The organism is Micromonospora sp. NPDC001898 (genome assembly GCF_042891255.1).
Lineage (GTDB): Bacteria > Actinomycetota > Actinomycetes > Mycobacteriales > Micromonosporaceae > Micromonospora.
Window position 1 is genome coordinate 445,286 of sequence record NZ_JBIATC010000003.1, and the last position, 57,671, is coordinate 502,956.

The 57,671-nt window shown below is 74.6% G+C and carries 42 protein-coding genes (1 of these 42 cut by a window edge); 19 read left to right on the plus strand and 23 right to left on the minus strand.

Going from position 1 to position 57,671, the window contains the following annotated elements:
* Window positions 1-127 precede the first annotated feature (127 nt).
* The 5 genes from ACFYZF_RS09860 to ACFYZF_RS09880 form a co-directional block, all read right to left on the minus strand.
* Window positions 128-1,402, minus strand: a complete 1,275-nt coding sequence (locus ACFYZF_RS09860) for a YeiH family protein (RefSeq protein ID WP_387017732.1) — start codon at window positions 1,400-1,402, stop codon at window positions 128-130.
* Window positions 1,402-1,542 carry a hypothetical protein gene (locus ACFYZF_RS09865; RefSeq protein WP_387017733.1) on the minus strand — a complete coding sequence of 47 codons (141 nt, stop codon included), beginning with the start codon at window positions 1,540-1,542 and terminating at the stop codon, window positions 1,402-1,404. The genes ACFYZF_RS09860 and ACFYZF_RS09865 overlap by 1 nt, the downstream gene beginning before the upstream one ends.
* A 341-nt stretch (window positions 1,543-1,883) precedes the next feature.
* Window positions 1,884-3,902 (minus strand): ABC transporter ATP-binding protein, encoded by a 2,019-nt coding sequence (locus tag ACFYZF_RS09870; RefSeq protein ID WP_387017736.1) that lies wholly within the window; start codon window positions 3,900-3,902, stop codon window positions 1,884-1,886.
* A gap of 294 nt (window positions 3,903-4,196) precedes the next feature.
* Window positions 4,197-5,927 carry a M28 family peptidase gene (locus ACFYZF_RS09875; RefSeq protein ID WP_387017739.1) on the minus strand — a complete coding sequence of 577 codons (1,731 nt, stop codon included), beginning with the start codon at window positions 5,925-5,927 and terminating at the stop codon, window positions 4,197-4,199.
* A 296-nt stretch (window positions 5,928-6,223) separates the two neighbouring features.
* Window positions 6,224-7,882 (minus strand): FAD-binding dehydrogenase, encoded by a 1,659-nt coding sequence (locus ACFYZF_RS09880; protein ID WP_387017742.1) that lies wholly within the window; start codon window positions 7,880-7,882, stop codon window positions 6,224-6,226.
* A gap of 137 nt (window positions 7,883-8,019) precedes the next feature.
* Between ACFYZF_RS09880 and ACFYZF_RS09885 the strand changes: the two genes are divergently transcribed.
* On the plus strand, window positions 8,020-9,213 hold the full coding sequence (locus ACFYZF_RS09885) for a helix-turn-helix domain-containing protein (protein WP_387017743.1): 1,194 nt from the start codon (window positions 8,020-8,022) through the stop codon (window positions 9,211-9,213).
* 182 nt (window positions 9,214-9,395) lie between these two features.
* Here the strand turns inward: ACFYZF_RS09885 and ACFYZF_RS09890 are convergent, their stop codons facing one another.
* The 5 genes from ACFYZF_RS09890 to ACFYZF_RS09910 form a co-directional block, all read right to left on the minus strand.
* Entirely contained in the window at window positions 9,396-12,224 is a 2,829-nt protein-coding gene (locus ACFYZF_RS09890) for a hypothetical protein (RefSeq protein ID WP_387018405.1), read from the minus strand.
* A 107-nt stretch (window positions 12,225-12,331) separates the two neighbouring features.
* Window positions 12,332-13,444, minus strand: a complete 1,113-nt coding sequence (locus ACFYZF_RS09895) for an AAA family ATPase (protein ID WP_387017746.1) — start codon at window positions 13,442-13,444, stop codon at window positions 12,332-12,334.
* Window positions 13,445-13,456: 12 nt separating this feature from the next.
* Complete coding sequence (locus ACFYZF_RS09900; RefSeq protein ID WP_387017749.1) at window positions 13,457-14,818, minus strand: VWA domain-containing protein; 1,362 nt, start codon at window positions 14,816-14,818, stop codon at window positions 13,457-13,459.
* The gene (locus ACFYZF_RS09905; RefSeq protein ID WP_387017752.1) at window positions 14,815-16,230 is read right to left on the minus strand and encodes a hypothetical protein; all 1,416 of its coding nucleotides are present in this window, start codon (window positions 16,228-16,230) and stop codon (window positions 14,815-14,817) included. The genes ACFYZF_RS09900 and ACFYZF_RS09905 overlap by 4 nt, the downstream gene beginning before the upstream one ends.
* The gene (locus ACFYZF_RS09910; protein WP_387017755.1) at window positions 16,230-16,736 is read right to left on the minus strand and encodes a hypothetical protein; all 507 of its coding nucleotides are present in this window, start codon (window positions 16,734-16,736) and stop codon (window positions 16,230-16,232) included. Before ACFYZF_RS09910 ends, ACFYZF_RS09905 begins: the two co-directional genes overlap by 1 nt.
* Window positions 16,737-17,119: 383 nt before the next feature.
* Between ACFYZF_RS09910 and pgi the strand changes: the two genes are divergently transcribed.
* From pgi to ACFYZF_RS09940, 6 genes are all read left to right on the plus strand, one after another.
* Entirely contained in the window at window positions 17,120-18,754 is a 1,635-nt protein-coding gene (pgi, locus tag ACFYZF_RS09915) for a glucose-6-phosphate isomerase (protein ID WP_387017758.1), read from the plus strand.
* A 261-nt stretch (window positions 18,755-19,015) separates the two neighbouring features.
* On the plus strand, window positions 19,016-21,658 hold the full coding sequence (gene lanKC / locus ACFYZF_RS09920) for a class III lanthionine synthetase LanKC (protein ID WP_387017761.1): 2,643 nt from the start codon (window positions 19,016-19,018) through the stop codon (window positions 21,656-21,658).
* A gap of 6 nt (window positions 21,659-21,664) precedes the next feature.
* Window positions 21,665-21,790, plus strand: coding sequence for a SapB/AmfS family lanthipeptide (locus ACFYZF_RS09925; protein ID WP_387017764.1), 126 nt, complete (start codon window positions 21,665-21,667; stop codon window positions 21,788-21,790).
* 43 nt (window positions 21,791-21,833) lie between these two features.
* A complete protein-coding gene (locus tag ACFYZF_RS09930) occupies window positions 21,834-21,953 on the plus strand; it encodes a SapB/AmfS family lanthipeptide (RefSeq protein WP_117669281.1) in 120 nt (39 codons plus the stop codon).
* 74 nt (window positions 21,954-22,027) lie between these two features.
* Window positions 22,028-23,749: an ABC transporter ATP-binding protein gene (locus ACFYZF_RS09935; RefSeq protein ID WP_387017767.1), complete on the plus strand. Its 1,722-nt coding sequence runs from the start codon at window positions 22,028-22,030 to the stop codon at window positions 23,747-23,749.
* Complete coding sequence (locus ACFYZF_RS09940) at window positions 23,746-25,620, plus strand: ATP-binding cassette domain-containing protein (protein ID WP_387017769.1); 1,875 nt, start codon at window positions 23,746-23,748, stop codon at window positions 25,618-25,620. Before ACFYZF_RS09935 ends, ACFYZF_RS09940 begins: the two co-directional genes overlap by 4 nt.
* Before the next feature lie 125 nt (window positions 25,621-25,745).
* Here ACFYZF_RS09940 and ACFYZF_RS09945 read toward each other — a convergent pair whose 3' ends face one another.
* From ACFYZF_RS09945 to ACFYZF_RS09975, 7 genes are all read right to left on the minus strand, one after another.
* Complete coding sequence (locus tag ACFYZF_RS09945) at window positions 25,746-26,324, minus strand: response regulator transcription factor (protein ID WP_387017771.1); 579 nt, start codon at window positions 26,322-26,324, stop codon at window positions 25,746-25,748.
* A 122-nt stretch (window positions 26,325-26,446) separates the two neighbouring features.
* The gene (locus tag ACFYZF_RS09950) at window positions 26,447-27,052 is read right to left on the minus strand and encodes a LuxR C-terminal-related transcriptional regulator (protein ID WP_387017772.1); all 606 of its coding nucleotides are present in this window, start codon (window positions 27,050-27,052) and stop codon (window positions 26,447-26,449) included.
* A gap of 200 nt (window positions 27,053-27,252) precedes the next feature.
* Window positions 27,253-27,945, minus strand: coding sequence for a hypothetical protein (locus tag ACFYZF_RS09955; protein WP_387017774.1), 693 nt, complete (start codon window positions 27,943-27,945; stop codon window positions 27,253-27,255).
* A gap of 1,050 nt (window positions 27,946-28,995) precedes the next feature.
* Window positions 28,996-33,558, minus strand: a complete 4,563-nt coding sequence (locus tag ACFYZF_RS09960; RefSeq protein ID WP_387017777.1) for a HAMP domain-containing protein — start codon at window positions 33,556-33,558, stop codon at window positions 28,996-28,998.
* A 144-nt stretch (window positions 33,559-33,702) separates the two neighbouring features.
* Entirely contained in the window at window positions 33,703-34,161 is a 459-nt protein-coding gene (locus ACFYZF_RS09965; RefSeq protein ID WP_387017780.1) for an ATP-binding protein, read from the minus strand.
* A gap of 72 nt (window positions 34,162-34,233) precedes the next feature.
* The gene (locus ACFYZF_RS09970; protein WP_387017783.1) at window positions 34,234-34,848 is read right to left on the minus strand and encodes a DUF305 domain-containing protein; all 615 of its coding nucleotides are present in this window, start codon (window positions 34,846-34,848) and stop codon (window positions 34,234-34,236) included.
* Between the two features lie 202 nt (window positions 34,849-35,050).
* A complete protein-coding gene (locus ACFYZF_RS09975) occupies window positions 35,051-35,794 on the minus strand; it encodes a lytic polysaccharide monooxygenase (protein WP_387017784.1) in 744 nt (247 codons plus the stop codon).
* A 776-nt stretch (window positions 35,795-36,570) separates the two neighbouring features.
* Between ACFYZF_RS09975 and ACFYZF_RS09980 the strand changes: the two genes are divergently transcribed.
* The 8 genes from ACFYZF_RS09980 (at window position 36,571) to ACFYZF_RS10015 (ending at window position 44,871) form a co-directional block, all read left to right on the plus strand.
* Window positions 36,571-38,007: an aminotransferase class I/II-fold pyridoxal phosphate-dependent enzyme gene (locus ACFYZF_RS09980; RefSeq protein WP_387017786.1), complete on the plus strand. Its 1,437-nt coding sequence runs from the start codon at window positions 36,571-36,573 to the stop codon at window positions 38,005-38,007.
* On the plus strand, window positions 38,004-39,209 hold the full coding sequence (locus tag ACFYZF_RS09985; protein ID WP_387017789.1) for an MFS transporter: 1,206 nt from the start codon (window positions 38,004-38,006) through the stop codon (window positions 39,207-39,209). The genes ACFYZF_RS09980 and ACFYZF_RS09985 overlap by 4 nt, the downstream gene beginning before the upstream one ends.
* Complete coding sequence (locus ACFYZF_RS09990; protein ID WP_387017791.1) at window positions 39,206-40,159, plus strand: sulfotransferase; 954 nt, start codon at window positions 39,206-39,208, stop codon at window positions 40,157-40,159. Before ACFYZF_RS09985 ends, ACFYZF_RS09990 begins: the two co-directional genes overlap by 4 nt.
* A 5-nt stretch (window positions 40,160-40,164) precedes the next feature.
* On the plus strand, window positions 40,165-40,992 hold the full coding sequence (locus tag ACFYZF_RS09995; RefSeq protein ID WP_387017793.1) for an SDR family NAD(P)-dependent oxidoreductase: 828 nt from the start codon (window positions 40,165-40,167) through the stop codon (window positions 40,990-40,992).
* A 60-nt stretch (window positions 40,993-41,052) separates the two neighbouring features.
* Window positions 41,053-41,898, plus strand: coding sequence for a class I SAM-dependent methyltransferase (locus ACFYZF_RS10000; RefSeq protein WP_387017796.1), 846 nt, complete (start codon window positions 41,053-41,055; stop codon window positions 41,896-41,898).
* A gap of 63 nt (window positions 41,899-41,961) precedes the next feature.
* A complete protein-coding gene (locus tag ACFYZF_RS10005; RefSeq protein WP_387017799.1) occupies window positions 41,962-42,837 on the plus strand; it encodes a family 3 encapsulin nanocompartment shell protein in 876 nt (291 codons plus the stop codon).
* A gap of 10 nt (window positions 42,838-42,847) precedes the next feature.
* A complete protein-coding gene (locus ACFYZF_RS10010) occupies window positions 42,848-44,173 on the plus strand; it encodes an NAD(P)/FAD-dependent oxidoreductase (protein ID WP_387017801.1) in 1,326 nt (441 codons plus the stop codon).
* Window positions 44,170-44,871 (plus strand): aspartate/glutamate racemase family protein, encoded by a 702-nt coding sequence (locus tag ACFYZF_RS10015; protein ID WP_387017804.1) that lies wholly within the window; start codon window positions 44,170-44,172, stop codon window positions 44,869-44,871. Before ACFYZF_RS10010 ends, ACFYZF_RS10015 begins: the two co-directional genes overlap by 4 nt.
* A gap of 170 nt (window positions 44,872-45,041) precedes the next feature.
* Here the strand turns inward: ACFYZF_RS10015 and ACFYZF_RS10020 are convergent, their stop codons facing one another.
* The 5 genes from ACFYZF_RS10020 to ACFYZF_RS10040 form a co-directional block, all read right to left on the minus strand.
* A complete protein-coding gene (locus ACFYZF_RS10020) occupies window positions 45,042-47,438 on the minus strand; it encodes a GNAT family N-acetyltransferase (protein ID WP_387017807.1) in 2,397 nt (798 codons plus the stop codon).
* Entirely contained in the window at window positions 47,435-48,730 is a 1,296-nt protein-coding gene (locus ACFYZF_RS10025; RefSeq protein ID WP_387017808.1) for a lysine N(6)-hydroxylase/L-ornithine N(5)-oxygenase family protein, read from the minus strand. Before ACFYZF_RS10025 ends, ACFYZF_RS10020 begins: the two co-directional genes overlap by 4 nt.
* Window positions 48,731-48,774: 44 nt before the next feature.
* Window positions 48,775-50,313, minus strand: coding sequence for a pyridoxal phosphate-dependent decarboxylase family protein (locus ACFYZF_RS10030; RefSeq protein WP_387017810.1), 1,539 nt, complete (start codon window positions 50,311-50,313; stop codon window positions 48,775-48,777).
* A 134-nt stretch (window positions 50,314-50,447) separates the two neighbouring features.
* Window positions 50,448-51,305 (minus strand): siderophore-interacting protein, encoded by an 858-nt coding sequence (locus ACFYZF_RS10035; protein ID WP_387017812.1) that lies wholly within the window; start codon window positions 51,303-51,305, stop codon window positions 50,448-50,450.
* 1 nt (window position 51,306) lies between these two features.
* On the minus strand, window positions 51,307-52,338 hold the full coding sequence (locus tag ACFYZF_RS10040) for an ABC transporter substrate-binding protein (protein ID WP_387017815.1): 1,032 nt from the start codon (window positions 52,336-52,338) through the stop codon (window positions 51,307-51,309).
* A 116-nt stretch (window positions 52,339-52,454) separates the two neighbouring features.
* Here ACFYZF_RS10040 and ACFYZF_RS10045 point away from each other — a divergent pair, with 116 nt between their 5' ends.
* Genes ACFYZF_RS10045 through ACFYZF_RS10060 form a run of 4 tightly spaced genes read left to right on the plus strand, consistent with a single transcriptional unit; the run spans window position 52,455 to window position 56,311 of the window.
* Window positions 52,455-53,516 carry a FecCD family ABC transporter permease gene (locus ACFYZF_RS10045; RefSeq protein WP_387018408.1) on the plus strand — a complete coding sequence of 354 codons (1,062 nt, stop codon included), beginning with the start codon at window positions 52,455-52,457 and terminating at the stop codon, window positions 53,514-53,516.
* Window positions 53,513-54,538: a FecCD family ABC transporter permease gene (locus tag ACFYZF_RS10050; RefSeq protein ID WP_387017818.1), complete on the plus strand. Its 1,026-nt coding sequence runs from the start codon at window positions 53,513-53,515 to the stop codon at window positions 54,536-54,538. The genes ACFYZF_RS10045 and ACFYZF_RS10050 overlap by 4 nt, the downstream gene beginning before the upstream one ends.
* Window positions 54,539-54,567: 29 nt before the next feature.
* Window positions 54,568-55,380, plus strand: coding sequence for an ABC transporter ATP-binding protein (locus ACFYZF_RS10055; RefSeq protein ID WP_387017821.1), 813 nt, complete (start codon window positions 54,568-54,570; stop codon window positions 55,378-55,380).
* A gap of 58 nt (window positions 55,381-55,438) precedes the next feature.
* On the plus strand, window positions 55,439-56,311 hold the full coding sequence (locus ACFYZF_RS10060; protein ID WP_387017822.1) for a DUF6892 domain-containing protein: 873 nt from the start codon (window positions 55,439-55,441) through the stop codon (window positions 56,309-56,311).
* A 31-nt stretch (window positions 56,312-56,342) separates the two neighbouring features.
* Here the strand turns inward: ACFYZF_RS10060 and ACFYZF_RS10065 are convergent, their stop codons facing one another.
* A protein-coding gene (locus ACFYZF_RS10065) for a PLP-dependent aminotransferase family protein (RefSeq protein ID WP_387017824.1) crosses the window boundary here: on the minus strand, window positions 56,343-57,671 show its 3' portion. Its footprint extends 84 nt past the window's final position; 1,329 of the gene's 1,413 nt are visible here — the last part of the coding sequence; the start codon falls outside the window, past its right edge — the gene reads right to left on this strand; it ends in the stop codon at window positions 56,343-56,345.

The window sequence follows — 57,671 nt, forward strand, 5'->3', positions numbered from 1 at the left end:
CCCGCTCCCCCCCCCCCCCCCCCCCCCCCGCGCCCCCCCCGCCGCCGCCCCCCCCCCCCCGGGGGGGGGGGCGGCGGCGCGGGGGGGCGGGGGGCCCCCCCCCCCCCCCCCCCCCCCCCCCGGCACGTCACGCCGACACGCCCCGGAACAGCAAGACGGCGAGCCCGAGCGCGAGCAGGAGATTGAACACGGTCGCACTGGCGAAGACCGCGACGGGGCGCCAGCCGGCCTCGCGCAACGCCGTCACCCGGACCTCCAGGCCGATGCTGACGAACGCCAGGATCAGGAACCACACCCGCAGGTCGTTGACGATCGCGATGGTCGCCTTCCCGTCAGCACCCGCCGTGTCGAGGTACCACGTGGCGATCACCGACGCGGCGACGAAACCGAGGACGAACTTGGGGAAGCGCCGCCACAGCTCGCCCACCCCCGGTCGGGCCGCGTCGGGCCGCCGCTCCACCCGCAGGGCGAAGTACGCGGTGAGGGCGACCGCCACGACGCCCATCAGGGCGTTCTGGGTGACCTTGACGATGCTGGCGATCTGGAGCGCCTCCTCGCCGGCGAGCGCCCCGGCGGCGGTGACTGCGGCGGTGGTGTCGATGTTGCCGCCGATCCACGCGCCGGCCACCTCGTCGGAGAGGCCGAGCACACCGGCCAGCCAGGGCAGCAGGAAGATCGACGGCAGGGCGAAGATGATGACCAGGCTGGCCGTGTAGGCCAGTTGCTCCCGACGGGCCCGGACGGCGCCGGCGGCGGCGATCGCGGCGCTGACCCCGCAGATCGACACGGCCGACGCGAGCAGGGCGCGCAGCTTGTCGTCCAGGCCGAACCGGCCGGCCAGCCACCAGGTGAACAGGAATACGCCGCTGATCAGCAGGATCGACTGGGCGATCGCCGGGCCGGCGGCGCTGGCGATGACCGCCAGGTTGATCGAGGCGCCCAGCAGGACGAGCCCGGTCTTGATGAAGAACTCCGTGCGGAACGCGGCGGAGACCCGGTCCCGCCAGCCGAGCAGGGTCACCGCGACGTTGCCGAGCAGACCGAGCAGGATGGCGTAGACCGGGTACTCGACGGCCTTCGCGACGCCCTCGAGCGCGGTGTCCTCGGCGAGGATCGGCACCTGCTGTTCGAGGTACCGGGTCAGCCCGGCCAGCGCGAGGAGCACCAGGAGGCCGACCGCGATCCAGGCCGGCACGGCGCGGGGACGCGGCGCGGGAACGATGGCGGGCCCGGACCCGGCGCTGTCGTCCCCTGTGAGCCCGGACCCGGCGCTGTCGTCCCCCCTGGGGGCGGGCCCGGCCACGGTGGCACCGGCGGGCCCGGCCGTCGGCGCGCCGGCGCGCCGGCCCTCGGCGTCCCCGGTGGGGGCGTCCGTCGCCGCCCGGGCGGCGTCGGCGCTCATCAGGGCACCAGCCAGGCGGGGATCGCGCCGACCAGGACCAGGCCGAGCAGGAGCAGGCCCAGCACGGTGGCCGCCCAGTCCTCGCTGACGGCGAACCGGGACTCCGGCGCGGTGGGTGGTGGCTGTTGGTTGTCGCTCATCGGGTTTTCCTTCGGATGCGGGAGATGGGACGCCCGTCGGGCGCGGCGGGGCCGCGCGCGAACGGATGGGGAGGTCGGGAGGCCAACGGGGGCGGCGGCGCGACCGGGGTGGGCCCACCGACAGGACGACGGCCATGGCATCGGCCGGACGCACGGTCAGGCGCGGACGCGCCCCGGGCCGGTACAGAGCTCGGAGGCGACCCGCATCAGGTCGACGACCCGGCGGGTGACCAGCCGGAGAGGAGTCCTCACGGATGGAGTTTCCTACTCTCCCAGTAGGAATTCAAGCTCCTGCCCAGCATTCGGGCGGCGATCAGCCCTCGACGCGCCGGTAGCGCCGGTCAGCGTGGCGTCGGCGCGTCCCCGGCGGCGGTGCCGAGGTAGCCGCTGGCCTGGAGGTGGAACAGTTCGCGGTAGAGCCCGTCCGCGGCGATCAGCTCGTCGTGCGTGCCGCGCTGGACCAGCCGACCGCGCTCCATCACGAAGATCTGGTCGGCGTGCCGGACGTTGGCCAGCCGGTGGGTGATCAGCACGACCGCCCGGTCGGGGCGGCGGCGCAGGTGCTGGAAGAGGGCGTGCTCGGCCCGGGCGTCCAGCGCCGCCGACGGCTCGTCACAGATCAGCAGCGGGGCGTCCCGGTACAGGCCACGGGCGGCGACGAGGCGCTGCCACTGGCCGCCGGAGAGGTCGTGGCCGTCCTTGAACTCGCGGTCCAGCAGGGTGTCGTACCCGAACGGCAGGTCCATGATCATGTCGTGGGCGGCGGCGGCCCGGGCGGCGTCCTGCACGCTCGGCCCCCCGGCGGCCCGGTCGTGCCGGCCGATGCGGATGTTCTGGCCGGCGGTGAACGGGAACTTCCACCAGTCCTGGGTGAGCACCGCGACGTGCGCGCCGGTCTGGCGGGGGTCGAGCTCGGCGGTGTCCACGTTGTCCCAGCGGATCACCCCGCCGGTGGGCCGGTACAGGCCGGCGATGAGCTTGGCCAGGGTCGACTTTCCCGAGCCGTTCTCGCCCACCAGGGCGACCACCTGTCCCCGGTGGACGGTCAGGCTCACCTCGTCGACGGCCGGGCTGTCGGTGTCCGGGTAGCGCAGGCTGACCCCGTCCAACTCGATGGCGTCGAAGCCGTCGATCGGCTGGTCGCCGCGGGGGCCGATCCGGCTGAGGGCCCGGTCCAGGAAGTCCCGGTAGTCCTGGTAGTAGAGGGCGTCCTCGTAGAGCGCGTTGGTGGCGAAAACCGCGATTCCGAGGTTGGAGCGCGCGGACTGGAGAGCGATCAGCGCGGTCGCGGCGGCGGCGAGCGCCACCATGCCGGTCAGGAGCAGGCCGGCGAGGACGGCGTACACGCCGAAGGTGGCCAGGCCGGCGGCGGACGTGCCGAGCACCCGGGTCCGGGTCTGGGTGCGGACCAGGCGCAGGTGGGCGCGCGTCTCGGTGGCCATCATCCGCCGGTACTCGCCGAGCAGGAAGTCCCGCATCTGGTACGCCCGGACCTCGGCGGCGGTGTGCCGGTTGGCCATCAGGTTGGCCAGCATCGACATTCGACGGCGCCGGTTGATCCTGGCCAGCATCTCCAGGTACTGCCTCCGGGCGATCTTCACCGCGGTCGCCGCCTCGGGCACCGCGGCGAGCAGCAGGCAGGGCAGCAGCAGCGGCTGGATCACGGTGACCGCCGCCGCGGTGGCCAGCACCCCGACCACGCCGGTGATCAGGTTGACGGTGTGGTCGACGATCCAGGCCGCCTCGGTCACCCCGCGCTCCCGGGCCCGGTCCATCTCCTCGGCGAACCCGGCGTCGTCGAACGCGGCCAGGTCCACGGCCGTGGTGGCCTCGAACAGCCGCAGCTCGACCTGATAGTTGATCTGCGGGGTGAGCCGGGCCTGCGCCCAGCCGGCGGCGATGGTGAGCCCGCCCTTGGCTAGCACGGCGGCGGCGGTCAGCGCCAGGGCCGGCAGGGCCCCCCGGATCCGGTCCGGCGTGGGGTCGGCCGCGAACAGTTCGCGCAGCACGCCGGTCGTGGCCAGCAGGCCGAGGGTGGTCATCGCCCCGGCGGCGACGTTCAGCCCGATGGACGCGGCGGTGTCCCGGCGACTGGTCGCCCAGGCCAGGGCGATCGCCTCGCGGACCAGCCGGGGCAGCCGACGGGCCACCGCCCAGAAGCTGGTGTGGGCGAAGTCGTTCGCGTGGTGCATCCACGCCCGGTCCTCCAGCTCGGGCAGGGCCGACGCCTCGACGCCGTCAGCCGGCGAACCCTCGGCCGGCGTCACGGGGTCGGTTGGGGCGACGGGGTCGGCCGGCGTGACGGGGTCGATTGGCGTGGTCTGGTCGGGCGCTCGGCGTTGGCGGACGGCTTTCTCCACGAACCCTCCCGGAGAGCTGGCTCCGGACCGCCCGCTACGGTCGGCAGCCACGGGGAGCCTACTGTCCGCGACTTCGCGGTGTCCCCCCGTAATCGGCGTGTCGCAGGCATCGGTGCCGGGCCGCCCCTCCCGTGCCCGCCGGGACGGCCGGGCGCCGACGGTCCGGCCCTCCCGGCGGAAACGACGGCCGGCCGTCGCGGCGGGGTAGCCGCGACGGCCGGCGGAGGGCGACGTGAGCCGGTGGGAAGGGGCCCCGCCGTGGCGCAGGCGCTGGCGGGGCCCCGTCCGCTCCGGTCAGCTGGCGGTGAGGGTGACGTCGTCGATGACGAAGCTGGTCTGCAGGGAGGCGTCCTCGACGCTGGTGAACTTGAGGGTGACGGTCTGCCCGGCGTACGCGGCGGCGTTGAAGGTGCGCTGCACGTAGCCGGTGGCCTTGTTGAGGTTCGAGTACGTCGCCAGCGTGGTGCTGCCGACCTGGACGGTGAGCTTGTCGTACGCCGTGGAGGTGGTGGTCTCGGCGGTGTCGATGTGCAGCCAGAACGACAGCGTGTACGTGGCGCAGCCGGCCGGGACGGTCAGCGACTGGGACAGCGACTCGGTGACGCTGCTGCCGTTCCCGCCGAGCCACGCCTTGTAGGAGCCGGTGCGGGCGGCCTGGCTGGTGGAGTTGGTGATCACGCCGGTGGACCCCGTCCACGGGCTGGTGCCGCTCTCGAAGCTGGAGTTGCCGACCACCTGGCCGCCGGCGCAGCCGCCGGTGCCGGTCACCGTGATGTTGTAGGTGGCGGTGCGGGTCGCCGACCCGGTGCCGGTCACCGTGATGGCATAGGTGCCGGTGGCCGCCGTCGACGAGGCGGCGACGGTCATCGTGGACGAGCCGCCGGAGGTGACCGACGACGGGCTGAACGACACGGTCACCCCGCTGGGCGCGCCGGAGGCCGACAGGGCGACGGTCTGGGCGCTGCCGGAGGTGGTGGCGGTGGAGACCGTGGCGGTGGTGGAGGCGCCCCGGGCGACGCTGCCTGAGGTCGGGCTGACCGCGACGGAGAAGTCGTTGGTCGGGGTACCGCTGCCCACCGCCTGGTCCCAGATGGCGTACGCGATGCCGTCGGCGCTGCGGTTGAGCCCGGTGGCGTTGATGTTGCTGGTGGTGTCGCAGGACGAGTGGTAGCAGGGGTCGTACGAGGCGCTGGCCGTGCCGCCCCACTTGGCGGCCTGCGCGCTGGTCTTGCGGGCGCTGGCGCCCATCGCGTACCCGGAGGTGGGGATGCCGCCCTGCTGGAACGAGTAGTCGTCGGAGCGGCCCTGGCCCTCGACGTTCTCCTCCGGCGCCAGGCCCAGCGAGTCCCAGTACGCCTTCAGCGGCGCGGCGGTGGTGGAGGTGACCCGGTTGATGAAGTAGCCGCCGTTGGTGGAGGCGACCATGTCGAAGTTGTAGTACCCCTTGATGTAGCCCTTCTGGGTGGCGCTCAGCGAGTTGACGTAGAACTTCGAGCCCTGCAGGCCCTGCTCCTCGCCGTTCCACCAGGCGAACCGGACCCGCTTGGTCATGGTCGGGTTCTGCTGGGCCAGCACGAGGGCGTTCTCCAGCAGCACCGAGGAGCCGGAGCCGTTGTCGTTCATGCCGGGGCCGGCGGAGACGCCGTCCAGGTGGGAGCCGAACATGACAACCTGGTCGGCCGGCGCGGTGCCCGGCCACTCGGCGATGACGTTGTTGCCCGGGTAGGTGCAGCTCGTGCAGTTCTGCTCGGTGACCGTGTAGCCGGCGGCCTGGAGCTTGCCCTTGACGTAGCTGACGGACGCCGTGTAGCCGGCCGAGCCGGCCCGACGGTGGCCGCCGTTGCTGCTGGCGATGCTCTGGAGCTGGGACAGGTGGGCCTGGACGTTGGTCACGGAGATGTCCGGGGCGGCCAGCGCGGCGAGCGCCGGGGCGGGGGCGGCGGCGGCCGGCAGCGTCGCCGTCGACGCCGTCAGCGCGACGGCGGCGGCGAGCGCGATGCCCGCGGTCAACGTTGTGCGTCTCATGATGCTCCTCGGTGCAGGTCGGGGGTTCGTGCACCTGGGCGTGACCGGACCCCGCGCGCCGGGTGGGCGGCGGGGTCCGGCGGCGTCCGGAGGGGCGCCGCGACGTTCGTTCCAGGGAAGCAAACACTGACATGCGTCTATTCCCTGGTCAATATCCATTACGGTCATACTCCGCGCCGATTCCCCGATCCCGGTTCGGCGTCGCAGCTGCCCGCCGTCGGCGGGGGTCGCACGGCTCGGTGCGGTCGGGCGGGCGGGGCCGTCAGGCGGGCGGGGCCATCAGGCGGGCGGGGCCGTCAGGCGGTCGCGGCGGCCACGGCGCGTCCGGCGGTCCGGCCGGAGAAGAGGCAGCCGCCGAGGAAGGTGCCCTCCAGGGAGTTGTAGCCGTGCATGCCCCCACCGCCGAAGCCGGCCACCTCGCCGGCCGCGTACAAGCCGGGCAGCGGCTGCCCGTCGGCCCGCAGCACCCGGCCGTCCAGGTCGGTGTGCAGCCCGCCGAGGGTCTTGCGGGTGAGGATGTTGAGGCGGACGGCGATCAGCGGCCCGGCCGCCGGGTCCAGCAGCCGGTGCGGCGGGGCCACCCGGATCAGCCGGTCGCCCCGGTACGCCCGCGCGCCCCGGACTGCGGTGACCTGGGCGTCCTTGCCGAACGGGTTGGCGATCGCCCGGTCCCGGGCCTCGACGGTCCGCCGCACCTCCGCGACGTCCAGGCTGGGGCCGCCGTCCGGGGCGACGAGGTCGTTCATGCCGGCGACCAGGGCCTCCAGCGTGTCGGCGACGACGAAGTCCGCACCGTGTTCCAGGAACGCCGCCACCGGGGCGGGGATGCCCGCGCGGGCCCGGTCGACCACCTGCCGGATGCTGCGGTTGGTCAGGTCCGGATTCTGCTCCGAGCCGGAGAGCGCGAACTCCTTGGCGATGATCTTCTTGGTGAGCAGGAACCAGCTGTGGTCGTGGCCGGTGGCCCGCAGGTGACGCAGCGTGGCGAGGGTGTCGAAGCCGGGGAACAGCGGCGCCGGCAGGCGTCGACCGGTGGCGTCCAGCCACAGCGAGGACGGCCCCGGCAGGATCCGGATGCCGTGCTGCGGCCAGACCGGATCCCAGTTGCGCAGCCCCTCGACGTAGTGCCACATCCGGTCGGGGTTGATCACCTGCCCGCCGGCGGCCTCGGTGATGCCGATCATCCGCCCGTCGACGTGCGCCGGGACGCCGGAGACCATCCGCTTCGGCGGGGCGCCGAGCCGGGCCGGCCAGGCCGCCCGGACCAGGTCGTGGTCGCCGCCGATCCCGCCGGAGGTGACGACGACGGCCTGCGCCGCGTACGCGAACTCGCCGGCCTCGACCCGGGAGCTGGGCGCGCCGCGCGGGGCGTCGCTGGGCTCCAGCACCGCCCCGCGTACCCCGGTGACCGCGCCGTCGGTGGTGACCAGGTCATCGACCCGGTGCCGGAAGCACAGCCGCACCCGGCCGGCGTCCACCGCGGCGCGCAGCCGGCGGGCGAACGGCTCGACCACCCCGGGGCCGGTGCCCCAGGTGACGTGGAACCGGGGCACCGAGTTGCCGTGCCCGTCCGCCGCGCCGCCGCCCCGCTCGGCCCAGCCGACCACCGGGAAGAGCCGGTGCCCCATCGACCGCAACCAGGCCCGCTTCTCCCCAGCCGCGAAGTGCACGTACGCCTCGGCCCACCGGCGCGGCCAGTGGTCCTCCGCGCGGTCGAACGCGGCGCTGCCCAGCCAGTCCTGCCAGGCCAGCTCCACGCAGTCGCGGACGCCCATCCGCCGCTGCTCGGGCGAGTCGACCAGGAACAGCCCGCCGAACGACCACCACGCCTGCCCGCCGAGGTTCTGCTCCGGCTCCTGGTCCAGCAGCAGCACCGTCCGGCCGGCATCGGCCGCCTCGGTGGCGGCGACCAGGCCCGCCAGTCCGGCCCCGACAACGATCACATCCGCGTCCATGCCGGAACCCTACGAACCATGGTGCCAAAATCGGTGGTACGCCGACGCAGGATCGGCCCCGGCGTTTGTCATCCGAATGACAAGAATTGCGGCTGCGGGTGCCGCACACCGTCGGCGGATCGGGAGGGCGGGCGACCGTGGCGGACACCCTGGAAGAGCTGGAGCCCCGCCTCACCGGGCTCCCCCGACACGTCGGCGAGCACCTGCGGGCGGCCCGGCCACGGCTGCACGAGGAGACCCTGCACAGCGTCCGGGCCACCATGCGGGCCCAGGGCCGCTCGCTGACCGGCGGGCAGGGCCGGGGCCTCGCCCTGGGTGTGGAAACCGCCGTCGACGCGTTCGTGGCGGCCGTCGCCGACCCCGGCCGGTCCCTCGCCGACACCCGGCGGGTCTTCCACGACCTCGGCCGCACCGAGTACCAGGAGGGGCACCGCGTCGACGCGCTGCGCTCGGTGCTCACCGTCGGCGCCCGGGCCCTCTGGGCGTTCCTGGTCGCGCCCGAGCGGCCGGACCGGCTCGCCGCCGACGAGCTGTACCTCATCGCCGCCGCCCTGTTCGGCTACACCGACACCCTCGCCGGCGCCGCCGCCGAGGGCTACCTCGACGAGCAGCGGGACGCCGCCCACGACTGGACCGTGGTCCGCCGCCGGCTGATCACCCTGCTCGTCCAGCCGGACCCGCCCGGCGACGCCGCGCTGCACGCCGCCGCCGAGGCCGCCCGGTGGCCGCTGCCCGGCGCCGTCGCCGTGATCAGCGTCGACGGCACCGACGACGAGCACCTCGCCCGCGCCATCGGCGGCGGCGCGGTGGCCACGGTCATCGACGACGTGGTCCGGATCGTGCTGCCCGACCCGGGCGCCCCGGGCCGCCTCGCCCATCTGCGCCGGGCGCTGACCGGCCGACGGGCGGCCCTCGGCCCGACCGTGCCGCTGCGGCAGGCCCGCACGTCGTACCGGCTGTCCCGGCGGGCGCTGCGCCTGCAACGGGACGGCGTGCTGCCCGCCGACGGCGTGCTGGACTGCGACGCGCACCTGCTCACCCTGCTCACCGCCTGGGAGCCGGGGCTGACCGACCGGCTCGTCGCGCGGGCGCTGGCGCCGCTGGCCCCGCTCGGGCCGGCCGCCCGGCGCGCCCTCGCCGACACGCTCGCCGCCTGGCTGGACACCCAGGGCCAGGTGGTCGAGACCGCCCGGCTCCTGCACACCCACCCGCAGACCGTCCGGTACCGGCTGCGTCGGCTGCGCGAGCGGTACGGCGCGCAGCTCGACGACCCGGACGCCCGGCTCGCCCTGCACCTCGCGCTGCGTCACCATCTGGGCCGCCGCCCCTGACCGCCCGTGTCTGTGCCCCGGAGCCGATCACCAGGGCCCGCGCCCGGCCGGGGTGGCCTTGGGGAAGGTCGGCCACCCCGGCCGGGGTGGCCGGTCGGCCAACCCGACCGGGCAGCCGGCGATGCCCAGCCCGGCCGCGATCTGCCGGGCGAGGCCTGCCGGGCGCGGCCTGCCGAGCCGGGTCAGCGGGCCGGGGCGAGCAGGGCCTCGACCTCGGCTGCGGTGGCCGGATGCGCCGCGAGCAGACCGATTACCTCCGGATCGACCGCCGTCCCGGGCCCGGCCGCCGGCTCGCCGACCCGCCACTCGCCTTGGCAGCCGAGCAGGGCGGCCACGGCGTCGCAGGTCGCCGGGTGGCCGACGAGCAGGTCGACCACCGGCCCGGCCTGGGCGGGCACCGGCGCGGCGGCGGGCGACGCCGCCGGGCGGGCTGCCCACGGCGGCACCCACGCGTCCAGGGCAGGCAGGGTGGCGGGGAACGTCCGGCCGGCCTCGCGGACCAGCGTCGGCACCAGCTCGCCCGCCTGCTCGCGCAGGGTGGTGATCAGCGTCGGCAGCCAGGGCAGCAGCACCGGGTCGGGCAGCCGGGCGAACGCCGTGGACATCAGCTCGACCACGAACGGCGCAAGGCCGGGAACCGGCTCCAGGGCCTGCACGAACCCGCTGAGGTACTGCGGGAACGCCGGCACCACCAGCGGGTTGGCCAGCAACTCCACGGCGCGGGCCCGCAGCTCGGCCAGCGGCAGCAGGCCGAGCTGGTGCTGGGCGGCCCAGTGCAGCGCCACCCGGGCCGGCGCCTCCGGCCGGCACTGCCGCACGGCCAGTTCGAGCTGGGCCCGGTCGCAGCCGAGCGCCAGCGCGAGGCTCTCCATGCCGAACAGGAAGCCCAGCATGGCGGCCACCTGACGGACCCCCGCCTCCGCGTCGACGAACGCGGTGGGCAGCAGGGTGCAGTAGTGGGCGTAGCCGGTGGTGACGAAGGCCGCGCACCAGGCCGGCAGGTCCGGCTCGGTGGCCCGGTAGTGGGCCAGCAGCCGGCGGATGCGGCGCAGCACCTCCGGGGCCTCGTCGACGGTCCGCTCGGCGGCGAGCAGCTCCACCGCGCGGGCGCCCAGCTCGTCGACGAGCCGGCGGCCGTCGAGCAGCAGGATCGCGTCCTCGACCGCCTCCAGCGCGACCGCCGCGGTGGCCTGCGGCCCCCACGCCCGGCGGCGCAGCCGCTGTTCGAGAACCTGCTCGACGGTGACACCCTCGTAGCCCAGCTCGATCAGCGCGCGCTGGTGCCGGCCGAGCGCCAGGTCCCAGCTCTCCTGCGTCGAGCGCTCCCCCAGCCGCCGCTCGCCCATGATGGGGCGGACCGCGTCGCGGGGCAGCAGGTGGCGCAGCCGCCACAGCAGGTCGGAGCAGGGGACCACGGCCGGCTGGCCCTGGAGGTCCAGCAGGGCCCGCTGGATGGTGCGCTTGTCCAGGTCGAGCCCGAGCGGGGCGAGCCGGTCGAGCACGTCGCGGGCCAGCGGCGGCAGGGCCTCGTAGCCGACCTGGCCGATCCGGTCGCCGCCGAGCAGGATCTCGCAGAGCCGGCGGACGTCCCGCCGGCCCGGCACCACGTCCTTCTCGATGCAGGTCACCGCCCCGTCGGCGAAGTCGTACGGGGTGGGGCGGGCCCGGTTACGCAGCCCGGCGAGCAGGATCGACGTCTCGAACACGGCGATCGCGTCGGCGGTGCTGGCCAGGTACCCGTTGCGCCGCGCCAGCCGGACGATGTCCACGCACCAGCCGCGCAGCTCCGCCTCGTCGAGGCCGTCGAGGACCGGCGGGCGGGCCAGGAAGCCCGACAGCCGGTCGGTCACCGGCTCGTCGGCCACCGCGACCGGGGCGGCGGCCCTGCGGGAGCGCCCCGACGCCCGCTTGCCGCCCTGCTGGCCGGCGAGCCGGAACGGGACCGCGCCCGAGCGGGACACCGCCTTGGCCCAGGTGGCGGCGGCGATGGACACCGAGCCGGGCGCCAACCCGAACTGCGCCTCGATCGCCGAGTGGCTGGACGGGATCAGCCCGTACAGCCAGCGGGTGGCGGTGCGCGGGCTGATCTCGTACGGGGCCGCGTCGGGGCCGGTGCCGAACTGCGCGACGGGGCTGGCGGCGTGGAACGCGCCGCAGACGTACAGGCAGTCGGCCGGGTCGGTGCCGGAGGCGGCCAGGTGCTCCCGCATCCGGGTCCACATGTAGCGCTCGCGCTCCTCGTCGCGGTCGAGCCGCTCGGCGTCGGCCGGGCGCAGCCGCCGGAACAGGCTGCCGATCAGCACCATCACCTGGCGGTACGTCTCGTGGTCGGCGCCGACCAGGGGCTGCTCGACGTACTGGTCCCACCACTCCGACCAGTGCCGCACCTTGCCGTGGTGCAGCAGGTACGCCTCCAGCTCGGCGAAGCGGGGCCGCAGGTCGCCGATCTCCACGCCGACGGCGTCGCCGTGCAGCGCCGCCTCCTCCTCGTGGGTCGCCGCCGCCTCCTGCGGCGCCCCGTCGGCGGGGCCGCCCGTCTCGCCCCCGCCCCCGACCTGGTCCCGGGGCGACCACTGGAACACGTGGTCGACCGAGCGGTCCACGAGCACCAGCTCCACGCCGGGGGTCTCCAGCGCGTACGCGATGGCCTGGTACTCCGCTGACGCCTCGGTGATCGGGGCGACGACGCTCAGCGGCGCCCACTCGACGGGGAACCCGTCCAGCTTCGAGGCGAACGCCTGCACCGCCACCGGCAGCCGGCAGTTGCGCAGCTCCCCCAGCAGGGGTTGCAGGTCCTCGCACAGCTCCAGGTAGATGACTTTCGGCTGCTTCGCGCGCAGCCGGCGCACCATGGCCAGCGCGGAGGCCGGCGAGTGGTGGCAGACCGGGAAGATCTCCAGCCGCTCGCCGAGCGCCCGGTCGACGTCGTCGACCATCCCGGCGAGGATGCCGGCGAGCGCGCCCGGGCTGCCGGCGAACGTCTCGGCGGCGTCGGTGAGCTGCTCGCGCAGCCCCCGGAACGCGCCGGACGCGGCGCCGGCGGCCGGGGACCGGTCCCCGGCGGGCCCGGTGACGCCGGCCGGTGGGGTCGCGCCGGGCGGCGCGGTCGTCGGGCCGGTCACGACAGGTTGGCGATCGCCTGGCGGCCGCCGTCGAGGAAGCCCTCCCATGAGCCGCCGTCCTTCTTGGCCCGGGGCTCCACGACGCCGTGCAGGTACTTGTTGAAGATGGCCAGGTCCTCCGGGCTGCGTCGGGCCAGCGAGCCGACCAGCGAGCCGGCGAGGGTCTCGGCGCTCAGGGTGCGGTCGCCGAAGAACTGGCTGTGCAGGATCGCGTCCTCCAGCACGCCGATCTGCTCGGCGGTGGACAGCGCCGACTCCAGCTTCTCGTCGTCGCTGGTGGCCGAGGCGGCGGCGGCCCGCAGGTCGGCGAAGCTCTGCAGCAGGATGTCCAGCAGCGTGGGCGGGACGTCCAGCTCGATGCTGTGCCGGCGCAGCAGCTCCTCGGTGCGGAACCGGACGATCTCCGCCTCGCTGCGCTTGTTGGTCACCACGGGGATGCGGACGAAGTTGAACCGTCGCTTCAGGGCCGAGGACAGGTCGTTGACGCCCCGGTCCCGGCTGTTGGCGGTCGCGATGATGGAGAAGCCGGGCTTGGCGAAGACGATGTTGTCGTCGTCCAGCTCGGGAATGGAGACGTACTTCTCGGACAGGATGGAGATCAGCGCGTCCTGCACGTCGCTGGTGGAGCGGGTCAGCTCCTCGAACCGGCCGATCACCCCCTGTTCCATCGCGGTCATGATCGGCGAGGGGATCATCGAGTCCCGGGACTGCCCCTTGGCGATCACCATGGAGACGTTCCACGAGTACTTGATGTGGTCCTCGGTGGTGCCGGCGGTGCCCTGCACGACGAGGGTGGAGTTGCCGCAGATCGCGGCGGCGAGCAGCTCGGCCAGCCAGCTCTTGCCCGTGCCCGGGTCGCCGATCAGCAACAGGCCCCGGTCGGAGGCGAGGGTGACGATGGCCCGCTCGACGAAGCTGCGGTCGCCGAACCACTTCTGGGCGACCTCCCGGTCGAGCCCGTCGGCCCGCTCGGAGCCGAGCACGAACAGCCGCACCATGCGGGGGCTCAGCCGCCAGGAGAACGGCTTCGGGTCGGTGTCGACCGACTCCAGCCAGGCCAGTTCCTCGGCGAACTTGACCTCGACGGGGGCACGCAACATCTCGGACATGTCAGGGGTCTCCTAGGTGAGGAAGTTCTTGAGCTCGAAGACGAGTTTGCGGATGTGGCCGGAGATGACCGGGGTGCCCAGGTCCTTGAGCCGCTGGCGGAACCAGGGGTTGACGATCTGGCTGCCGGAGCTGTTGACCGAGCCGACCGGGATGAACTTGACCCCGGAACGGTGCACCGCCTCGATGCCGTCGAACAGCGGCTGCGAGCGGTTGAACTCGTAGAAGTCCGAGATCCAGACCATGACGGTGTTGCGCGGCTCGACGATCTTGGGCCGGGCCATGGCCATCGCCACCGGCCCGTCGTTGCCGCCGCCGAGCTTGGTGCGCAGCAGCACCTCGAACGGGTCGTGCACCCACGGGGTCAGGTCCAGCGCCCGGGTGTCGTACGCGATGAGGTGCACGTCCACCTTGGGCAGCCCGGCGAAGATGGACGCCAGGATGGTGCAGTTGACCATCGAGTCGACCATCGAGCCGGACTGGTCGACCACCACGATCAGCCGGGCCGGGGTGGTGCGCCGGGCGGTCTGCCGGTAGTAGAGCTTGTCGACGTAGAGGCGCTGGTCCTCCGGGCTCCAGTTGGTGAGGTTCTTCCAGATCGTGCGGTCCAGGTCCAGGTTGCGGAACACCCGCTTCGGTGGCACCGACCGGTCGATCGTGCCGACGCTGGTCTGCTCGACCTGGGTGCGCAGCACCTCGGCGACCTCGTCGACGTACCGGCGGATCAGCGCCTTGGCGTTGGCCAGCGCCACCCCGGACAGGTTGGACTTGTCCCGCAGCAGTTGCTCGATCAGCGACATGCTCGGGGTGAGCTTCGCGGCCAGCCTCGGGTCGGCGAGCACCTCGCGCAGGTGCATCCGGCGTACCAGGTCGCCCTCCAGGCCGGCCAGTACGCCGCCCAGCCCGCCGCCGGCCCCGGCCTGCCGGCGCAGCTCACCCGGCTCGCAGCCGAGCGCCCGCTCGAACCAGCCGGCGTCGGACTGCCACCGGGCGAGCTGGCTGGCGCTGACGCTGCCCCCGCCGGTGGCGAAGACGTTGAGCAGCAGCTTGGACACCAGCGCCGCCCGCCGCACCTCGGCCTCCCCCGCCGCGGCCGGCTCGCCGTCCACCGGCTGGTCGGGGGTGAGCAGGCCGTCCAGCTCGGTGGCGAGGCCGGGGAAGCGCTGGACCACGGTGTCGACGGAGACCGACGGGTCGAGCAGCGCGGCCGGCAGGCCCAGGTCGTCAACGACGGCCACGCTCGCCGCCTCCAGGGAAGGCTGCTCGTCGGCGGGGTCGAAGAGCCGGGCCAGCAGCCGCCAGTAGAGCACCTGCCGACGGTTCGCGTCGGCGTTCACCTGCGCGCCTCCTCCGGGCGCCTCGGGGGTCGCGCTCATCGGCGCAGCAGCCGTCCGGCGCGTTCCCGCAGCACGGCGACGGAGTCGCCGGCCTTCGCCTCGGCCTTGGCGACCTTCGGGTCGGTGGGGCCCTGCGCCCAGTCGCCGTTGTGCGCGGCGACCGTGGCTCGCTTGACCGTGGCCTGCACGGCGAGCGGCTGCACCGTCCACCGGCCGTCCCAGCGCAGCAGCCCCAGGCAGGCCGTCGAGGCGGCGACCAGGGCCGGGGTGAGCGGGCCGCAGGCCGGCAGCCGGTCGACGTCCACCGCGACGCGTTCCCCGTCGACGGCGAACCGGAGGCCGCCGTCCTCGCCGGTGTCGACGGCGTACCCCTCCAGCAGCACCGGCTCGGCGACGGCGACCGGGTGCCGGCCGAGCGGCGGGACCGGCGCGGCGACCGCGGTGGGCAGCAGCACCCGGGCGGTGGCGAACGGGTCGGCCGGCTCGCCGGGGCGGGCCTGCCCGTCGCGCCACCACAGGTCGCCGCCGGACAGCGGAAGGTCGGTCACCTCCAGGCTGCGGTGCTCGGCGAGCGCGCCCAGCAGGACCGGGTGGTCGGTGAGCAGCCGCCACAGCGCCGGCCCGACGATGGTGTCGACCTTGGCGGCGGCGACGCCGGTGCGCACGAGGCGGGCCGGGCCGCCGTCGGCCGGTTCGAGGACGGCGTGTGCCTGCACCTGGACGGCGGTGCCGTGCTCGTGCACGTCGACGCCGAGCACCAGCAGCCGCCCGGTGACGGTCTCGACGCCGGCGGCGGACGGGTCGGGAACGCCGGCGGCCTCCTGGGCGAGCAGCGCGGCGCGGGCCCACAGGTCGGCCCAGCGGCGGGCCGGCACGGCCGGCATCGTGGCGACCGGGCAGGACGCGCGCAGCTCGGCGGCCAGGCCGTCGAGGAGGACGGCCAGCCGACGCAGCGCCGGGACGGCGAGGGTCGCCTCGATCGGCCGGCTGCCGGCCGCGACCAGGTCGTGGTCGACACCGCGCCAGCCGGTGATGGCCAGCTCGGTCAGCCAGGACCGGGCGGCGGACAGCGGGGCCGCCGCCTCGGCGGGCAGCGGGCCGGCGGGCGGGGTCGGCTGCGCGGCGCGTTCCCGGCCGAGGGCGGCGTCGGCCCCGGCGAGCAGGGCGTCGTGCGCCGCGCCGAGCAGTGCGGTGCGCGCCCCGGCCAGGGCCGCCAGGTGCTCGTCGGCCGGCGACCCGGCGGTGAGCTTGGCGACCGCCTCGGCGACCCGGTCGCCGAGCGGGGTGGCGGCCAGGGCAGCGGCGAGGTCGCCGAGCGCGGCGGCCTGCGCCTCGCCCACCCGGGCCAGGCCGGCGACGAGCGCCTCGTCGAGGCCGGCGACCAGGTCCAGGGCCGGGGCGAGGCCGGCCGGCGCGGCGTCGCGCAGCGCGGTGAGCTGGGCCCCGCGCATCAGCGGCCCGCCCCGGTCGCCGGGAACCAGTGCAGCTCGGGCAGCGGGCCGTCGGCGGCCGGCAGTTCCAGGTAGGCCAGGTGGCGCAGGAACCGGCTGAACACCACCGCCGCCGGGGTCGCCTCGTGGTGGCCGTCGAGCCGGCGGGCCAGGTCGCTGCCGGTCTGTACCCCGTCGGTGACGTCGATGCGCAGGTACCGGCCGACGCGCTCGACGCCGTACTGGAGGACGGCTTCGTCGAGCAGGGCGTGCAGGTGCTTGCAGGGCGCGCCGCGCAGGCCGCCGCAGGGCCGGTTGTTGTTGGTGGAACAGTTGAAGCCGTGGCTGCCGGCCGCGATCGAGGAGACGTAGACCCGCTCGATGTCGGAACCGCTGGACACCACCCCCTGCAACCGGCCGTCCGCCAGCTCGACGAAGGGGACCTTCGCCAGCTTGCGGGGACGCACCGCGGTCAGCACCGGCGCGAGGCCGCGCCGCTCCCACGGGACGTGCTCCGTCTCCAGCACCTACGACCTCCGCACCCGGTGCGCCCGCGGGCACACCGACTCCGCGCCGACGACGGGCCGGCGCACGACAAAAGGGGGTGACGGGCGCGACGACCCGCCGGAACCGGGGCCACCGGGGCGCCCGTCCTGAGAAAGATCTTGCCTCAGGGGTACGACAGGAAACGCCCGCCCCCGGGGGGCGGGATCGCGCGCCGGTGCGGGCCCGCACACCCTGCGATCCCGGCGCGGTGCCGACCCGCCGGCCGGGGCATCGCCCGGGTGGCCTGAGTCGGCCCGGGGTGCGACACGTCCCGGCTGGTGGCAATCTGGCCCGGGCGGGCCGGCACGCACAGTACGGTGACGGCCGCGCAACGGTTGAGCAGGTGCGGGAGGAGAGCCGGAGAATGGCCGAGGAGATCACCACCACCGACGAGTGGCGGGCGCTGGCGGCGCACGCGGAGAAGGCCCGGGACGCGCACCTGCGCGACCTGTTCGCCGCCGACCCCGACCGGGGTGAACGCCTCGCCGGTGAGGTGGCGGACCTGCACGTCGACTGGAGCAAGAACCTCGTCACCGACGAGACGCTCACCCTGCTCGCCGCCCTGGCGCGGCGGGCCCGGCTGACCGACCGGATCGCCGCGATGTTCTCCGGCGCGCCCATCAACGCCACCGAGGACCGGGCGGTGCTGCACACCGCGCTGCGCCGGCCCCGGGACGCCTCGCTGAGCGTGGACGGCCGGGACGTGGTGGCCGACGTGCACGAGGTGCTGGACCGGATGGCCGCGTTCGCCGACCGGGTCCGCTCCGGGCAGTGGGTCGGGCACACCGGCGGGCGGATCCGCACGGTGGTCAACATCGGCATCGGCGGCTCCGACCTCGGGCCGGTGATGGCGTACGAGGCGCTGAAGGCGTACCGGGACGCCGGGATCTCCTGCCGGTTCGTCTCCAACATCGACCCCACCGACATCGCCGAGGCCACCGCCGACCTGGACCCGGCGAGCACCCTGTTCGTGGTGGTGTCGAAGACGTTCTCCACCCAGGAGACCCTGGCCAACGCCCGGCAGGCGCGCGACTGGCTGCTGGCCGGCCTCGGCGGCGACGACTCGGCCGTGGCCCGGCACTTCGTCGCGGTGAGCACCAACGCCGATCGGGTGCGCGACTTCGGCATCGACCCGGAGAACATGTTCGGCTTCTGGGACTGGGTGGGCGGCCGGTACTCGCTGCCCTCGGCCGTCGGGCTGTCGGTGATGCTGGCCGTCGGGCCGGAGCGCTTCCGCGAGCTGCTGGGCGGGTACCACGCCGTCGACGAGCACTTCCGGACCACGCCGGTGGAGCGCAACGTGCCGGCGCTGCTCGGGCTGCTCAACGTGTGGTACACGAACTTCCTCGGCGCGCAGACCCACGCGGTGCTGCCGTACTCGCAGTACCTGAACCGGTTCCCGGCATACCTGCAGCAGCTCACCATGGAGAGCAACGGCAAGTCGGTGACCCTGGACGGCACGCCGGTGTCGTACGACACCGGGGAGATCTTCTGGGGCGAGCCGGGCACCAACGGCCAGCACGCCTTCTACCAGCTCATCCATCAGGGAACCCGGCTGGTGCCGGCGGACTTCATCGGGTTCAGCCGCCCCCGGCACGACCTGGACGACATGCACGACCTGTTCATGTCGAACTTCTTCGCGCAGACCGCCGCGCTGGCCTTCGGCCGGACCCGGGAGCAGGTCGAGGCGGAGGGCACGCCGGCCGAGCTGGCGCCGCACAAGGTGATGCCGGGCAACCACCCGACCACCTCGATCACCGCCGCCGAGCTGACCCCGGCGGTGCTCGGCCAGCTCATCGCGCTGTACGAGCACATCGTGTTCACCGAGGGCGCGATCTGGGACATCAACCCGTTCGACCAGTGGGGCGTGGAGCTGGGCAAGGTGATGGCCAACCAGCTCGCGCCGCTGCTCACCGGGGACGAGGCCGACCTGTCCGGGCTGGACTCGTCCACCCGCGCCCTGATCGCCCGGTACCGGGCGCAGCGGCACACTGACTGATCGTCACCGCCGTCCTACCTGATCGGCCGACGCCCGCAGGGGCGTCGGCCGATTAGTCTTCTCGCGGCCCCGAAATCTCTCCGCCCCGGGCCCGGCGATTTCCTTCCAGATCACACGGCCTCACGCTGACTTTTGTCACCCCGACCCGTGTAACACGCATTCTGCTTCGTGACTTAGGGCACTGGGTTCGGGTGGCCACCTCCACGAAACTCGATTCAACGCCGGAGAACAGCACCGGCCGAGATCGCGGAGGGGGCCACGGTGGACGAGCGCTACGACAACTACTGCGCCGCTGACCGGCTCTTCTACGACTCGCTCGGCAGCGCGGTCGCGCAGCCGGCCTTCGCCGCCGCCGAGCGGGAGGTGCCGGCGGGCTGGCGCCGCGAGTCGCTCGACGACTGGCTGATCCACGCCCCGGAGGGCGGCTCGCTGCCGCAGCAGGGCTGGAAGATCCACGTGTCGGCCACCCTGGCCAATGCCGAGCGGGTGCTCGACGCCGTGTGGGCGTACTGCGTGCCGCGCGGGCTGTCGTTCAAGTTCCTGCGCGGCCCGCGCACCCTGCTGCTGCGCAACTCCAAGTACGCGGCCCGCTCGGCCAGCGGCAAGTTCGTCACCATCTACCCCCGGGACACCGCCGAGCTGGAGCTGGCCTGCAAGGAGCTCGACGCGCTGCTGGGCGGCGAGGACGGGCCGTACATCCTCAGCGACCTGCGCTACGGCGCCGGCCCGGTGCACGTGCGCTACGGCGGCTTCGCCCGCCGCTACTGCCTCTCCCCGGACGGGCAGGTGGTCCCCGCGATCGCCGACGGCGCCGGCACGCTGGTGCCCGACCGCCGCGATCCCGTGTTCCACCTCCCCGACTGGGTCACCCTGCCGGACTTCCTCGCCCCGCACCTGGCCGCCCGCGGCGCCACCAGCACCACCGAGGTGCCGTACCGGATCGAGAAGGTCATCCACTTCTCCAACGGCGGGGGCCTGTACGTGGGCCGGGACCTGCGCACCGACACCGAGGTGGTGCTCAAGGAGGCCCGCCCGCACGCCGGCCTGGACGCCGACGGCGTCGACGCGGTGGCCCGGCTGGAGCGGGAGGCCACCGCCCTGCGCCGGCTCGCCGACCTGCCCCAGGTGCCCGCCGTGCACGACGAGTTCGCCCTCGGCGAGCACCGCTTCCTGGCCCTGGAGTTCATCGAGGGCCGGGCGCTGAACAAGGTCGTCGTCGACCGGTACCCGCTGATCGACGCCGACGCCACCGAGGCCGACCGGGCGGCGTACGCCGACTGGGCGCGGAGCGTCCTGACGCAGGTCGAGGCGATCGTCGCCGCGATCCACGAGCGCGGCCTGGTCTACGGCGACCTGCACCTGTTCAACATCATGATCCGCCCCGACGACCGGGTGGCGCTGGTCGACTTCGAGGTCACCGCGCCGATCGAGGGGCACCGCCGGCCGGGGCTGCGCAACCAGGGGTTCGCCGCGCCCGGCGACCGGACCGGCCCGGCGGTCGACCGGTACGCCCTGGCCTGCCTGCGCCTGGCGCTGTTCCTCCCGCTGACCCAGCTCGTCCGGATCGCCCCGGACAAGGCCGCGCACCTGGCCGACGTGATCGCCGAGAGCTTCCCGGTCCCCCGACCGTGGCTGGCCGAGGCGGTCGCCGAGATCACCGGGGCCGCCGCGCCCACCGCTCCCGGCCGAGAGGCCGGTGCCCAGACCGGCGCGCCCGCCGCCGACCCGCGCCGGTACGACCTCGACGGCGACTGGCCCGACGTGCGACGGCGGATCGCCACCGCCATCCTCGCCAGCGCCACCCCGGACCGCGACGACCGGCTCTTCCCCGGCGACATCGCGCAGTTCCACACCGGCGGGCTCAACCTCGCCCACGGCGCGGCCGGGGTGCTGCACGCCCTGGCCGTCAGCGGCGCGGACCGCCGACCCGAGCACGAGGACTGGCTGGTGCGGCGGGCCACCGCCCCCGCATCCGGCACCCGGCTGGGCTTCTACGACGGCCTGCACGGGGTGGCGTACGCGCTGGAGCGCCTGGACCGCCGGTCCGACGCCCTCGACGTGCTCGACATCTGCCTGCGCCAGCCCTGGGCCGAGCTGGATTTGAGCCTGGCCAGCGGCCTGTCCGGGATCGCACTGAACCTCGCCGAGCTGGCCGGGCGCACCGGGGAGACCGGGCTGCGCGACGCCACCGACAGGGTGACGGCGGCCGTCGTCGAACGGCTCGCCGACGACCCCGGGCCGGACATCAGCGGCGGGCGCAACCCGTACGCCGGCCTGCTGCGCGGTCGTTCCGGGCCGGCGCTGCTGCTGCTGCGGCTGTACGAGCTGACCGGCGAGGAGGCCCTGCTGGATCACGCGGCCACCGCGCTGCGCCAGGATCTGCGCCGGTGTGTGGTGCGCCCGAACGGCGCACTGGAGGTCAACGAGGGCTGGCGGACCATGCCGTACCTCGGGCAGGGCAGCGTCGGCATCGGGCTGGTGCTGGACCAGTACCTGCGCCACCGCACCGACGAGCGGTTCGCCGAGGCGAGCGCCGGGGTACGCCGGGCAGCCCGATCCCCGTTCTACGCCCAGTCCGGACTCTTCGCCGGGCGGGCCGGGATCATCGCGTACCTGGCCACCCTGACCGACGACCCGGGGCAGCGCCGCGAGCTGGACGCGCAGCTGCGCCGGCTCGCCTGGCACGCCCTGCCGTACGGCGGCGGCACCGCCTTCCCCGGCGAGCAGCTCCTGCGGCTGTCCATGGACCTGGGCACCGGTTCCGCCGGGGTGCTGCTCGCGCTGGCCGCCGCGCGGCACGACGAGCCGGTGGCCCTGCCCTTCCTCGCGCCGCTGGCCGGCGCGCCGAGACTCCCTCGCAGCGGCGAGGGCCATCCTGACCGCACCCACCACGGAAGGAGGTGATTTGACATGGCGCTCCTCGACCTCCAGGGCCTCGAGATGGCCCCGGCCGACCGCACCGGCGGCGGCGGCGGCTCCAGCGCGAGCCTGCTGCTCTGCGGCGACAGCTCGCTCTCCATCACCACCTGCAACTGACCGTACCGACCACACCGACCACCATGGATGGAGGTGATTCGACATGGCGCTCCTGGACCTCCAGGGCCTCGAAATGGCCCCGGCCGACCGCACCGGCGGCGGCTCCAGCGCGAGCCTGCTGCTCTGCGGCGACAGCTCGCTTTCCATCACCACCTGCAACTGACCGGGTCGATCCGCGGCGCCCCGGGTGGACAGAACAAGTCCACCCGGGGCCGCCCGCCGTTCGAGGGGGAACCGATGCGCACGGGCGACGGGCTGTTGCGGCGGGTGGTCCGCGACGCCGGGGGGTGGACGGCCGCGCTGGCCGCGGTCACGCTGACCGGCGCCGTCGCCGAGCTGCTGCTGCCGGCGGTGCTCGGCCTCGCCGTCGACGCGGCGCTGACCGGCGGCACCCGGTGGTGGCCGGCCGTCGCCTGCGCCCTGGTCGTCGTCCTGGTCGCCACCGACACCCTCGGCGACCTGGCCAGCGGGTACGGCGCCGCCCGCGCCACCGCCCGGATCCGGGCGCGCCTGCTGCGGCACCTGTTCGCCCTCGACGTGCGCACCGCCCGCCGGCACCCGGTCGGGGACCTGGTCGGCCGGCTGGTCGGGCAGGCCGCCGACGCCGGCCAGGCCGGCACCGCCGTCGTGCTCAGCGCGATCGCGGTGCTCCCCCCGCTCGGCAGCGTCGTCGCGCTCACCCTGATCGAGCCGGTGCTCGGGGTCACCCTGCTCGCCGGGCTCGTGCTGCTGGCCGGCCTGATGCGCGCGTTCGTCACCGATGCCTCGGCGGCCACCGCCGGCTACCAGAAGGCCCTGAACTCGATCGCCGGCCGGCTGCTGGAGTCCCTCGCCGGCGCCCGGACCATCGCCGCCGCCGCAACCCGCGGCCGGGAGGAGGAGCGGATCCTCGCCGCGCTGCCGGAGCTTCGTGGGTACGGCCGGCGCGGCTGGGAGCTGCTGGCCCGGGCCAGCGCCCGCACCGCCGCCGTGGCGCCGCTGCTGCAACTGAGCGTGGTCGCCGTCGGCGGGTACGCGCTGACCGCCGGCTGGCTCACCCCCGGCCAGCTCGTCTCGGCGGTCCGCTACGCGGCCACCGGCGCCGGGCTGGGCGCGGTGCTGGCCACCCTGAACCGCCTGGTGCGCAGCCGCTCCGGAGCGGCCCGGGTCGCCGAGCTGCTGGCGTACCCGGCGCCGGCCGACGGCGACCAGCCGCTGCCGCCGGGCCGTGGGGCGCTGCGGCTGAGCTCGGTGAGCGTGTACGCCGACGACGGCCGGCCCGTCCTCGACGGCGTCGACCTGACCGTCCCGGCCGGGGCAACGGTGGCCGTGGTCGGACCGTCCGGGGCCGGCAAGTCCACCCTCGCCGCCGTCGCCGGGCGGCTGCACGACCCGGACGCCGGCGAGGTGCGCCTCGACGGGATGCCGCTGCCCCGGCTGTGCCCGGACGCCCTGCGCCGGGCCGTCGGGTACGCCTTCGACCGGCCGACGCTGGTCGGTGCGACCGTGCACGACGCGATCGGGCTGGCCCTGCCCCCGGACGGGGCCGCGCCGCCGGCCGACGGCTCCCCGGCCACCTTCGCCGTACGGCGGGCCGCCGAGACGGCCGCGGTCGCCGACGTCGTCGACCGGCTGCCGGCGGGCTTCCGTACCCCGCTGGCCGACACGCCGCTGTCCGGCGGCGAGGCCCAGCGGCTCGGGCTGGCCCGGGCCTTCGCCGCAGCCGACCGGCTGCTGATCCTCGACGACGCCACGTCCAGCCTGGACACCGTCACCGAGCACCGGATCGCCCGGGCGGTGGCGGGGCAGCCGGGCGAGCGGACGCGGCTGGTGGTCACCCACCGGGTCGCCACGGCGGCGGGCGCGGACCTGGTCGCCTGGCTCGACGGCGGCCGGTTGCGCGCCCTCGCCCCGCACCGGCGGCTCTGGGCGGACCCGGCCTACCGGGCGGTCTTCCACGCCGACGGGCACGGCGGATGAACCGCCGGGGACTCGGCACCGGCCGCCGGGGACGCCGGACCGATCGCCGGGGCGCCCCGGGCGCGACCCGCCCCGGGGTGCGGCAGGTCACCTGGGCGGCGCTGCGGGCCCGCCGGCCGGTCGTGGCGCGGCTCGCCGGTTGGTCGCTCGTCGAGGCGCTGCCGGCGCTGCTCTCCGGCGCGCTGGTCGCGCGGGCGGTCGACGAGGGCTTCCTGGCCGGCCGGCCAGGCGTGGGCCTGGGCTGGCTGGGGCTGCTCGCCGGGGCGGTGCTCGTCGGCGCGGTGGCGACCGGCCGGACGTACCGGAGCCTCGGCGCGGTGGTCGAGCCGTTCCGGGACGACCTCGCCGCCCGGGTGGTCCGGGCGGCCCTGCGGGACGCCACCCGGGCCGGCGGACGCGCGGACAGCGCCGCGGCGGCCCGGCTGACCCACCAGGTGGAGCTGGTCCGGGACACCTTCGCCGGCCTGCTGATGGTGACCCGGGGCTTCCTGTTCGCCGCCGGGGCGGCCCTGCTGGGGCTGGTCGCCCTGGACCCGGCGGTCGCGGCGCTGGTGGCCGCGCCCCTGGTCGCCGGGCTGGCCGTGTTCCTCGGTGCGCTGCCGGCGATGGCCGGGCAGCAGCGCCGGTACGTCCGCGCCGGCGAGGAGCTTGGCCGGGCCGGCGCGTCCGCGCTGTCCGGGCACCGGGACGTGCGGGCGTGCCGGGCGGCCGGGCGGGTCGTCGCCGACGTGGGTCGGCGGGTGGCGGACCAGGCCGCCGCCGAGCGCGTCCTGAGCCGGATGTCCGCCGTGCGCAGCCTCAGCCTCGGTGTGGGCGGCTGGCTGCCGCTGGCGGTGCTGCTGCTGGCCGCGCCCCGGCTGGTGGACCGGGGCCTGACCGCCGGCGCGTTGCTCGGCGCGCTGATCTACGTCTCCACCGGCCTACAGCCCGCCCTGCACGCCCTGGTGCAGGGCATCGGCGGCGGCGGTCTGCGCTACGTGGTCACCCTGGACCGCATCCTGCGGACCTGCCCGGACCCCACGGACGAGCCCGCCCCCCGGCGCGGCACCCCGTCGCCGGGGGCCGCGCCGGCCGGCCGTCCGGACGAGCCGGCACCGGGAGCGCCGGCCGGGCCGGGCGGCGCCGAACCGGCCGTACGGGTGCGCGGGCTGACCTTCCGCTACGGCGCGGCGGCCCGGCCGGTGCTGGCGGACGTCACCCTGAGCCTGCCCGCCGGGGAGCACCTCGCCGTGGTCGGGGCGAGCGGGGCGGGCAAGTCCACCCTGGCCGCGCTGCTGTCCGGCCTGCTCGCCCCGCAGGCCGGCACGGTGCTCCTGGGCGGGGTTCCGGTGGCCGGCGCCCCGCCGGCCGCGCTGGCCCGGCTGCGGGTGCTGGTGCCGCAGGAGGCGTACGTCTTCACCGGCTCGCTCGCCGACAACCTGCGCTACCTGCGCCCGGAGGCCGACGACGGCACCATGTCGGACGCCGTCGACGCCCTCGGGGCCGGGGCGCTGGCAGCCCGGCTCGGCGGGCTGAAGGGGGCGGTGACGCCTGGCGCGCTCTCCGCCGGCGAGCGGCAACTCGTCGCCGCGGTGCGGGCGTACCTGTCCCCCGCCCCGCTGGTAATCCTCGACGAGGCGACCTGTCACCTGGACCCGGCGGCCGAGGCGACGGTGGAGGACGCGTTCGCCCGCCGGCCCGGCACCCTGGTGGTGATCGCGCACCGGATCAGCTCCGCCGTCCGGGCCGGCCTAGTGCTCGTGGTCGACGGCGAGCGGCCGGTGGCCGGCACGCACGAGGAGTTGCTGGCCCGGTCGCCGGCCTACCGGGAACTCGTCGGGCACTGGGACGACCGGCCCACGCCGGCACCGGCGCCGGCCCGGCGGGGCTGACGCACCCGCCCCGCCCCCGCACCCGCCCCGCCGCCCAGCCGCCCCGCCTCCGCACCCGCGCCGCCGCTCCGCTCGGCTCCGTGCGCCGCCGCGCCTCCTCGGCGGCGCACGGGGGCAGTCTCGTGTCAGATCCAGCCGGACTCGCGGGCCACCCGGACGGCCTCGACCCGGGTCCGGGCCCCGGTCTTGCGGGCGATCCGCCCGAGGTGGTTGCGGACGGTACCGTGCGAGAGCCGCAGCGACCCGGCCACCTCGGCGACCGGGGCTCCGGCGGCGGTCAACCGCAGCACCTCGGTCTCCCGTTCGGTCAACGGGCTGTCGGCGCTGAGCGCCGCCAGCACCAGTTCGGCGTCCACCACCGACTCGTGCCGGGCGAGCCGCCGGATCCCGTCGACCACCCGGTGCGGGGCCACGTCGCTGGCCAGGATGCCGACCGTGCGGCCCGGGGAGAACACGCTGTACAGGCCCCGGGCACGGCGGGGGTCGGCGAGCACCAGCAGGGGGCACCTGTGCGCCGCAGCGCCGTCGGTGATCAGGTCGAAGTCCACCACCGCGACGTCCGGCCGGCCGACGCGGACCGCCTGGCCGACCGCGTCGCCGCGGCCCACCTCCGCCACCACGTGGATGTCCTCCTCGGCGGCGAGGACGAGCGACAACGCGCCCCGGACCAGGGCACCGTCCAGGGCGAGCAGGGTACGGATCACGGCGGGCCTCTCCCGAGCAGCTCCATTGATCACGGACAGTCAATATTCAAACACGTTACTGACGGGTCCGCTCGGTGAGCGGGCGGCCCGACACGCATCCGCGTCGGGCCCGCCCGCGACGGCTACAGCCAGCCGTCCCGTTGCGCCAGTCGGACAGCCTCCATCCGGTTGCGGGCACCGGTCTTGTGCAGGATGGCCGACAGGTGGTTGCGCACCGTCCCGTGTGCCAGGAAGAGCCGACGGGCGATCTCCTTCAGCGGCAGGCCCTCGGCCGCCACCCGCAGCACCTCCAACTCCCGGCGGGTCAGGGGGTTGACCGGCGGGCTCAGCACGGCCACCGCGGCGGCCGGGTCGATGACCCGCTCACCGGCGGCGGTCGTCCGGACCGCGCGCACCAGCTCCGACAGTCCGGCGTCCTTGCTGACCAGGCCACGCGCGCCGGCCGCCAGAGCCGCCTCGACCAGCGGCGGGCTCCAGCGGTGGCTCATCGCCAGCACGGCCGTTCCCGGGGCCTCGGCGGCCACCTTCGCCACCACCCATGCCGACTCGGGCACCCCCGGCTTCAGCTCCAGCACCAACACCTCGGGGCGCTCCCGGCGCAGCACCCCCCACAACTCACCGATGCCGGCGGCATCGGCGACGACCTCGATGTCCTCCTCGTTCGACAGCGCGGCGCACAGCGCGCTGCGCAGCAGTCCCATGTCCTCGGCCACGACGACGTGGATCACCACGTATCTCCGATCTCGGGTACGCGTCGCACCGCCCGGACCACCCGGCTCGATGCCGGGGACGGTAACGGTGCGCGCGGGGAACGGACAGCGTCGGCCCGGAGCGGCGCCACGACGGGTGCTGACGGGCCACGATGGGCCACGTCGGGCGGTCGGCACGGCAGGGGGCCAGCGACCGCGGGACGGGCCGGGCCGCAGGCTCAGCCGGGGCGGACGGTCACCGCCGGGGCGCGGCCGTCGACCGGAACCGACGAGCGCGTGGTGCGCTCCCGGCCACCGGCGTACGACGACCAGCGGGCCTCGTCGGCCGAGGCGGGCACGGGCCCGGACGTGGCACGGGCGTCGTCGGCGCGCTCGGGGGCCGGACCCGACCGGCCGGGTCCACCCGACGGCTGCGCCTCGGCCACCGTACCGACCTGCCCCGAGGCAGCCCGGGCCGCGCCGGGGAAGGCCGGACCGGCCGTCCACCCGGTCAGGGACACCGACGCCACGGTCGGCCCGGAGGCCACGCCGCCGACCGGTCCAGGCGACGGCGTGGCGGGAACGGGGGCGGGGATGGGGGACGGCGGCGCCCCGGGCTCGACCGGTGCGCCGGGGGACGGCGCGGGACCGGCCGGTGGGGTCGCGGGCCCGGGTGGGCCCGCCGGGTCGGCCGGCAGGCCCGGCAGGCCCGGCAACGCCGGCAGTCCCGGCAGGCCCGGCAACGCCGGCAGTCCCGGCAGGCCCGGCAACGCCGGCAGTCCCGGCAGGCCCGGCAACGCCGGCAGCAGCGGGGTGAGCAGCTCGTCGACCAGCCCCGGGACCGGGGGCAGGACCTGCTGCGCCGCCCCGGTGACCGTGTCGGCCAGGGCGGTCGTGAGGCTCCCGACCAGCGCCGGCAGGCGGGCCGTCACGCCGCCGACCGGGCCGGGGGGCACCGGGTCACCGGGCGTCACCGGACGCGGCCGCCCGTTCCCGGCCGCCGGGCCCTGTGGGCCGCCGGTCACCCCGGCAACGGCCGACGCCACGTCGGGGAGGCCTGGCCGGGCGGCCGGACGGAAGCCCGGACGGGTCGCTCCGTCGCCACCCGGCGACGCCGCACCGGACCCGGGACGTGTCTCGGGCGCCGACGCCGCACCGGACCCGGGCCGGGCGTGGGGCCGCGACGGCTCGCCGGACCCGGGCCGGGCGTGGGGCGGCGCGGGCCGGACCGGGCCCGGGGCGTCGGGCTCTGCCGGACGGGGAGCCGTCGGCGGCAGCGGCACCAGCAGCGGCCTGATGGGCCGGTCAACAAGCCGGTACGGGCGGAAGGAGCCGGGCCGACCACCGTCGGAGGAGCCACGGTCGGGACCGCCACGGTCAGGGCCGGCGGACGGTGCGTGGTCGGCGCGGGCGGGCAGAATGCCGTCGAGGACACCGGCCAACGGACCCGCCGAGCGGGGTGCCCCGTCGGGGCCCGCCGCGGCCGGAGGCCGGCCGCCGTCGTGCGCGGCGGCGGCGGGGCCGGCGAGCAGCACGGCCCCGACGATCCCGGCACCCGTCGCGGCCAGCAGCAGTGCGATCCGCCGCACGACCCGGGACACTCCCGCCCCCACCCCCGCCTCCCCACCGCGAACCCGCGCGACCGGGGAGGCGCCGACGCGGCGCGGCGACGCGGTCACCACGGCCGGTGCGGAGCGGACAGCGGGACAGCACACGCGGACAGCCCCCCTCAACGAAGATGTCGACACATCGTAACGATGCCGTCACCCCCATGCATCCCCCGGCCGGCCCGGTCCTGCCGGGCGAGCCGGTCGGTCACCCCGGCCGGAAGATGGCCGCGCAGGACTGCGAAACGGGCCACCATGAGGTACGACGGGTCGGCCCCTGCGGCTGGCGGAACACCTTCAGCCCGGCCGATCGCGGGTCACCACATCACCCAACGCGGCTGGCCCACCCAGCGTGAGGACGCGGTCGGGTCGGGCTCAGGTGTCGAGCCAACGGTGAATGCAGTGCAACAGGTCCTCGGCGTCCACCGGCTTGGTGACGTAGTCGCTGGCCCCGGAGGTGATGCTCTTCTCCCGGTCACCGTGCATCGCCTTGGCGGTCACGGCGATGATCGGCAGGTCGGCGTAGCGCGGCATCGCCCGGATGGCGGCCGTGGCCGCGTACCCGTCCATCTCCGGCATCATCACGTCCATCAGCACCAGGTCGATGTCGTCGTGGCGCATCAGGGTCTCGATGCCCTTACGGCCGTTCTCGGCGTACACCACGTCGAGCCCGTGCAGCTCGAGGATGTTGGTCAGGGCGAAGACGTTGCGGGCGTCGTCGTCGACCACCAGGACCTTGCGCCCGGCCAGCCCGGCGACGCCGGCCCAGGGGGCGTCGGCCTCCTGGGCCGGCCGGCCCAGCGGCACCACCCGCTCGGGTACGTCCACCGACAGGTGCAGGGCGATCCGCTCGCGCAGGTCGTCCAGGCTGGCGACGATCTCCAGGGGGCGGCCCCCGGCCGTCGCCCGGAGCAGGGCCTCCTGCCCGGGCGCCAGCGGCCGCGCGTGGTACGCCAGCACCGGCACGCCGCCGTTCGCGGCGTCGTCGTGCAGCGCCCTGAGCAGCACGGCGCCGCTGTCGTCCGGCAGGTCCAGGTGGACCACGAGGCAGCGGTGCCGGCGGCTGGCCACGGCCTCCAGCGCGGAGGGGGCGTCCAGGACGGTCGTCACCTCGACCGGTGGGAGTCCGTCGGCCAGCCCTGCCACGACACCGTGGACCAGCATGGTCAGCAGCCCCTTGTCGTGGTGTTCGAGGACGAGGACGCGCCGCCCGTCCGCCGGGGGCAGGCCGGTCGGCAGCCCGAACGGGCCGGGCACGGTGGCCTGGTCGCGCGCGACCAGGCCGGCGAGGGCGGCGAGGGACATCGGGGGGCCCGCCGGGGCCGGCGCGCCGGTGGCCACGGCCGAACCGGGCACGGTGGCCGGCAGGTAGAGGGTGAACGTGCTGCCCCGCCCGAGGACGCTGCGCGCGGTGATCCGGCCGCCCAGCAGGTGGGCGATCTCCCGGCTGATCGACAGGCCCAGCCCGGTCCCGCCGTACCGGCGGCTGGTGGTGCCGTCGGCCTGCTGGAAGGCGTCGAAGATCGCGGTGAGGTGCTGCTCGGCGATGCCGATGCCGGTGTCGACGACCCGGAAGGCCAGCACCGTCTCCCCCGGCGCGAACTGCACGGGCAGCTCTTCCGGGCGGGCCCGCTCGATGCGCAGTTCCACCCGGCCGTGCTCGGTGAACTTGACGGCGTTGGAGACGAGGTTGCGCAGCACCTGCCGCAGCCGCTGCTCGTCGGTGTGCAGCCGCTGCGGCACGTCCGGCGCGGTGCTGATCTCCAACGCCAGGCCGCGCGGCGTGGTCAGCGGGCGGAACGTGGCGTCGACGTAGTCGCGCAGCACGCCCAGCTCGAACGTCTCCGGGTTGATGTCCATCTTGCCGGCCTCCACCTTGGACAGGTCGAGGATGTCGTTGATCAGTTGGAGCAGGTCGGTGCCGGCGGAGTGGATGACGGTGGCGTACTCGACCTGCTTGGCGGTCAGGTTGCGGTTCGGGTTCTGGGCCAGCAGTTGGGCCAGGATGAGCAGCGAGTTCAGCGGGGTACGCAGCTCGTGACTCATGTTGGCGAGGAACTCCGACTTGTACTTCGAGGCCAGCGCGAGCTGCTGGGCACGGGCCTCCAACTCCTGGCGGGCCTGCTCGATCTCGGAGTTCTTGGTCTCGATGTCGTGGTTCTGCCGGGCCAGCAGCGCCGCCTTGTCCTCCAGGTCGGCGTTGGAGCGCTGGAGTTCCTCGGAGCGGGCCTGGAGTTCCTCCGAGCGGGCCCGAAGCTCGGCGGCGAGGCGCTGCGACTCGGTGAGCAGCACGTCGGTCCGGGCGTTGGCGACGATGGTGTTGACGTTGACGCCGATGGTCTCCATGAGCTGGTCGAGGAAGTCCCGGTGCGCCTCGGTGAACCGGCTCATGCTGGCCAGCTCGATGACGCCGAGCACCTGGTCCTCGAACAGGATCGGGAGCACCACCAGGTGCAGCGGCGCGGCGGCGCCGAGGCTGGAGGAGACGGTGACGTAGTCGGCCGGGACGGCGTCCACCACGATCGCCCGCTTGCTCACCGCGGCCTGCCCGACGAGGGACTCACCGAGGAAGTACCGGCGGCCGGAGGCCCGGTGGCCGTAGCCGCCGACCACCCGCAGGGTGGGGGTGCCCCCGGTCTCCTCCACCAGCAGGAAGGTGCCGAGCTGCGCGGAGACCAGCGGGGCCAGCTCGTCCATCACCAGCCCGGCGACCACCTCCAGATCCCGGTGGCCCTGCATCAGGCCGGAGATCCGGGCGAGGTTGGTCTTCAGCCAGTCCTGCTCCTGGTTCATCCGGGTGGTCTCGCGCAGCGACTCCACCATGGAGTTGATGTTGTCCTTGAGCTCGGCCACCTCGCCGGAGGCGTCCACCGTGATCGAGCGGGTCAGGTCGCCGGTGGCCACCGCGCTGGTCACCTCGGCGATGGCCCGGACCTGCCGGGTGAGGTTGCCGGCCAACTCGTTGACGTTCTCGGTGAGCCGCTTCCAGGTGCCGGAGACGCCCTCCACCTCGGCCTGCCCGCCGAGCCGGCCCTCGCTGCCCACCTCCCGGGCCACCCGGGTCACCTCGGCGGCGAACGACGACAGCTGGTCCACCATCGTGTTGATGGTCGTCTTCAGCTCCAGGATCTCGCCGCGGGCGTCGACGTCGATCTTCCGGGTCAGGTCGCCCTGGGCGACGGCGGTGGTCACCTGGGCGATGTTGCGGACCTGGCCGGTGAGGTTGTTCGCCATCGAGTTGACGTTGTCGGTGAGGTCCTTCCAGGTGCCGGCCACGTTGGGCACCCGGGCCTGGCCACCGAGCCGACCCTCCGTGCCCACCTCCCGGGCCACCCGCGTCACCTCGTCGGCGAACGCGCCGAGGGTGTCGACCATGGTGTTGATGGTCTGGGCGAGCACGGCGACCTCGCCCTTGGCCTCCACCGTGATCTTGCGGCTCAGGTCGCCCTGGGCCACCGCCGTGGCGACCAGCGCGATCGAGCGCACCTGGTTGGTGAGATTGTTCGCCATCTCGTTGACGTTGTCGGTGAGGTCCTTCCAGGTGCCGCCGACGTTGGACACCCGGGCCTGCCCGCCGAGCCGCCCCTCCGTCCCCACCTCCCGGGCCACCCGGGTCACCTCGTCGGCGAACGCGGAGAGCTGGTCGACCATCGTGTTGATGGTTTCCTTGAGGGCCAGGATCTCGCCCCGGGCGTCGACCCGGATCTTCTGGGTCAGGTCGCCCTTGGCCACGGCCGTGGTGACCTCGGCGATGCTGCGGACCTGGGCGGTGAGGTTGTCGGCCATGACGTTCACCGACTCGGTGAGGTCCTTCCAGGTGCCCGATACGCCCTTGACGTCGGCCTGGCCGCCGAGCCGCCCCTCCGTGCCGACCTCCCGGGCCACCCGGGTCACCTCGTCGGCGAACGACGAGAGCTGGTCCACCATCGTGTTGATGGTGTTCTTCAGCTCCAGGATCTCCCCGTGCGCGGTGACGGTGATCTTCTGCGACAGGTCGCCCCGGGCCACCGCCGTGGCCACCTGGGCGATGCTGCGCACCTGGTCGGTGAGGTTGACCGCCATCGAGTTCACCGAGTCGGTCAGGTCCCGCCACGTCCCGGCGACGCCGCTGACCTGGGCCTGGCCGCCGAGCCGGCCGTCGGTGCCGACCTCCCGGGCCACCCGGGTCACCTCGTCGGCGAACGACGAGAGCTGGTCCACCATCGTGTTGATGGTGCTCTTGAGTTCGAGGATCTCGCCCCGGGCGTCCACGGTGATCTTCTGCGACAGGTCGCCCCGGGCCACCGCCGTGGTGACCTGGGCGATGTTCCGCACCTGGCTGGTCAGGTTGCCGGCCATGAAGTTCACCGAGTCGGTCAGGTCGCGCCAGGTGCCGGCCACCCCGGGCACCTCGGCCTGACCGCCGAGCCGGCCCTCGCTGCCCACCTCCCGGGCCACCCGGGTCACCTCGTCGGCGAACGACGAGAGCTGGTCCACCATCGTGTTGATGGTGACCTTCAGCTCCAGGATCTCGCCCCGAACATCCACGGTGATCTTCTGCGACAGGTCGCCCCGGGCCACCGCCGTGGCCACCTCGGCGATGTCGCGCACCTGGTCGGTGAGGTTCCCGGCCATGGCGTTCACCGAGTCGGTGAGGTCCTTCCAGGTGCCCGACACCCCGGGCACCTCGGCCTGGCCACCGAGCTGGCCCTCGGTGCCCACCTCCCGGGCCACCCGGGTCACCTCGGAGGTGAACAGCGAGAGCTGGTCGACCATGCCGTTGAACACGGTGGCGATCTCGCCGAGCAGGCCGTCGCCGTCCTCCGGCAGCCGGGTGCCGAAGTCGCCGTCGCGCACCGCGGTCAGGCCCGCCAGCAGCTGCCGCAGGCCCGGGTCGGTCACCGATCCGGCCGGACCGGGAGCCGTGCCACCACGTCGTACCGCCGACCGCTCGACCATCGCAACCCCCCGGAACCGACCCGCCGGGTGAACGGCCCGACGGCGACGACAGCAAACCGGGCCAGTATGCACGTGACGGCGTGCCGGCGGTGAGCAGTGGTCCTCCGGCGGCTCAGCCCGGGCAGATTCGGGGCGGGGGCGTGGTCACCGCCCCGGGCCCGCCGGGGTGGCCAGCCGGGCGCTGACCCGGACGGTCGTGCCCCGACCGTCGGCGCGGATCTCCAGGCCGTCGGTGAGCTGCCGGGCGAGCCACAGGCCGCGGTGGCCGACCTCGTTCGGCGCGGGGAGCGCGACCCGCACGTCGCCGAGGCCCGGGCCGTCGTCGGTGATCTCGCACGTCAACAGGTCGCCTTCGCGGCGCAGTCGCAGTTCGCCGCTGCCCCCGCCGTGCCGGACGACGTTGGCGACCAACTCGTGCACCGCCAGCACGAAGTCGTCCAGGGCCACGCCGGCCAGTCCGGCGGTGCCGGCCGCGGCGGCGACGGCGTGGCGCAGCGCCGTCACCTGTCCGGCGGCGATGGTCTGCGCCAACAGCGTCAACTCGGTACCCGCACGGGACGCGCCGGCTTCCGAGCCGCCACCGTCACCCCCATCGCTGATCATGGCCGGGACCGTACACGGCCCGCACCCGCCCGGGACGTACCCCTGGTGAATCTTCCGGCCGGCGGCCCGCGCTCAGCCGGCCCGGGTCGCGGGCAGTCGGGACATCAGCTGGATCTGGGCGGTCCGGGACCGTTCGATTCGGTCGGCGAGGTCACGTACCCCGGCGCCGGCCGCCGCCGGCCGGTGCGCGCGGGCCAGCGCGGCCGCCCGGCGCTGGTGGACGGTGAGCACGTCGACGAGCACGGCGTCGAACCGGTCGGCGGGGGCGGAGCGCAGCCGGGCGAGGTCCGCGTCGGCGGTCGGCGACCCGCCGGGGTGCGCGTGGTGCCCGGCGTGCCCGGCGTCGTCGCTGGGCGGGGTCGCGGCGGCCAGCCAGCGCCGCATGGTGGCCAGCTCGTCGGCCTCGGTCGCGTCGACGGCGGCGACCAGGGTGCGCAGCTCGGCGTCGGTCACCCGGCCCGTCGCCTCGGCGGCGATCACCCGGGTCCGGTCGTGGTGGGCCACCATGGCCGTCAGGAACGGCACGTCCGCCGGGTCGGTCCGGGCCGACCCGGCGGCGGGCGGCGCGCCGGAGGGCGGAGCGGGGGCGGCGACGGGGGGCGCGGCGCAGCCGGCGACCGCCAGGAGCGCGGCGAGCGGGAGCGCCGCGAGGCGGCGGCGCACGCCGCGGACTGCGTCGGGTCTCATGGTGCCGTGGCCTTCCGTGCTCGGCGGGCGTGGCCGGGGACCGGCCACACCCTGGGCTTACGTGCGGGGCCGGTGTGGTAGCCCTGGACCGGGCCACACCCTTGGCTTCCGTACGGGGCCGGTGTGGTGGCCCTGGACCGGGCCACACCCTGGCTTCCGTACGGGCGGGTGTGGCCCGGGACCGGGCCACACCCGGGTCGGGTCAGAGCTGGGTCCAGAGCGCCGGCACGTTCGGCGGCTCCCAGCCGGGCAGGGCGGTGTGCGGCTGCGTGCACCGGTACGTCGCACCGCCGTAGGTGACCTGGTCACCCGCCCGGTACGCCTGCCCGGCGGTCCAGGTGCCGGACGGGGCCGGGGTGGTCGGCGCGGGCGTGGTCGGGGTCGGCGTGGGGGGCCGCGTCGGCGACGTGGTGGGGGTGGGCGTCGGGTTGCCGCCACCGCCGATCTGGAGGTCCACGCAGGAGTAGAAGGCGTTGGCGGTGTCGGAGATGTTCCAGATGGCGAGCATCTTCTGCCGCCCCGAGTACCCGCCGAGGTTGACGGTGTGCGAGACGGTGGCGCCCGGCTGCTGCCCGCCCCCGTTGACCACGGCGACCCGGGTGCCGCCGATCCAGTACTCCCAGTTGCTGGTGGCGTGCCGGGCGGTGTTGGTCCAGGTGAAGGTCACCGAGCTGCCGACCGAGGTGGCCGGCCAACCCCGGGCGTCGTCGTTGAGGACGGCGAACTGGCTGATCCCGGCGTGGCAACTGCGCAGCCCTTTCGGGCCCTCGACGCTCTGCGGCTCGTACTTGATCTGGCCGCAGTCGGGCACCCGGTTCTGGGCGCAGAGCGCCTGCCGGCTCGGCGGACCGGAGACGTACCCGTGTGCCTGGGCCGGTACCGCGACGGCCAGCGAGGCGATGACGGCACCCGCCGACGCGAGCGGAAGGACGACTGTTCGACGCATGTGGATGCTCCTTCGGGTCGAAGCGGGCGTCAGCGCACCGCCGAGCTGGGGGAACGCGCCCGCTTGGGGGGATGCGATGAACATAAAGTAAACATTCTTAACAGTAAATACCCCCGGCGGAAAACATCCCGGCGACCTGCGCCCGCCGCCCCGTCGCCGCCCCGTGCGGGACGGGACCGCCGGGCCGCCGGTCCCCGGCGACGGAAGCCAGCCCGGGCCGGGCCGCATTCGGCGAGGTCAGCGGCAACCCATTCCGCGGCGGCAGCTCAAATCTCCGGTTCCGCTCGGACAAATTGCAATTGACGGCTGTTGACCGATTTGAGCACCCGCCGCAAGCCGAAGGCGGCCAAATAGACTGCTTTTCCGATAGGGAATTCGTAGTTATCGGGGTAGAGGAAACCGGCCCTCCGACTCGCCGGACAGGGAGCACGGAGGGTGACAATCGGTCCCGCGATCATAGGCCGCCCGACACGCATCGATCCAGCCCAGGGCCCTGCCCAGGCCAGTCGACCCCGCAGGGCGGCAACCGGCGGTCACGGCGGGTCGCCCGCCGCCGCGCCGGGCAAGCAGATTGCAGAATGCACGGGTTGACGCGCCGCATCCCCACGACAATCATTGCTGTCACTGGACGGCGATTATCGCGATTCCGGATAGACGACGTTTCCCCACGTCAGTGGGTTTATTCGCCGCATCCGCAGAACGCGCGGTCACCGTTGGCGTCCAGTTAGGAAATACGCCATCGGAACACCCGCCTGCAACGAGCGAGGAGCCAGCCGGTGAAGGGGAACGACGAAGCTCCCGCGCCGCCCCGGCCACTGCCTGCGGCGCGCCACGACCGACCGGAGGACCGCCTCGCCCTGCACGGCGGCGCACCGGTCCGCCGCACCCCCTGGCCCACGTACGACAAGGGCGCCGTCTTCGTCCATCCCGAGGACGAGGAGGCGGCCTGCCGGGCCGTCCGCAGCCACCTCTACTTCCGCTACGACCACCGCCCGCAGCACGAGACGGAGTGCGGCCGGTTCGAGGACGAGCTGTGCCGCTTCTTCGGCACCCGGCACGCCCTCGCGGTGTCCAGCGGCACCGCCGCTCTGGCCCTGGCCATCATGGCCGCGCGGGTGCCCCCGGGCTCACTGGTCGCCTGCCCCGGGTTCACCTTCGTCGCCACGCCGAGCGCCATCGTCATGGCCGGGTGCCGGCCGTTCCTGGTCGAGGTGGACCAGGATCTGCGGATGGACATCGACGACCTGCGACGCCGCTGGGATCCCCGGATCGGCGCGATCCTCGTGGTGCACATGCGCGGCTTCGCCGCCGACGCCGAGGCGCTGGCCCGGTTCGCCACCGAGATGGGGGTGCCGCTGATCGAGGACGCGGTGCCGGCGCTGGGCGCCGAGCTCAACGGCCGCAAGCTCGGCACGTTCGGGGCCGCCGGGGCGTTCAGCACCCAGTCCGACAAGGCGCTCAACAGCGGCGAGGGCGGCTTCCTGGTCACCGACGACCGGGAACTGTACGCCCGCGCGGTGGCGCTGTCCGGGGCGTACGAGGGGCGGTTGCGGCGGCACTTTCCCGACGGCGAGGCGCCGTTGACCGGCCTGGACCTGCCCCTGCTGAGCCTGCGGATGGACGAGATCCGGGCCGCGCTGCTGCGCGCCGAGATGGCCCGGCTGCCGGAGCGGCTGCGGCTGTTCCACCGCAACTACGGGTACGTCGCCGCCGCGCTGGCCGACCTGCCGGGCATCGCGATCCGCCGGCCGGTCGCCCCCGGGGCGTACCTCGGTGAGGCGTTCGTGTTCCGGGTGCCCGGCGGCGACGCCGGCTGGTTCGCCCGCGCGCTGTGCCGGGAGGGCGTCGACGCGCGCAACATCGGCGCCGACGACGACCTCAACGTCCGCGCGTTCTGGAACTGGCGGTTCGTGTACGACACCGACGACCTCGACGAGATCCGGGCGATGCTGCCGCGCACCGCCGGGTACCTGCGGGAGGCGGTGGACGTGCCGCTGTCGTCCAGCCTGACCCTCGACGACTGCGACGACCTGGTGCGGGCGGTCCGCAAGGTGGCCGCCGCCGCGCACCCCGCGCGCCCCGTGGCAGCCGAGCACCCCGCGCCCGCCGAGCGCCCCGTGGCCGCCGAGCGTCCCGGGCCCGTCGAGCACCCCGTGGCCGCCGAGCGCCCCGGGCCCGCGCCGGCCGGGCCGGCGGAGCCGGTGCGCCGATGACGGCCGCCCCGACCCGCGCCGTGCCGCGCCTGGCCCTGGTCGGCATCTTCGGCGGGCTCTTCGCCGGCTACCTCGGCCTCACCGCGGTGCTCCCGGTGCTGCCCGGGTTCCTGCGCGACCGGCATGACGCCGGGGACCTGGTGGTCGGGCTGGTCGTCACGGTCACCGCGGTGACCGCGCTGCTGGTCCGGCCGGTCGCCGGCGCGCTGGCCGACCGGTACGGCCACCGCACCGTGATGCTCACCGGCGCCCTCGTGGTGGCCGGCGGCGGGCTGCTCTACTTCCTGCCGCTGTCCGTGCCGGTGCTGGTGGCGGTGCGGCTGCTGCTCGGCGCCGGCGAGGCCGCCCTGTTCACCGCCGGGGCGGTGTGGACGGTGGCGCTGGCCCCGCACCACCGCCGCGGCCAACTCATCGGCCTGTACGGGATGAGCATGTGGGGTGGCATCTCCGCCGGCACCTTCCTCGGCGCCACCCTGCAACAGGTCTCCCTCGCGGCGGTCTGGGCGCTCGCCGCCGCCGCTCCCCTGCTGGCCGCCGCGCTGGTGGCCATGGTCCCGGTCCCGCCCCGGGATCCCGCCGCCGCACCGGCGAAGGGCGGCGGAGGGCTGCTGCTGCGCCCGGCGCTGCTGCCCGGCACCGCGCTCGCCCTCGGCGCCGCCGGGTACGCCGGCCTGGCCGCGTTCATCGTGCTGCACCTGGACGCGCGCGGGATCGGCTCCGGCGTGGTGGTGCTGAGCTGCTTCAGCGCCGTGTACGCGCTCACCCGCCTGGTCATCGGCCACCTGCCGGACAAGCTCGGCCCGCGCCGGGTGGCGGCCTGGTCGGCGGCCGGCGAGGCGGTCGGACTGGTGATCATCGCGGTGGCCCCGAACCTGCCCGTCGCCGTGGCCGGCGGCGTGGTCACCGGCGTCGGTTTCTCCCTGCTGCACCCGTCGCTGGCGCTGATGGTGATGAACCGGGCCGAACCGTCCCGGCAGGGGGCGGCGATCGGGGCGTACACCTCGTTCTGGGACCTGGGGCTGGCCGTGTGGGGGCCGGTGACCGGCCTGGTCGCGGCGACCCTCGACTACCCCGCCGTGTTCGGCGTCGGCGCGGCCTGCGCCGTCGCGGCGGCGGTGCTGGCGGCGTGGATCGGCCGCCCGGCGGCCGGGCCCGGCACCGCCCGACCCGCAGGACGAGAGACGGAGGCCCGCGCGGCATGAGCGACCTGACCGTCCTGTGCGTCACCGGCTGGTGCCGCAACGGCAGCACCATCATCGGCAACGTGCTCAACGAGGTGCCCGGCTTCTTCCACGTCGGCGAGCTGCACTTCCTGTGGGGGAACTCCACCGGCCGGGGCGTCAACGACCTGTGCGGCTGCGGCGTCCCGCTGACCGCCTGCGACATCTGGTCGCGGGTGCTGCCGGTCGGCCGCCCGGCGGGGATGTCGCCGGACGCGCACGCCGCGGCGGTGATCGGCCGCCAACGGTCCCGGGTACGCACCCGGCACACCTGGCGGGTGCTGCGCCGGGGCCTGTACGACGACGAGATCCGCGCACACGCCGACCTGATGGGCGAGGTCTACCGGGCCGCCGCCGAGCGCACCGGAGCGCACACCATCGTGGACACCACGAAGATCCCCGGCGAGGCCGCGCTGCTGCCGTACGTCGCGGGGATCACCCCGTACTACGTGCACCTGGTCCGCGACCCGCGCGCGGTCGCGCACTCCTGGCGGGAGCCGAAGCAGTACGTCTACGCGATGTCGGCGGCGCGCAGCACCGCGTACTGGCACGGGTTCAACCTGGCCTCGGCCGCGATCACCCGGCGGTTCCCCGAGCGGTCGACGCTGCTGCGCTACGAGTCGTTCACCGCCGACCCGGCCGGCACCGTCGACGCGCTGCTGCGGCTCTGCGGCGCCGACCCGGCCGGCAACCCGGTGCGCGGGCGGACCGTCGAGCTGCACACCAACCACACGGTGACCGGCAACCCGGACCGGTTCCGCACCGGGGCCACCGTCATCCGGGACCGCGACGACTCCTGGCGGCGCACCCTGTCCCGGGCGGACCGGCTGGCCGCGACAGCCCTGGCCCAGCCGCTGTTCGCCCGCTACGGCTACCGGTCCGCCCCACGCGGTGCGGACCGACTGTCACCGACGAGCGGATCAGGGAGGTAACGAGCGTGGATCTCGGGCTCAAGGGACGGGTGGTCCTCGTCGCGGGCGGGTCCAGCGGGATCGGGCTGGCCTGCGCGAAGGAGTTCGCCGCCGAGGGCGCGCACGTGGCGATCTGCGGCCGTGACCCGGACCGGCTCGCCGCCGCCGAGCGGGAGCTGGCCGGGGTGGCCGCCGGCCGGGTCAGCGCCACCAGCGTGGACGTCACCGACACCGACGCGGCCCGCCGCTGGGTGGACGGGGTGGCCGCCGACCTCGGCGGGGCCCACGTCCTGCTGGTCAGCGGCGGCAGCCCGCCGGTCGGCACGGCCGCGCTGTTCGAGGTGGACGACTACCGGGCCGCCGTCGACCGGGTGTTGCTGCCGGCCGTCGGGCTGGCCCTGGCGGCGCTGCCGCACCTGCGCACCGCCGGCTGGGGTCGGCTGCTGTTCGTCGCCTCCGAGACCGCGAGCGTGCCGATCGGCCCGCTGGTCCTCTCCGGGGTGACCCGGGCCGCGCTGGTCCGCTTCGCCCAGGGCCTCGCCGTCGACGTGGGCCGCGACGGGATCACCGTCAACGTGCTCGCCCCCGGCAGCGTGCGCACCCCGCCGATGGAGCGGGCCGCCGCCCGGCTGGCCGGCGACGGCGACGTCGAGGAGCAACTCGCCGCCATGGGCCACCACAGCGCGCTGGGCCGGCTGGCCGACCCCGGGGAGGTCGCCGCCGTGGCCGCGTTCCTGGCCAGCGAGCGGGCCTCGTTCGTCACCGCGGGCGTGCACCTGATCGACGGCGGGGCCAGCGCCACCGGCCCGGAGCTGCCACACCTGACCGGCGTCCGCAAGGACACCTACGCCTGACCCCTCCCCCGATCCGGCGGCGGCGACGCCGGCCGGCGGCACAGCACGAAGGAGTGCGTGATGTCCACGACCAGCCCCACCTTCACCGAGCGGGACGTCTCCGAGTTCTTCGACGAGACCACCCAGACGTACCTCAGCTTCTGGGACAGCGAGGGCGTGCTGCACACCGGCTACTTCGCCGACGACGCCGACGCCGACTACCACGGCGCCGCCGACCGGACCTCGGACCTGCTCGCCACCGAGGCCGGCATCGACGCCGGTTCGACCGTGCTGGACGTGGGCTGCGGCTGCGGCAACTTCCTGCTCCGGCTCGCCGGGCAGACCGGCTGCCGGGGCGAGGGCCTGGACCTGAGCGCCGAGCGGGTCCGGTTCGCCCAGACCAAGCTCGCCGAGCGCCCGACGCCGGGGATCGCCTTCCGGCACGGGTCGGCCACCGCCCTGCCGTACTCCCCGGGCAGCTTCAGCCACGTGGTCAGCCAGGACGCGCTGTTCCTGGTGCCGGACAAGCCGCGCAGCCACGCCGAGATGCACCGGGTGCTCGCCCCCGGCGGGATCCTGGCGATCACCGACTTCCTCCAGCCGACCACCGAGATCGGCGAGGCCGCCCGCCGGCACGTCTACGACCGGGTGCGCTGGAGCAGCGGCTACTCCCTCGACGGGTACGCCGAGGCGCTGACCGAGGCCGGGTTCGAGGTGCTGGTCGCCCGCAGTCTCGACACGCACATCCGGCAGACGTACCGGGTGCTCGGCGAGACCGCCCGGCAGCGGGCCGCGTCCACCGACGACCCGGCCGCCCGGGAGTGGATCCTCGGCTTCGCCGCGTCCTGCGGGGAGATCCAGGCCGCCATCGACCGGGGCGAGTTCGGCTGGGGCATGTTCGTCGCCCGCAAGCCCGCCGCGCAGTGACCGGCGCCGGGCAGCGCCCCCGCCGTGCAGTGACCGTCCGACCCCGACCCGAGGTGTGAGGCCATGCAACGAACCGACGTCATCAAGCGGACGATCGCCGAGGTCGTCGAGGACCGCAAGAAGCAGCTCTCGCCGGGCCAGGTCTTCGCCGACGCCTTCGCCGAGCAGGGCTTCGACACCCGCGTCGAGTACGACGTCACCATCACCGATTCGCTGACCAGCTCCCGGCGCAAGCCGCGCTACCCGTCGCGGAACGTGCTGAAGGTGGTGGACCTGTCCCGGGACCCGCAGGAGTTCTACTGGCACGAGAGCCCGGCCCTCCCGGACGACCCGACGGTCGACGGCGCCGACCTGCGCCGGGAGGCGGCCAACCACTTCCACCGCTCCCCCATCCCGCCGCTGTTCACGACGAAGGCGTGGGTGCAGGTCCCGGACGGGCTGTGGGACGACCCGACGAGCTTCGCGGAGTTCATCAACTACCGCCTCGTCGTGCGGCTGGCCACCGCCGAGAACGTCACCATCCTGCGCGGCGAGGGCGGGTTGCTGACCATGCCGGACATCGCCCGGCTCACCGACCCGGGCCCGTTCGGCTCCACGATCCTGTCCGCCTGCAACGAGGTGGAGCAGAACGGCAGCACCGCCGACGGGCTGATCATCAACCCGGCGGACTACTACCGGCTGCTCGGCTCCGGCACGCTGATGCGCGACGTCGAGGAGAACGGCGTGTTCATCGTCCGGACCCGGCTGGTCGACCCGGGCACCGCGATCGTCGGCGACTTCGGCCACGGCGCGCTGCTGTTCGACGCCGGCCACTCGATGATCGGTTTCGCCGAGCCGCCGCCCGGCACGTTCGCCGAGCCCGGCCTGGCGCTGACCGCCGAGATCTACGAGCGGGTGGTGCTCAATCTGCCCACCTGCTTCTTCGTCGTGAGCGTGTAGGGCGCGGGCGATGTCGACGACGCCCGCGCCGCGCCCACCCGGCGACGAGCCCGACGTGCTGGTGGTCGGCGCGGGCATCGTCGGCCTGTTCTGCGCCTGGTTCCTGGCCCGCGACGGCCACCGGGTCACCGTCGTCGACCGGGGCGAGGTCGGCGACCCGGCGGCCTGCTCCTCGGGCAACACCGGCTTCGTCGGCACCCAGGGCTCCGCGCCGCTCGCGGAGCCCGGCGTGCCGGCCAAGGGGCTGCGCTACCTGCTGAACCCGGAGAGCCCGTTCCACATCCGGCCCCGCTGGGACCCGGCCCTGCTCGCCTGGCTGTGGCACTTCCGCCGGGTGTGCACCGAACACGACGCCCGGGCCGCCTTCGAGATCCTGCTGTCGCTCAAGCAGCGCAGCCTGGCCATCCTGCACGAGGTGTGCGCGGCGGGACCGCTCGCCGACACCCTCACCGCCCAGGGCATGCTGCTGGCCTGCAAGACCCCGGAGGGCTTCGCCCAGGCCCGCCGCTCGGTGCCGGCGGCGGTCGCCCGGGGGGTGCCGCTGCGGGTGCTCGAACCCGGCGAGCTGGCCCGCATCGAACCGGGCGTCGAGTTCGACGTGGCCGGGGCACTGCTCAACGCCGAGGGCGCCGCGCTGCGCATCCCGGCGTTCCTCGTCGAGTTCGCCCGGGTGCTGCGCGGCATGGGCGTGGACATCCGCACCCACACCGAGGTCCGCGACTTCGAAGTGGCCGGGGACCGGGTCCGGGCCGTGCGCACGAGCCGGGGGGACCTGCGCCCGGCCGAGGTGGTCATCGCCGCCGGCATCTGGTCCGTGGCCTGCGCCCGCAAGCTCGGCCTGGACCTGATGCTCCAGCCGGCGAAGGGCTACGCGGTCACCGTCGCCGCCCCGGAGAACCCGCCCCGGCTGCCGATCCTGCTCAGCGAGGGCAAGGTCGCCGTCATGCCGCTCGGCGACCGGCTGCGCCTCGCCGGCACCCTGGAGCTGACCGGGATGGACGTCTCCGTCTCCCCCCGTCGGGTCGACGGCATCGCGCGCACCGTCCGGTCGTACCTGCCGGGGCTGGACACCGACCGCCGGGTGCAGGTGTGGAGCGGGCTGCGCCCCTGCACCCCGGACAGCCTGCCCCTGCTCGGCCGCGCCGGGGCGTACCGGAACGTCTGTGTGGCCGCCGGGCACGGCCACATCGGGATGGGCCTGGCACCGGCCGGGGGGCGGCTGATCGCCCAGCTCGTCGGCGGCGTCCGCCCGGAACTGGACCTGGCCCCCTTCGCCGTGGACCGCTGGCGGCGCCGCTTCCCGCGCCGTCGCCCAACCCCTGGGAGTACGCGATGACAGACGACGCCCCGATCGGGGTGCTCTGCCTGGACACCTCGTTCGAGAAGATCCCCGGGCACATCCGCAACCCGGCCACCTTCGACTTCCCGGTGCGCTACCGGGTGGTCGAGGGCGCGACGCCGCAGCGCCTGGTCCGCGAGGCCGACCCGACGCTGCTGGAGCCGTTCATCGCGGCGGCCAAGGATCTGGAGGCCGCCGGGGTCGCCGGCATCACCGGCGCGTGCGGCTTCCTGGTGCTGTTCCAGGCCGAGCTGGCCGCCGCCGTGTCGGTGCCGCTGTGGTCGTCCAGCCTGGTCCAGCTCCCGATGGTGCACCGGATGGTCGGGCGGCCGGTCGGGCTGCTGGTCGCCGACGAGAACGCGCTGACCCCGCGCCACCTCGCCGCGATCGGCGCCGAGTCGGTGCCGGTGCGGGTCACCGGGATGGCCGGCCAGCCGGAGTTCCGCGAGGTGATGCTGGAGGGCCGCCGCGACGCCCTCGACGCCGACCGGCTCGGCCGGGAGGTGCTCGACCGCGTCGACCGGCTCGCCGAGGCCCACCCGGACCTCGGCGCGTTGGTCATCGAGTGCACGGACCTGGTGCCGTTCGCGCACGCGATCCAGGCCCGGCTGGGGCTGCCGGTCTTCGACATCGTCACCCTGACGACGATGCTGCACGCCACGCTCACCCGCCGCCCGTACCCCCGCCGCCCCTAACCCCCACCCCCGCACCCCGCACCTGCGCGCAGTTTCACGGAAAGAGTGGTCATTCCGGCCGGGACAGCCACTCTTTCCGTGAAAGAGCGGGCGAGCTGGGCGAGCGGGCGGGGGGCGAGCGGGCGGGCGAGGGCGGGCGGGCGCGGCGGGGTCAAGGCCCGTGCGCGGGGTCAGGCCTGGCGGGCGTACGGGGCGATCGGGTTGGCCAGGGTGCCGGCGAACTGGAGCGCCGCCGACGGGTCGGACAGGTCCACCATCTGCTCGTTGTTGCGCAGTTGGAGCCGGTTGAGGCAGGAGTGCGTGAACTCCGGGGCGAACAGGTCGTAGCGGCGCAGCCGGTCGGCCAGGTGCGGGACGCGGTCGGCGTAGTCGTGCGCGCAGTCCGCGACCGCCCGCCAGAACTCCTCCTCGGTGAGCAGCCCCGCGTCGGTGAACACGACGTTGAGGTGGCGCAGGAAGCAGGAGAACACGTCGGTGAAGATCGACAGCAGCTTCTCGTCGTCGGGGATGTCGGCCCGGACCCGGTGCACCGCCTCGGGCAGGTCGGCGTCCGGGTCCATCACCACGATCTCCTCGGCGATGTCCTTGAAGATCGCCCGTTCCACCGCCCCGTCGCGCAGCACCAGGATGACGTTCTCGCCGTGCGGCATGAACGCCAGGTCGTACGCGTAGAGGGAGTGCAGCAGCGGGACGAGGTACGCGTCGAGGTACCGGCGCAGCCAGACCCCGGCGGGCAGGCCCGACTCGGCGACCAGGGCGGCGGCGAACGACCCGCCGGTCGAGTCGACGTGCAGCAGCGACGCCATGGTGGCCAGCCGCCGCCCCGGCTCCAGACCGGGGACGGGGCTCTCCCGCCACAGCGCCGCCAGCATCTTCCGGTACGGGGAGTACCGGTCGGTGGCCGCCTCGAACCGGCGGTTGCGGTACCCGATCGCGGCCCGCTCCCGGATGATCGTCAGCCCGGTGGCCCGGAGCACCTCGTCGCGCTCGATCAGGTCGGCGAGCCAGTCGTTGATGGCCGGGGTGGCCTCCATGTACGCCGCCGACAGTCCTCGGATGAAGCCCATGTTCAGCACGGACAGCGCGGTCTTGACGTAGTGCCGTTCGGGGCGGGTGACGTTGAAGAAGGTGCGCACGGACTGTTGGGGAAGGTACTCGTCCGGGCCGGGGCCGACCAGGACGAGGCGGCGCTCGGCCACGTCGGCGGCGAAGGTGACGGCGAGCCGGTTCCACCACTGCCACGGGTGCACGGGGATGAACAGGTAGTCGGCCGGGTCGAGGCCGAGCCCGGTCAGCGTGGCGGCGAAGCCGGCCAGCGCGTCCTCGCCCAGCTCGTCGCGCAGCAGGGCGTCGGCGTCGGTGTCGGTGGAGCAGGTGAAGGTGGTGTGGTCGCGGTGCGCGGCCAGCCAGAGCAGCCGCACCGGCCGGCCGACCTCCGGGGCGTACCGGTGGTATTCGTCGATGCCGAAGCCGATCCGGCCGTTGTTGGCGACGAAGCCCGGGTGGCCCTCGGTCATCCGGGTCTCGATGGTCTGGAAGTCGGCGCGGGCCAGCTCGGCGGCGTCGATCTCCGGCCGGTCCAGCTTGTACGCCCACCCGGCCAGGGTGGAGGTGATCTCCTCCAGGTACACCGGCAGCACCCGGTCGGTAAGCCCGAGCGCGCCGCGCAGCTCCACGCACAGGTCGAGGGCGTCCAGGGGCAGCTCCGCGCCGTCGCGACGGCGGGTGATGCTGTCCGGGTCGATCCGCCAGTGGTCGAGGGCGAGCCGGCGGGCGGCGAACCGGTAGGTCACGGCGCCGTCGTCGCTGGCCACCTCGTACTCGGCCGGCTCGCCGGGGGCGGGGGCGTCGCCGACCGGCTCGGGGGTGAGCAGCCGCTCGTGGGCGAACTCGGCGAGCGCCTTGCGGACCAGCAGCCGGTTGGCGCGCGCCCAGGTGTCGGGGGTGAGGTGGGCGACGGCGTCCTGGGGGTCCACGGTGGTCGGTCCTTCGCTGCTGGTCGGGGTCGGGCCGGTGGCGGCGGCGAACTGGGCGCGGGTGCAGAAGCTGAGCAGGCCGGTCTTGCCGGGCAGCTCCACGGTTCCGGCCGGCACGAAGCCGACGGCGGCGTTGAGCGCCTGCACGGCGGTGTTGCGCACGTCCGGCTCGACCACCACCCGGCGGTGCGCCGGGTCGGCGAACAGCCAGTCCATCACGGTGGTGATGACGGCCCGGGTGAAGCCGGAGACCGGGGCGTCGACGGGCGCGCAGAGGAAGTGCATGCCAACGTCCCCGGGGCGGGCCGGGTAGCGGCCGGCCAGCTCGACCCGCGCCGGGTCGTACCGCTCGACGAGGAAGGCCGGCTCACCCCGCCACAGCCCGACGAACGCGTCGTGGTGCTCGTCGGCGGCGATGCGCGCGTACTCGGCGGCGACCCGGGCCACGTCGGCGTCGGCCATCAGCCAGAACGCGGCCTTCGGGTGGGTCACCCAGGAGTGCAGCAGCGCGGCGTCGGCGACCGGGTCGAGGGTACGCAGGGTGAAGTCACCCAGCCGGGGGTCGGTGCGGGTGTGCACGACCTCGGTCACGCACCCACCCCCGCCGACACGCCGAACTCCTGGAACGCGATCCGCCGCTCGACCGGGTAGTGCTCGCGGCCGAGCAGCCCCCGGATGATCACGGCGTTGCGGTACGGGCCCATGCCCAGGTCGGGCGAGGTGACGCTGTGGGTGTGGGTGCCGGCGTTCTGGAGGAACACCCGGCCGGCGTGGTCGACGCTGTAGTCGCGGGCCACGTCGAACCGGCCGTGGGTGTCGAAGCGCAGCAGGTGACGCACCGGGTCGAGGAAGTCCGGCACCGCGTAGCGGTACCCGGTGGCCAGCACCAGGCCCTGGGTGGCCAGGGAGAACTCGCCCTCCTGCTCGACGTGGCGCAGCCCGAGGGTGTACTCGCCGGCGGCCGGGTCGTGCCGGGCCCTGGCCACCTCGGTGTTGGTGAGCAGCCGGGTGTCCACCGGCCCGTGCACGCTCTTGGCGTAGAGCAGGTCGTAGATCTCGTTGATCAGGTCGGCGTCGATGCCCTTGAACAGCCCCTTCTGCTCGGCCTCCAGCCGGTAGCGGGTGGGCTCGGGCAGGGCGTGGAAGTAGTCGACGTAGTCGGGGGAGGTCATCTCCAGGGTGAGCTTGGTGTATTCCAGGGGGAAGAACCGGGGCGAGCGGGTAACCCAGTTCAGCCGGTAGCCGTACGTGTCGATGTCGCCGAGCAGGTCGTGGTAGATCTCGGCGGCGCTCTGCCCGGAGCCGACCACGGTGACGCTGTTCTTCTCCCGCAGGGCGGCCCGGTTCTCCAGGTACGCCGAGGAGTGCACCACGTCGCCGTCGAGCCCGGCGCAGGCGGCGGGGACGTGCGGCGGGGTGCCGGTGCCGAGCACCAGGTGCCGGGCCCGGTGGGTGACGGTCTCCCCGGTGGCGGTGACGGTCACGTGCACGGTGAACAGGTCGTCGGCCTCGTCGTGGGTGACGGCGGTGACCCGGTGGCCGAAGCGCACCCCGGCCAACTTCGCCGCCGCCCACCGGCAGTACGCGTTGTACTCGCTGCGCAGCGGGTGGAAGCGCTCGCGGATGTAGAACTGGTACAGCCGCCCGGACTCCTTGAGCCAGTTCAGGAAGGAGTACGGCGAGGTGGGGTCGGCGAGGGTGACCAGGTCGGCCAGGAACGGGGTCTGCAACCGGACGGTCTCCAGCAGCATCCCGGGGTGCCAGTCGAACGAGTCCCGGGCCTCCAGGAACAGGCAGTCCAGGTCGGTCAGCGGCTCGGTGAGGCAGGCCAGGCCCAGGTTGTACGGGCCGAGCCCGACGGCGATGACGTCGTGGGTGGACATGGGTTCGCTTTCTGCGCGGGGGCGGGGGGCGGGCACGTTCGCGGTCAGCCGACGGGGCAGGGGATACCGGCGGTGGCCCGCTCGTGCACGTACCGGCCGGCGTGCTCGGCGATGAGGTCGACGACGTGCGCCACGTCGTCCAGCGTGGTCTCGGGGTTGAGCAGGGTGAACTTCAGGTACTGCCGGCCGTCGACCTTGGTGCCGGCGACGACGGCCGCGCCGGAGGCGGCGAGGGCCCGGCGGGCGTACCGGTTGGCGTCGTCGGCCAGCACGTCCGCCGACCCGGTGGGCAGGTAGCGGAACACCACGGTGCTCAGCGCGGACCGGGTGACCACCTCGAAGCGGGGGTCGCCGGCGAGCAGCCGCCACGCCCCGTCGGCCCGGTCGATCACCTCGTCGAAGAGCGCGCCGACCGCGTCGGGGCCCATCATCCGCAGGGTGAGCCAGAGCTTCAGCGCGTCGAACCGGCGGGTGGTCTGGAGGCTCTTGTCGACCTGGTTTGGCAGCTGCTCCCCCGTCGCCCGGGGGGCCGGGTTGAGGTAGTCGGCGTGGTAGGTGGCGTGCCGCAGCGCCTCGCCGTCGCGGACCAGCAGGGCGCTGGAGGAGACCGGCTGGAAGAACGACTTGTGGTAGTCGACGGTCACCGAGTCGGCGCGTTCGATGCCGGCGAGCAGGTGCCGCCGGGTGGGCGAGACCAGCAGCCCGCAGCCGTACGCGGCGTCGACGTGCAGCCGCACCCCGGCGGCGGCGCACCGGTCGGCGATGGCGTCGAGGGGGTCGATGGAGCCGAAGTCGGTGGTGCCGGCGGTGGCGACGACCGCCATCACGGTGAGCCCGTCGGCGTGGCAGCGGGCCAGCTCCGCGTGCAGGGCGTCGGGGCACATCCGGCGGTCGGCGTCGGTGGGCAGGGCGATCACCGCGCCGGTGTCGAGGCCGAGCAGGCCGGCCGACTTCTGCACGCTGAAGTGGCCGGCGCCGGAGGCGATCACCCGCAGCCGGGGCAGCAGCTCACGGCGGGGCGTCGCGCTGCGGGCGCACGCCTCCTCCCGGGCCAGCAGCAGCGCCTGGAGGTTGGACAGGGTGCCACCGCTGGTGAACACGCCGTCGGCGGCGGGGCCGAGGCCGATCCGCTGGGCCGTCCAGTCGATCAGGCGGCGCTCGATGAGGGTGCCGCCGGCGCTCTGGTCCCAGGTGTCCAGGGAGGAGTTCACGGCGGTGAGCACGGCCTCGCCGAGCAGCGCGGGGATCACCACCGGGCAGTTGAGGTGGGCCAGGTAGCGGGGGTGGTGGAAGTAGACCGCGTCGCGCAGGTACACGTCCTCCAGCTCGTCGAGGGCGGCGGCCGGGTCGGCGAGCGGGCGGTCCAGGTCGACGGCGGCGACGGTCGGGGCGAGCGCGGCCGGGGTGACGCCGGTGAACGGGCGGTCCGTGTTGGCGATCCGGGCGCTGACCCGGTCGATCCCGTCGGCCAGCACCCGCCGGTACTGCTCGGCGGTGCCGTTGGTCAACAGGTGGGCGCGGGGGCCCGCCGGAGTGCCGGTGGCGGGCGGCACGTCCGGAGCGGGACGACCCGGGATGCTCATGCGGTTCCTCGACGGTCGGTGGGACTCGGGGCCGGCGGTGGGGCGGGGGCGGCCGGTGACCCCGGCGGGCGGGACGCTCGCGGCCACGGCCGGGCGGCCGGTGACCCCGGCAGACGGGGCGCTCACGGCCACGGTCAGGCCGCCGCGGCGGCGGGGGCCTCGCCGCGCAGGGTGTCCTCGGACACGCCGCACCGCCAGTAGCCGGCGAAGGTCACCCGGCGGCGGTCGGTGCCGCGCTCCTGCACGAGGTGGCGGCGCAGGCCACGAACCGTGGCGGACTCTCCGGCGAGCCACGCGTACGGGACGACGCCGGGCAGCCGGGCCGCGCGGACGGCGTCGCGCAGCAGGCCGGAGCCGGGCGGGGTGGTGCCCCGGACCAGCCAGGTCACCTCGACCCCGGGCGGGGCGGGCAGGTCCTGGATGTCGGCGACGTGCGGCACCTCGATCCAGGCGCGGGCGCGGGTCCCGGCGGGTAGCCACTCCAGGATGGCGCCGACGGCCGGCAGCGCGGTCTCGTCGGCGGCGAGCAGCATCCAGTCGGCGTCGACGGGCGGCCGGAAGCAGACGGCGCGGTTGTCGGCGACGGCCGGGCCGAGCAGCAGCACCTGGTCGCCGGGGCGCGCCCGGCCGGCCCACCGGGAGGCGGGGCCGGTGTCGCCGTGGTCGGCGAAGTCGATGTCGACCTCGCCGACCTCGGGGCGCTGGGCGCGGACGGTGAACGAGCGCATCACCGCACGGACGGCCGGGTCGAGGGCCCGCCACCGACCGAACCAGTCGTCGCCGGCATCGACCGGCACCACGGGGGCGCTCTGGCCGGGGTGGGGCAGGAAGAGGTTGACGCTCTGGTCGCGCCCGCCGCCGGCGAAGGCGGTGAGCTGCGGGCCGCCGAGGGTGATCCGGGTCATGGTCGGGCCGAGGCGGCGGGTGCGCACGACCCCCGCCTCGTAGAACCGGAACCGGGTGGCGACCGGGTCGAGGGTGACGCTGGCCAACTCAGCTCACCTTCTTGGCGGAGGCGATCGCCTTGGCGAGGCTCTCCAGCAGCGGGGCCGCGCCGGCGTACGAGAAGCGCGGCACGGCGTCCCACGGGGTGACCTGGTTGGCCTTGACCGCCGGGAGCTGGGCCCAGGTGGGCTTCTTGGCCATGTCGGCCGGTTGCAGGGCGGTGGCGCGGTTGTCCAGCAGGATCAGGTCGGCCGGGAACTTGCCGGCGTTCTCCCAGCTCAGGCTCTCGAAGTAGTCGCCCTGCTCCAGCTTGGTCGGCACCACGATGTCGACGCCCAGCTCGGCGAAGTACATCAGGTCGGTGCTGACCTTCGGGTTGGAGGCGTAGAACAGGTCGGGGCTGCCGGACGCCGCGAGCACCTTGATGCCGGGGTTGGCCTTGACCGCCTGCCGGACGGACTCGGCGGCGGCCTCGAACCGGGCCTTGGCGTCGGTGACCTTCTTCGCCTTCAGGTCGGCGCCGAGGGACGCGGCCAGCTCGGCGTACCGCTCGATCGGGCGGTTCATCGGCACCCTGGCGGTCTTGATCGCGACGGTGGGGGCCAGACCGAGGATCTTGTCGCGGCTCTCGTCGGGGACGTACCAGAAGGCGCCCGGGTCGTACATGTGGGTGACCAGCAGCTCGGGGTTGAGCGCGGCGTACTTCTCGATGCTGAACTCGCCCCAGACGTTGCCGAGCACGGCCACCTTGCCCACGTCGAGGTCGCCGGCCTGCGGCTCCTTCGACCCGTCGGCGCGGGTGGTCTCGCCGAAGACCCCGACGATCTGGGCGTCGAGTCCGAAGTCGACCAGTGCGGCGGCGACGCCGGTGAAGGCGACGACGCGCTTCGGGGTCGCGTCCCGGGCGACCTTCTCGGGCCGGTCGTCGGTGAACGACCAGGGGCCGCTGCCGGCGGCCGGCGAGGAGGTTTCGTCGTCCTTGCCGCCGCAGCCGCCGAGCAGGGCGCCGAGGGCGAGCGCGCCGCCGGCGGAGAGCAGTCCGCGGCGGGTCAGACGCGGACGGGACACGGGTACGGGCATGACAACTTCTTTCCACTCCGGGGTGGTCTGATGACCAAGTGCGAGGTTAAGTTACCCTAACCTAAGTCCTTGTCAACAGCGTCGCCGGTCGATTCCTACCCACACAGGAGCTTGCACTGTCCGTCATCGACTCGTCGCCGACCGCCCTCGCTCCACCGGCGACGCCCCCACCCCCGCCGCCCCGCCGCGGCCGGCCCGCAGCCCGCCTGGCCGGGCTGCTGGCCGCTTTTCTGCTGCTGGCGGCCGTGGCCACGATCAGCCTGGCGGTCGGCGCGAAGCAGCTCACCCTCGCCGAGGCCTGGCAGGGGCTGTGGGACTCCGACTCCCCCGCGCACGCCGTGGTGCGGCAGATGCGGCTGCCGCGCACCCTGCTCGGCCTGATCGCCGGCGCGGCGCTCGGGGTGGCGGGCGCGATCATGCAGGCGGTCACCCGCAACCCCCTCGCCGACCCCGGGCTGCTCGGCATCAACGCCGGCGCGTCGGCGGCCGTGGCCACCGCCGCCGCGTTCCTCGGCGTCACGGGCGTCGACGGGTACGTCTGGTTCGCCCTGGCCGGCGCGGGGGCCGTCACCGCCCTCGTGTACGCCGTCGGCGGCGGCCGGGGCGCCACCCCGGCCCGGCTGGCCCTCGCGGGGGCCGCGCTCAACGCGGCCCTCTACTCGTACGTCAGCGCGGTGATGCTCCTCGATGCGGCCTCGCTGGAGAAGATGCGGTTCTGGACCGTCGGCTCGCTGGCCAGCGCCGACCTGGCGACCGTGGTCCGGGTGCTGCCGTTCGCGGCGGTGGGGCTGGTGATCGCCCTCGCCACGGCCCGGCCGCTCAACGCCCTCGCCCTCGGCGACGACCAGGCGCGGGCCCTGGGCGCCCGGCCCGCCGCGACCCGGGCGGCCGTCGTCGTGGCGGTGACTCTGCTCTGCGGCGCCGCGACGGCTGCCTGCGGGCCGCTGGTCTTCGTCGGGCTGCTCGTGCCGCACCTGGTCCGCACCCTGACCGGGCCGGATCTGCGCTGGTTGCTGCCGGCCTGCGCGCTGCTGGCCCCGGTGCTGCTGCTCGGCGCCGACGTGGCCGGCCGGGTGCTCGGCCGCCCCGGCGAGATCCAGGTGGGCATCATGACCGCCGTGCTCGGCGGCCCGCTCTTCCTGCACCTGGTCACCCGGACCCGGGCGGTGCGGTCGTGACCGTCGTACGGGTACGCCACTGGTCGGTGCGGTTCCGGGCCCGGGCCCTGCTCGTCGGCCTCGGCTGCGCGCTGGCTGCCCTGGCCCTGGGCGTGCTGTCGATCGGCGGCGGCGACTACCCGATCGGCCCCGCCGACGTGCTGCGCACCCTCACCGGGGGCGGCACCCCGGCCGAGGACTTCATCATCGGCGAGCTGCGGCTGCCCCGGCTGGTCACCGCCCTGCTGGTCGGGGCCGCCCTCGCGCTGGGCGGCGCGGTGTTGCAGGCCCTCGTGCGCAACCCGCTCGGCAGCCCCGACATCCTCGGCGTCACCCAGGGCGCGGCCACCGGCGCCCTCGTCGTGGTGGTGGTCGGCGGCAGCACCCTCGCCCTGGCCGGCGCGGCCGTGGTCGGCGGCCTGGCCACGGGGCTGCTGCTGTGGGCGGTGGCCTGGGCGCGCGGCGCGCACGGCCACCGGCTGATCCTCGCCGGCATCGGCGTCGCCGCGATCCTCACCGGCGTCAACGGCTGGCTGCTGACCCGCGCGCAGCTCATGGACGCCGCCCGCGCCGTGCTCTGGCTCACCGGCAGCCTCGACGGGCGTGGCTGGGCGCAGGCCGTCCCGCTCGCCGTCACCCTGGCGGTGCTGGTCCCGGTGGTGCTGTTCGGTTGCGGGCCGGCGCTGCGGATGACCGAGCTGGGCGACGACACCTCCGCCGCGCTCGGCGTACCGGTGCGGGCTCTGCGCACGGTGCTGCTGGTCGCGGCGGTGCTGCTGGTCTCCGTCGCCGCCGCCGCGGCCGGGCCGGTCAACTTCGTCGCGCTCACCGCGCCGCACCTGACCCGCCGGCTGACCCGCGCGCCCGGGCCGAACCTGGCCGCCGCCATGGCGCTCGGCGCGGCGATGCTGGTCGCCGCCGACCTGGTCGCCCAGCGCGCCTTCACCGGGCACCAGCTCCCCGTCGGCGTGATCACGGGCGCGCTCGGCGGCGGCTACCTGGTGTGGCTGCTGGCCACCGAACGCAAGGCAGGCCGGCTGTGACCGGCGACCTGAAGACTGGAGCACCCCTGATGCAGCCCGGCACCCCCCGGCTCAGCGGCGACGGCCTGACCCTCGCGTACGACAAGCGGACCATCACCGAGCGGCTCAGCGTCGCCGTACCCGACCGGTCGTTCACCGTCGTCATCGGGCCGAACGCCTGCGGCAAGTCCACCCTGCTGCGCGCCCTGGCCCGGATGCTGCGGCCGGCCGCCGGCACGGTGCTGCTCGACGGGCGGGACATCCACGCCCAGCCGGCCCGCCGGGTCGCCCGCACCCTCGGGCTGCTGCCGCAGTCGTCCATCGCCCCCGACGGCATCACGGTCGCCGAGTTGGTGGCCCGGGGCCGGTACCCGCACCAGGGCCTGCTGCGGCAGTGGTCCCGCGACGACGAGCGGGTGGTCGACGAGTCGATGGCCGCCACCGGCGTGGCCGACCTCGCGGACCGGCTGGTCGACGAGCTGTCCGGCGGGCAGCGGCAGCGGGTGTGGATCGCCATGGCCCTGGCCCAGCAGACCGAGCTGCTGCTGCTCGACGAGCCGACCACGTTCCTCGACATCGCCCACCAGATCGAGGTGCTCGACCTGTGCGCGAGCCTGCACGAGGAGCAGGGGCGCACGCTGGTCGCGGTGCTGCACGACCTCAACCAGGCCGCCCGGTACGCCACTCACCTGATCGCGATGCGCGACGGTGCCGTGGTGGCCGCCGGGGCGCCCCGGGAGATCGTCACCGCCGAGCTGGTGGAGCGGGTGTTCGGGCTGCCCTGCCGGGTCATCGACGACCCGGAGACGGGCGGCCCGCTGGTCGTCCCCGCCGCGCGGCGGCCGTCGGCGGTACGCCGCTGAGCAGAGACAGCCGGACGCCGACACTCGACCCTCCCAAACGGTCAGTTAGGTTGCCTGCATGGATCCCTGCCTGCACTTGGCCCTGCTTGAGGCCGACTATCTCAACGACGCGGTCGCCAAGATCCGCGAACGTTCGGCCGAGGAGCTCAAAGCCCGGTATGCCGAGGTGCTCGCGTTGGAAGTCTTGGCGGGTGCAGATCAGGCGTCCTGGACCGACGAGGCGGATCTGTGGGACGCGCTGCCGGACGGCGCCGACGGCACGATCCGGTCGCTGACCGGCATCGAGGGCTTTCCGGAAGTGAACAACCTGTACCTGCGCGAGTCCGAGGTCAGTGATCTCGGACCGCTCACCGCGCTGCCCGCGCTGGAACTGCTGTGGGTCGGTGTGCCGCCGGACGCGGACCTGACCCCGCTGCTGGCCTGCGATCGGCTCAAGCGGGTGCACATCGGCTGTGCGGCCGTGCTGCACCCAGCGGGCCACGAGGTGCTCGCGGCGCTGGCCGCGCGCGGAGTCCAGGTGGACAACTTCCTGCCAGACCCGGTCAAGGCGGCGGCGCCATTCAGTGATCCGATCCTGAAGCTGGCAGTGCTCGACAGATTGATGGGCTCGGTCGAGCTGCCGCCGACGTACTTCTTCGACGAGTTCGAGTTCGACGAAGGCAACCTGGCCCGGCTGATGACGGTCGTGATACCCCAGGCGGCGCTCGACACCGTCGAATCCCTCAGCTGGCTCGGGGGTGGGCACCTCACGGCGCACATGGTGTGGCAGCAGTGGGACGGCGAGTCCGACGAGTTCCGCATCCGATCGCTGGCAGGCGTAGAGGCGCTGCGCAACCTGCGCGAGCTGAAAATCACCCCGCTCGCCGTACTGCCCGAGCACCAGATCGCGCAGCTGCGCGCGCGTGGCGTCACGGTCAGCGAGGCGGACTGAAGCAGCGAGGCGGGCAGCGCCGGGCGTTGCCCTATCCGTGCTGCGCCGTGAGGGCTTGTCCGATGGCTCGTGCTCCGTCGGGGAAAGCGCCGGGGTTGGGGCCGGAGTAGTTCAGGCGCAGGTATCGGCCGGTGGGTTCGGCAGGGAACCAGTCGCCTCCAGCGGCGACCAGGACGCCCGCCGTTTCGCAGTCGCGGGCCAGGCGCGTCAGGTCGGTGTCGTCGGGCAGCCGGAGCCAGAGGTTCAGTCCGCCGTGCGGCACCGCGTCGAGGTGGGAGTCAGGCACGTGCTCGCGCAGCGCGCCGACGAGAAGGTCGCGGCGCGCGGCAAGTTGATGTCTCAGTCCGCGCAGGTGGGTATGCCAGGCGGGCTGCGTGACGACCTCCAGGGCGGCGGCTTGCAGGACGCCGCTGACGTACATGGATTGGGCCTGCGCATCTGCGAGGATGCGGTCGCGGGCGGGCCCGCGGGCGATGAGCCCGGCGACGCGGACAGCCGGTGACACGCTCTTGGTCAGCGACCGCAGGTAGACGACGTGCCCCCCGTCGTCGCGCGCGGCCAGCGGCGCGTCATCGGCGGTGATCCCGAAGTCGTGGGCCCAGTCGTCCTCGATGAGGAACGCCCCGTGCTCGCGCACGGTGCCCAGCACCCGGTCGGCGAGGTCTGGCGACCACTGGGCTCCGGTGGGGTTGGCGAAGTTCGGCTGGGCGTAGAACGCCCGCGCCCCGGTCTGGGCGAACGCGCGGTCGAGTTCGTCGGGGTCCGGGCCGCGGTGGCCGCTGGTGATCGGCACGAGCCGCACGCCGGTCTGCTCGGCGGCCAGAATCGCGCCCCAATAGGTGGGCGACTCGATGAGCACGGGCCGGCCAGCTCCTACGAGTGCGCGGAAGATCGTGCTCAACCCGCTCTGGCTACCGGGCAGGACAATCACATCGCTCGCGGCCGGAGGTGCGAGACCGGGCGGGGTGACCGCACCGAGTTCTGTGGCGAACCACGCCTGCAACTCCGGCAGCCCCGCAGCCGGTGGTCGCCCGACAGCGGCATCGCTGCGGGTGGCACGTGCGAACGCCGACCGCACCAATCTCTCGGGAAGGAGTTCCCTGTCGGGGTAGCCCGCGTGCAGCGCGATCACATCGTTGGGTGTGGTGCGCAGCGCCGTGAACGCCTGTGCCCTGCGATTCGGCGGGGAACCGAGCGCGGCGGTCTGCCACCCGTAATCGTTCGGTCGTGCCGTGCGGACGGCCCGCACGAAGGTGCCCACGCCCGGCCGGGCTTCCACGAGCCCCTGGGCGGCCAGCGTCCGCAGGGCTTTCTGCACCGTGACCGGGCTCGCCCCGTGACGCGCTACGAGGGCCCGCGT

Bases quoted from the DNA above. Each gene is read 5' to 3' on its own strand.
- ACFYZF_RS09905 (WP_387017752.1), bottom strand. From the start codon at position 16,230: ATGCGCGGGGCCCAGCTCACCGCGCTGCGCGACGCCGCGCCGGCCGGC.
- ACFYZF_RS10000 (WP_387017796.1), top strand. From the start codon at position 41,053: ATGTCCACGACCAGCCCCACCTTCACCGAGCGGGACGTCTCCGAGTTC.
- ACFYZF_RS09925 (WP_387017764.1), top strand. From the start codon at position 21,665: ATGGCGCTCCTCGACCTCCAGGGCCTCGAGATGGCCCCGGCCGACCGC.
- ACFYZF_RS09860 (WP_387017732.1), bottom strand. From the start codon at position 1,402: ATGAGCGCCGACGCCGCCCGGGCGGCGACGGACGCCCCCACCGGGGAC.
- ACFYZF_RS09865 (WP_387017733.1), bottom strand. From the start codon at position 1,542: ATGAGCGACAACCAACAGCCACCACCCACCGCGCCGGAGTCCCGGTTC.
- ACFYZF_RS09985 (WP_387017789.1), top strand. From the start codon at position 38,004: ATGACGGCCGCCCCGACCCGCGCCGTGCCGCGCCTGGCCCTGGTCGGC.
- ACFYZF_RS09970 (WP_387017783.1), bottom strand. From the start codon at position 34,848: ATGAGACCCGACGCAGTCCGCGGCGTGCGCCGCCGCCTCGCGGCGCTC.
- ACFYZF_RS09895 (WP_387017746.1), bottom strand. From the start codon at position 13,444: ATGTCCGAGATGTTGCGTGCCCCCGTCGAGGTCAAGTTCGCCGAGGAA.
- ACFYZF_RS09965 (WP_387017780.1), bottom strand. From the start codon at position 34,161: ATGATCAGCGATGGGGGTGACGGTGGCGGCTCGGAAGCCGGCGCGTCC.
- ACFYZF_RS09960 (WP_387017777.1), bottom strand. From the start codon at position 33,558: ATGGTCGAGCGGTCGGCGGTACGACGTGGTGGCACGGCTCCCGGTCCG.
- ACFYZF_RS09880 (WP_387017742.1), bottom strand. From the start codon at position 7,882: ATGGACGCGGATGTGATCGTTGTCGGGGCCGGACTGGCGGGCCTGGTC.
- ACFYZF_RS10015 (WP_387017804.1), top strand. From the start codon at position 44,170: ATGACAGACGACGCCCCGATCGGGGTGCTCTGCCTGGACACCTCGTTC.
- ACFYZF_RS10025 (WP_387017808.1), bottom strand. From the start codon at position 48,730: ATGTCCACCCACGACGTCATCGCCGTCGGGCTCGGCCCGTACAACCTG.
- pgi (WP_387017758.1), top strand. From the start codon at position 17,120: ATGGCCGAGGAGATCACCACCACCGACGAGTGGCGGGCGCTGGCGGCG.
- ACFYZF_RS09900 (WP_387017749.1), bottom strand. From the start codon at position 14,818: ATGAGCGCGACCCCCGAGGCGCCCGGAGGAGGCGCGCAGGTGAACGCC.
- ACFYZF_RS10055 (WP_387017821.1), top strand. From the start codon at position 54,568: ATGCAGCCCGGCACCCCCCGGCTCAGCGGCGACGGCCTGACCCTCGCG.
- ACFYZF_RS09975 (WP_387017784.1), bottom strand. From the start codon at position 35,794: ATGCGTCGAACAGTCGTCCTTCCGCTCGCGTCGGCGGGTGCCGTCATC.
- ACFYZF_RS10040 (WP_387017815.1), bottom strand. From the start codon at position 52,338: ATGCCCGTACCCGTGTCCCGTCCGCGTCTGACCCGCCGCGGACTGCTC.
- ACFYZF_RS09935 (WP_387017767.1), top strand. From the start codon at position 22,028: ATGCGCACGGGCGACGGGCTGTTGCGGCGGGTGGTCCGCGACGCCGGG.
- ACFYZF_RS10030 (WP_387017810.1), bottom strand. From the start codon at position 50,313: ATGAGCATCCCGGGTCGTCCCGCTCCGGACGTGCCGCCCGCCACCGGC.
- ACFYZF_RS09875 (WP_387017739.1), bottom strand. From the start codon at position 5,927: ATGAGACGCACAACGTTGACCGCGGGCATCGCGCTCGCCGCCGCCGTC.
- ACFYZF_RS09930 (WP_117669281.1), top strand. From the start codon at position 21,834: ATGGCGCTCCTGGACCTCCAGGGCCTCGAAATGGCCCCGGCCGACCGC.
- ACFYZF_RS09940 (WP_387017769.1), top strand. From the start codon at position 23,746: ATGAACCGCCGGGGACTCGGCACCGGCCGCCGGGGACGCCGGACCGAT.
- ACFYZF_RS10060 (WP_387017822.1), top strand. From the start codon at position 55,439: ATGGATCCCTGCCTGCACTTGGCCCTGCTTGAGGCCGACTATCTCAAC.
- ACFYZF_RS10010 (WP_387017801.1), top strand. From the start codon at position 42,848: ATGTCGACGACGCCCGCGCCGCGCCCACCCGGCGACGAGCCCGACGTG.
- ACFYZF_RS09990 (WP_387017791.1), top strand. From the start codon at position 39,206: ATGAGCGACCTGACCGTCCTGTGCGTCACCGGCTGGTGCCGCAACGGC.
- ACFYZF_RS10005 (WP_387017799.1), top strand. From the start codon at position 41,962: ATGCAACGAACCGACGTCATCAAGCGGACGATCGCCGAGGTCGTCGAG.